This is a genomic window from Rhizobium sp. CB3171 (assembly GCF_029714265.1).
In the GTDB taxonomy this organism is placed as follows: domain Bacteria; phylum Pseudomonadota; class Alphaproteobacteria; order Rhizobiales; family Rhizobiaceae; genus Rhizobium.
Genome location: NZ_CP121652.1, coordinates 2,558,820 through 2,615,763, shown reverse-complemented (window position 1 = coordinate 2,615,763; position 56,944 = coordinate 2,558,820). Strand labels below are relative to the sequence as shown.

Genomic DNA, 56,944 nt, shown 5'->3' with positions numbered 1-56,944 from the left:
AAGTCTTGCAGAGGGGCGGGTTCGTCGACGCCTTTACGGCGGAGGATGCGCAATTCTGGCTCCATAAAGAGGTACATTCATGAGTGCGAAGATTTTGACTGTCGATGATTCCGCCAGCATCCGTCTGACGACCAAGGTGACGCTGACCAATGCCGGTTACGAGGTCACCGAGGCGGAGAATGGTGCCGAAGGCCTGGATAAGGCCAAGGCCGGGCACTTCGATCTCATCGTGACCGATCTCAACATGCCCGTCATGGACGGACTGACCATGATCGAGGAGCTGCGCAAGCTGCCGGCTCACATGGGCGTTCCGATCATCTTCCTGACGACGGAATCCGATGCTGATCTCAAGGCGCGCGCCAAGGCCGCCGGCGCCACCGGCTGGCTGACCAAGCCTTTCGATCCGGAAAATCTCGTCAAAATCACCAAGAAAGTGCTGGGCAGATGAACTCGCTCGATCCAATTGCTGTCTTCCGTACCGAGGCTGCAGAATGCCTGGAGCAGATCGAGGCAGGCCTTTTGGATCTCACGCATCAGCTCGATGACAAGGCTTTGATCGATGCCGTGTTCCGGGGCCTTCATACACTGAAGGGTTCGGGCTCCATGTTCGGCTTCGATGCGCTCGCCGGCTTCACCCATCATTGCGAAACCGCCTTCGACCGCGTCCGTAAGGGCCAGGCGCCGGCAACGGCCGAGCTCGTCGCCGCCGTTCTCGACGCGCAGGACCATATGCGCGCCCTAGTCGACGATCCCAACGGCAATCACGAAGCCACCAGCCAACGTCTTCTGGCGCAATTGCATGCAGCAGTCGGCGGCGCCGGCGATGCTGCAAAGCCGGTTGAGGCCGTCGCCGTGACTGCGCCTGTTGTGACGGACAAGCGAAAGACCTGGCGCATTCGTTTCAGCCTGCCACAGAACGCGATGATCAACGGCACCAATCCGCTAGGGTTGCTGGATGAGCTGCGCGATCTCGGCGAATGCCGCATCCTCGCCAACACCTCGGCCATTCCGCCGCTGAGCGCGCTGGTGCCTACGGAATTGCATCTTTCCTGGGATGTCACTGTTACGACCGAGCAGCCGCGGTCGGCCATCGACGATGTTTTCATCTTCGTCATGGACGACATGCAGCTTGATGTCGAGGAAATCGATGGCAATGCAGTTGCTGCAACGCCGGATGAGCCCGCCGTTTCGGCTGCCCCGCAGGCGGTCGTTGCTCCCGCCGCGCCGGCGGCTGCCGAAATTGTCCCGGTCAAACGGGAAGTGGCGGCACCTGCAGCGCCGGTTGCCGACCAGCGACAGGCAAAGGCTGCCGAAAGCGTTCGCGTTCCGGCTTTGCGTCTCGATGAACTTATGGACCGTGTCGGCGAACTGGTCATCGCACAATCGCGCCTAAGCCAGTTGGCCAGTGCCAGCGCCGATATCGGGCTGAGATCGGTATCGGAAGAGATCGAGCGCTTGTCCGGCGAGTTGCGCGATACGATGATGGTGCTGCGCATGGTGCCGGTCGCAAGCCTCTTCAACCGTTTCCGCCGCCTGGTGCATGATCTGGCGCGAGAGACCGGCAAGGTCATCGAGCTCGTCACCGAAGGCGAGACGACGGAGGTCGACAAGACCGTGATCGAGCGGCTTGCGGATCCGTTGGTGCATCTGGTGCGCAATTCCATCGATCATGGCCTTGAGCCGCCGGAAGAGCGTCTTCCTGCCGGCAAGGCCGAAGCTGGAACTATTATATTGTCGGCCCGGCAATCGGGTGGCGAAGTCATCATCTCGATCAAGGACGACGGCCGCGGTATCAATCGAGAGCGCGTTCGCGCCAAGGCGGAATCGTCCGGGTTGATCCAGCCGGGTCAGCAGCTCAGCGATGCCGAGCTCCTGCAGCTCATCTTCGCGCCCGGATTTTCGACGGCGGCGCAGATCACCAATCTTTCCGGCCGCGGCGTCGGCATGGATGTGGTGAAGCAGACGGTGGAAACGCTACGTGGCACCATCGATATCGTCAGCCTGCCGGGGCAGGGGTCCGATGTATCGTTGCGCATTCCGCTGACGCTCGCCATCATCGACGGTCTGCTCGTGCGCGTCGGCGCCGGGCGCTACGTCATTCCGCTGTCGGCGGTCGAGGAATGCCTGGAATTGTCGCTGGAAGAGGACCTGCGCTCGCGTGGCCGCAGTTTCATTTCGCTGCGCGACAGCCTGGTGCCTTTCCTGCGGTTGCGGGACGTATTCCGCACCGGCACCAAGCCGGACGTGCATCAGAAGGTCGTCGTCATCTCGACCGGCACGGAGCGGGTCGGCCTGGTGGTCGATCAGATCATCGGCGACCACCAGACGGTGATCAAATCCATGTCGAAGCTGCACAATGACGTCGCGCATTTCTCCGGGGCTACGATCCTTGGTGACGGCAGCGTCGCCCTCATTCTCGATGTCGTGCATCTGGTCGCGGCCGGCCAGCAACAGGAGGCGCATCTGCGTGCAGCGGGATGAGCGGAAAAGCCAGGAAATCCGACAATCTCTGGAATGGCACTCATTGGAATGAAAACGGCGAGGTCGAAGTTCTGACCTTCGATCTTGCCGGTGAAACCTTCGCCCTCGAGGCGGTCATGGTTCAGGAAATCCTGGACATTCTGCCGGAAACCGCCGTTCCCGGCAGCCAGCCCTTCGTGGGCAGCGTCATCAACTTTCGCGGCAAGGTGATCCCCCTTGCCGATCTCCGTCTCGCTTTCGGCATGGAAGCGGCGGAAGCGACTATCGATAGCCGTATCATCGTTATCGAACTTGACCTGCAGGATGAACCCACGCTCGTGGGTCTGCGGACCGACAAGGTGAATGAAGTCACCACACTTGCAAAAGCTTCCAGTGAAGCACCGCCTAGCGTGGGGATGCGTTGGCGTCCCGACTACATCAACTGCCTGGTCAAGCGCGGAGGGGAATTCATCATTCTCCCCAATCTGCAGGCGATTTTTTCCGCCCGGCGAAACAAGGCGCTTTCCGCCTGACCATTGCCGCGGCCGAATTTTCGAGGGAAGCAAGACTATGCGTCTAACGATAAAAGCCAAGCTGGTGGGGGCGTTCGCCTTCATCATCCTCATGCTGATAGGCACGGCCGGCTACGGCCTCATGAGCCTCAGCGCTTTCAACGATACCATCAGCAACGTGCTCGAAGGCCCCGTGGAGCGACTGGAGTTGACACAGCAGGTCAACATCTCCCAGCTCCAGGTCATCCGTCAGCAGAAGAACCTTCTTGCGGCCCACAGCGACGATGAAGCCAAGGCTGCGCTCGCTGCCGGCGACGTGGCACGCAAGCAGCTTGCCGACACCTTGGCGGCCGTGGACAAGGTCGCTACCGAAGAAAGCCGCGCTCATTGGGACTCCGTCGAAGCCATCGCAACGAAGTTCATCCAGGCCGACGACCAGATTCGGCAACTGCTGAAGGCAGGCGACAAGGAAGGCGCAAGCAACATCTCCGTTACCGATGCCCGCCGGGCCGCCAACGAGATCGACAAGGCTCTCGAAGCTCTGCTCGCCACCGAGAAGCAGAAAATGAAGGAAGCGGACGACGGCGCCGATGTGCAATATGCCGGCACCCGCCTGACGATGCTCGTTGCCGCAGGTGTAGCGCTGCTGATTGCAGCCGTGACCGCGTTTTGGATCGCAAACACGATCAGCAAGGGTCTCGCCCGCGCCAATACCGTCGTTCGAGAAGTTGCCGAGGGCGATCTGACCAAGACGGCGGAAATCACCAATCACGACGAAATCGGCGCATTGCTCGGCAACGTCAATGTCATGATCGAACGTCTGCGCGGCGTGGTTGCCGATGCGCTGGGTGCGGCGGACAATGTCTCCTCGGGCAGCCAGCAGCTTTCGGCAAGCTCGGAGCAGGTGTCGCAGGGTGCGACCGAGCAGGCGGCTTCGGCCGAAGAGGCCTCAGCTTCGATGGAGCAGATGGCGGCCAACATCAAGCAGAATGCCGACAATGCCGCCCAAACGGAAAAGATTGCCCGCCAGTCGGCCAGGGATGCGGAAGCAAGCGGCGATGCCGTCACCCGCGCCGTCAGCGCCATGCGCACGATCGCCGAAAAGATCGGCATCGTGCAGGAGATCGCCCGCCAGACTGATCTGCTCGCTTTGAACGCGGCCGTCGAAGCGGCTCGTGCCGGCGAACATGGCAAGGGCTTTGCGGTTGTCGCCTCGGAAGTGCGCAAGCTTGCCGAACGCAGCCAATCGGCTGCTGCCGAGATCAGCTCGATGTCGAGCGATACCGTCAAGGCTGCCGCGGAAGCCGGCGAGATGCTCGGCCGTCTGGTGCCGGATATCCGCAAGACCGCCGAACTCGTCTCCGAGATCAGCGCCGCCTGCCGCGAGCAGGACATCGGTGCCGCCCAGATCAACGAAGCGATCCAGCAGCTCGACAAGGTCACGCAGCAGAATGCCGGTGCCTCGGAAGAGATGTCGGCCACTTCGGAAGAGCTGGCAGCGCAGGCTGAAGAGCTGCAGGCCTCTATTGCCTTCTTCAAGGTCGATACGGCAGGCAGCAAAGTCACGGCCAGGAAGTTGCCCGCCAAGGTCGGTCACAAGGCTGCCGCTGCGCCGGCTGCCAACCGCCGTGCCACGTCTGCCGCGGTAAATTCCGTGCAGACCGTCGCTGCCCAGCAGGCCCGGGCCAAGGGTTTTGCCCTCGATCTTTCCATGGGTGGCCCGGATGCCGGCGACGCGGATTTCCGCGAAAGCGCCTGAGCGCTTCTTCGAGACCTCCGCCGGGACCGTCATGGTCCCGGCGTTCTGATATCCCCAACGTGTGTATGCGTTGGCGTCGTGGTTCTTGAGATGTCCAGTGACGGGGAGGTGAATGGATCGCTTTCCCCGGTTCGACGGCTCTCTTTATCGGTACGACGCTGTCAAACGGTGACGCCGTTCCGCAATACTCATTTGCCTCTTTATCTCTGGGGATAGGACATGCGCTTTTCCATCAAACTGAAATTAGGCCTCGCCTTCGGCACCATGACGCTGCTTTTGATTGGCATAGCGGTCTACGGCAGCATCAGTCTCGGTCACCTCAACGACGCCAGCAACGAGATGACCGAGGGACCGGTCAAACGGCTGCAACTGGCGCTCGACGCCAACATTGCCGCAGTTGAAGCCGTTCGTGCGCAGAAAGATGCGCTCATATCCAGCGGTGAGGCGGAAACCGCCTTTTATAAGGAGTCCAGCACTCATCTGGACACCATGTTCTCACAAGCCCAGGAGGGTCTCGCTGCCTCGGCGGCGGAAGGCAAGCCGCTTTGGGAGAAATTGATATCGCTTGGCCAGACCTTCCGCCAGCGTTCCACCGACTTGCAGGCCCTCGAGGCCAAGGGCGATCACGCCGGCGCCGAGGCGCTTTCGGACGGCGAGCTGAGCGACCTGAACAATCAGATGACCGACGTGATCAACAAGCTGGTCGACATCCAGAAAAAGGAGTTGGCGGCCACGGATGCGGGCGGCGACCTTCTCTATGAAGACACGCTGATGATCCTGGCGATCGCCTCCGCCGTCGCGTTGATCATTGCATTGAGCGCAGCCTTCTGGATTACGCTCGGGATCAATCGCGGCCTGACCAAGGTGTCCAACATCGCCAAGGCGGTGGCGCTCGGCGACCTTGATCAGAAGGTCGAGGTCAGGACCAATGACGAGATCAAGGATCTGATCGATACCGTCAATGTCATGACATCGAACCTGCGCATCACCGCCGGCGTGGCGGACCGCATCGCCATGGGCGATCTTTCCGTTGCCGTGAAGCCGCTCTCCGACAAGGACGTTCTCGGTCTGGCAATGCAGAGCATGGTCGCCAACTTGCGCGCCACCTCCGATATCGCCACGCAGATTTCCGACGGAGACCTGACGGTGACGCCGAAGCCGCTTTCCGACAAGGATGTGCTCGGCCTGGCGCTGGAGCAGATGGTTGAACGTCTGCGCGGCGTGGTTGCCGATGCTCTGGGTGCGGCGGACAACGTCTCCTCGGGTAGCCAGCAGCTTTCGGCAAGCTCGGAGCAGGTGTCTCAAGGCGCAACCGAGCAGGCGGCTTCGGCTGAAGAGGCTTCGGCTTCGATGGAGCAGATGGCGGCCAACATCAAGCAGAATGCCGACAATGCCGCCCAGACGGAAAAGATTGCCCGTCAGTCGGCCAGGGATGCGGAAGCAAGCGGCGATGCCGTCACCCGCGCCGTCAGCGCCATGCGCACGATCGCCGAAAAGATCGGCATCGTGCAGGAGATCGCCCGCCAGACCGATCTGCTCGCTTTGAATGCGGCCGTCGAAGCGGCTCGTGCCGGCGAGCATGGCAAGGGCTTTGCGGTCGTCGCCTCGGAAGTGCGCAAGCTTGCCGAACGCAGCCAGTCGGCCGCCGCCGAGATCAGCTCGATGTCGAGCGATACCGTCAAGGCCGCCGCGGAAGCCGGCGAGATGCTCGGCCGTCTGGTGCCGGATATCCGCAAGACCGCCGAACTCGTCTCCGAGATCAGCGCCGCCTGCCGCGAGCAGGATATCGGTGCCGCCCAGATCAACGAAGCGATCCAGCAGCTCGACAAGGTGACGCAGCAGAATGCCGGTGCCTCGGAAGAGATGTCGGCCACTTCGGAAGAACTGGCCGCCCAGGCTGAAGAGCTGCAAGCTTCGATCGCCTTCTTCAAGGTCGAAACATCGGCCAATCGCCAGCACAGTGTTGTTGCGGCCAAGACGACCGACCGGGCTCCGGCTGCGGTCGCTCGTCAGGCGAAAGCGGCGAAACCCGCCTCCGTTCAGGCGCAGCAAGCGCGTCTCAAGGGCTTTGCCCTCGATCTCTCCATGGGCGGCCCGGATGATGCCGACGCCGAATTCAAGGAAAGTGCATGACCATGGCTTCACCTGCTCTGGAAGCGCAATTCGTCACCTTCAGCCTCGGCGAGGAAGTCTTCGCCGTAGCGGTCGAAGTGGTCCGCGAAATCCTCGATTATGCCGAGGCTTTCAAGATCCCCAACGGACCGGATTACCTGCTCGGCCTGCGCGATGTGCGTGGGCAGGGTGTGCCGACCATCGATCTCCGGCTGAAGCTCGGTCTTACCAAGACCGTTCCGACCCCGCATACCCGTGTGCTGGTGCTGGATATTCCGATGGAGGCCAAGGTGCTGACGCTCGGCCTGGTCGCCGACCGCGTCTTCGAGGTGACGCCCTTTCGGCATGGCCAGATCGAAGCGGCCCCCGATATCGGCGTACGCTGGCGTTCCGACTACATCGCCGGCGTCGTGCGCCGGGAGAATGGTTTCGTCGTCATCGTCGATCTCGCCCGCTTGCTGTCGCGGGAAGACACCGTCGCGCTCGATCCGCATCGCGCCGGCCATGCCGCATAAGAATTCGTAAGGGGGTGGGTGAATGGGAACGGTTGCCGTTCAGGAGAGCCAAATCATCGGTGACCGCATCAGCACGCGGAATTTCGAGAAGCTGGCGCGTTTCATCTATGACTACAGCGGCATCAAGATGCCGTCGACGAAACTGACGATGCTGGAGGGGCGGCTGCGGCGGCGCCTGCGCGCCACCAACATCACGTCGTTCGACGATTATTGCGATTTCTTGTTCAACCATGGCGGCTTGGAACAGGAGACTGTCTATCTCATCGATGCAGTGACGACCAACAAGACCGATTTCTTCCGCGAGGCCAAACATTTCGAGTTCATGCAGACTGTGGCCTTGCCGGCGCTGATGCGCGCCGGCCATCGCCGCCTGCGCGCGTGGAGTGCTGCCTGCTCGACAGGGGCGGAGCCCTATTCGATGGCGATGGTGATGGAGGAATTTTCCGAAAGCGAAGGTCGCATCGACTATGCAATCCTGGCGACCGATCTCAGCACCGACGTGCTGCAATCGGCCAGGAGCGGCATCTACGCGGACGACATGGTGTTGCCGGTTCCGGCGGAACTGAAGCGCAAATATGTGATGACCGCCAAAGTGCCGGGTAGGCGGGAGGTGCGCATCACGCCGCGTTTGCGTTCGACGATCGGCTTCGGCCGGTTGAACCTCATGGATGAGAAATACCAGGTGGGGGATGCCATGCACATCATCTTCTGCCGTAATGTTCTCATCTATTTCGACAAGCAGACGCAGGCCGGCGTCCTTTCGCGTCTCTGCGATTGTCTCGTGCCCGGCGGCTATATGTTCATCGGCCATTCGGAATCGATCACCGGCTTTGACCTGCCGCTGAAACAGGTTTCCAACACGGTCTTCCAGCGAATTTAGGCAGGCCTTCATGCCAAAGAAAATCCGCGTCCTGATCATCGATGACTCCGCCAGCGTACGCCAAACGCTGGCGGCGCTTTTGTCTGAAGACCCCGAGATCGAGGTGATGGGGGTGGCGAACGATCCCTTCATGGCCGCCCGCCGGATCCAGGAGGAGGTACCCGATGTCATTACGCTGGATGTCGAGATGCCGCGCATGGATGGCATCACCTTCCTGCGCAAGTTGATGTCGCAGCGGCCGATCCCGGTCGTCATGTGCTCCTCGCTGACGGAGGCGGGTTCGGAAACTTTGCTGCAGGCCCTGGAAGCGGGCGCGGTGGATATCATTCTGAAACCGCGGATTGGCGCTGCCGATTATCTGGCCGACGAGGCGATGCGCATCCGCGAGGTGGTCAAGAGCGCTTCGCATGCCAGGATGCCGAATGTCCGCCGCGCTGAGGCGCGTTCGGCATCCGCTTCGGGACCGACGAAGAAGCTGACGGCCGACGCCATGCTGCCGCCGCCGACCGGCCGCGCCATGGCGAAGACGACCGAGATGGTCGTCTGTGTCGGTGCCTCGACAGGCGGCACCGAGGCACTGCGGCAAATGTTGGAGGCGCTGCCCGCCAATGCGCCGGGCATGGTCATCGTGCAGCACATGCCGGAGAGGTTTACCGCCGCCTTCGCCAAGCGGCTGAACAGCCTCTGCGAAGTGGAAGTGAAGGAAGCGGCCGATGGCGATCCGGTTCTGCGCGGCCATGTGCTGATCGCCCCCGGCGACAACCACATGATGCTGGAGCGGCAGGGCGCGCGTTACCATGTGGCTGTCAAGACCGGACCGCTGGTCTCGCGCCACCGTCCGTCAGTCGATGTCCTCTTCCGCTCGGTGGCGCGGGCGGCCGGATCGAATGCCATGGGCATCATCATGACCGGCATGGGTGACGACGGTGCGCGCGGCATGTTCGAGATGAAACAGGCCGGCGCCTATACCGTTGCCCAGGACGAGGCGACCTCCGTCGTTTTCGGCATGCCGAAGGAGGCGATCGCCCGCGGTGGCGTCGACCGTGTCGTGCCGCTCGAGCAGATCGCCCGCGAGATCCTGATGGCGCAGCAGAAATTCTAGGCCGGATAATCGTCGATTTGATCGGCGCGGACTGTGTTGCGAAGTCGGCCCGACGAGAAAACCAGGCCTTCCGCCTCGCTGTACTTGAAATTCCCCCGATTTTGTGGTCTTGAGGCCGCCAATCTTTATTGCGCTGCCGATCCCGCTCCGCCGGGGCCTGCTTTCGGGTCCGGTCAGTGCCTTCTATTTTACCCAAGGAAGCCCGATGGCCCGTTCTGCTCTTCTCAATGTCATGGTTCAGGCCGCCCTCAAGGCAGGCAAGTCGCTCAGCCGCGATTTCGGCGAAGTGCAGAACCTGCAGGTTTCGGTGAAGGGACCGGGCGATTTCGTCAGCCAGGCAGATCTCAAGGCGCAGAAGATCATCCATGACGAGCTGCTGAAGGCGCGGCCGACCTATGGCTTCCTCGGCGAGGAAAGCGAAGAGATCAAGGGCACCGACGGCGCGCATCGCTGGATCGTCGATCCGCTCGACGGCACGACCAATTTCCTGCACGGCATTCCGATGTTCTCCATCTCGATCGCGCTGGAGCGCAATGGTGAGATCGTCGCCGGCGTTGTTTTCAATCCGGCGACGGACGAGCTCTACACCGCCGAGCGCGGCGGTGGCGCCTTCCTCAACGATCGCCGCCTGCGCGTCGCCTCGCGTCGTGTCCTGTCGGACTGCGTCATTGGCTGCGGCGTTCCGCATCTCGGCCGCGGCAATCACGGCAAGTTCCTAGTCGAGCTGCGCCATGTGATGGGCGAAGTTGCCGGCATCCGCCGTCTCGGTTCGGCAGCACTCGATCTCGCTTATGTCGCAGCCGGCCGTTTCGACGGCTTCTGGGAATTGGGCCTGTCGCCCTGGGACATGGCGGCCGGTATCCTGCTGGTGCGCGAAGCCGGCGGTTTCGTCCTGGATTACGACGGTGGCACCGATATGCTCGGTACCGGCACGATCATCTGCGGCAACGAGCATATTCAAAAGGCGCTGGCCGAGGTCGTCAAGCGGCCTATCCCGACAAAATAAAGCTGATCTTTCAGCAACTGCCCTTCAGCAAAACAGCCTGTTGCCAATGGCTTGTTTTGTGTTTTCCGTCTCTTCAATTCGGCACAATGTTGCTCTAGTCTCCGCGGGCGGAGTATGCGGAGGCAAAGCGTGCGATGGAAAATGTGAATCTGGGGGATCTGGGGTCGACCGACAATGTGTCGGGCAGCTATACCTACAAGCTCTCCAGCCCGATGGCCTTCTTTTGGACGATGATCCTTTTCCTGGTCATCGTCGGTTTTATTGTGGCGATCCTGTTTCGCCAGGCTCAAGTCGCCTTCCTGCATAATCCCGGTCTCAACGGATTGATCCTTGGCGTGCTGGCCGTCGGCATTCTGCTGGTCTTCAATCATGTCCTGATGCTGAGGCCCGAAGTTCGCTGGTTCAACCATTTCCGTGCTGTCGGCAATGCAGCCGACAAGGTCGGCCGCAATCCGCGGCTTCTGGCGCCCATGCGGGCGCTCATCGGCAACCGTCGCGGCATGCAGTTGTCGACGGCGACGCTGCGCTCAATCCTTGATTCCATCGCTACCCGTCTCGATGAATCGCGCGATACTTCGCGCTATCTCATCGGTCTGCTCGTCTTCCTCGGCCTGCTCGGCACCTTCTGGGGTCTGATCGGCACGATCGGCTCGATCAACGATGTCATCCAGAGCCTCGATGTCGGCTCCGGCGACACCGGCGATATCCTTGGCGCCCTCAAGACCGGCCTTTCCGGCCCGCTGGTCGGTATGGGCACGGCGTTCTCGTCCTCGCTGCTCGGCCTTTCCGGCTCGCTGATCCTCGGTTTTCTCGACCTTCAGGCCGGCCGCGCGCAGAACCGCTTCTATACCGAACTGGAAAACTGGCTTTCCTCGGTTACCGATGTCGGCTCCGATATCGCTCCCGTGATCGAAGGCGCCAATGGCGCATCCTCCGAGGATGTGCGGGTGCTTTCGGAATATCTGCGCAAGATCGCGGAAGAAGGCGGCGGTGGCCAACGCTCGGTGACGGCGATGGCGAACCTTGCTGAGGGCATCCAGGGCCTGGTGAAAAACATGCGCAACGAGCAGCAGATGCTGCGTGACTGGATCGAGGCACAGCAGGAAGAAGCGAAATCGATGCGACGCACGCTCGACCGTCTCGCCGACCGGATCAGCCATACCGAAAAGACCGGGAGCAAGTAAATCATGGCGCTCGCGCGAAACAGTCGCCACAAGAGAACGGTCGACTATTGGCCGGGATTCGTCGATGCGCTCTCCACGCTGCTGATGGCGATCATGTTCCTGCTGACGGTGTTCGTCGTTGGCCAGTTCATTCTAAGTCGCGAGATTTCCGGCCGCGACGAGGTGCTGAATCGCCTCAACAGCCAGATTAACGAATTGACGCAGGCATTGGCGCTCGAAAAGAGCGGCAAGCAGGATCTCGAGGATTCCATCGCCAATCTGCAGGCGTCGCTTTCGGTGGCAGAGGGCGACCGCTCGCGTCTGCAGGCGCTGCTGGATGCCGGTTCCGGCAATAGCCAGGCCGCGCAGCAGAGGGTCGGCACGCTGACGCAGCAGCTTGACGACCAGAAGCAGGCGAGCGCCCGCGCTCTCAGCCAGGTCGATCTTCTCAACCAGCAGATTGCCGCGCTGCGCAGCCAAATTGCCGCTGTCGAGGCGGCCTTGCAGGCGTCGGAGGAGAAGGATCAGACATCGCAGGTGAAGATCGCCGATCTCGGCCGGCGGCTGAATGTGGCGCTGGCGCAGCGCGTGCAGGAGCTCAACCGTTATCGTTCCGACTTCTTTGGGCGCTTGCGCGAAATTCTCTCCGACCGCGACAATATTCGCATCGTTGGCGACCGCTTCGTCTTCCAGTCGGAAGTGCTGTTCCCTTCCGGTGCGGCTGATCTCAACCCGGACGGCCAGGCGGAGATGGCCAAGCTTGCGGCCGCGCTGATCGATCTTTCCAAGGAAATTCCGCCCGAGATCAACTGGGTGCTGCGCGTCGATGGGCATACGGACAACGTGCCGCTCTCCGGCAGCGGCCGCTATCCCGACAACTGGGCGCTGTCATCGGCGCGCGCCATCGCTGTCGTCAAGTTCCTGATTGCCCACGGCGTTCCTGCGGACCGGCTCGTCGCCGCCGGCTTCGGCGAGTTCCAGCCGATCGCTCCCGGCGATACGCCGGAAGCCCGCGCCACCAACCGCCGTATCGAGCTGAAGCTGACGGAGAAATAGTCGTCAGCTCCTCTCGGCCAGAATGGTATCGAGGCTTGCCTGCAGGAATTCTCGGGCGGCAGAGCTGTGGCTGAGGCCGATCGCCGTGCGATAGGCCGTAACCGCGCTCTCCGTTTCTCCGGCTTCCGCAAGCAGATGGGCACGGACGGCCCAATAGGGCTGGTAGCTCAGGATATCGCTCTCAACCAACTGGTTCAGCTTCTGCAATCCCGCCATAGCCCCCTGCGCCCGGCCGATCACGGCGGCTTGACTCACGCGGGCGCCGACGGTCGGTTTCATCAGCACGAGTGCGTCATAGAGCTTTGCGAGCGCCGTCCAGTCGGTGACACCGGAGCGACGGCGTTCGGAATGGACGGACTGGATTGCCGCCTGGCATTGGAATGGGCCGAAGCGATCGAAAGTTCCCGCCTGCCACAGCAGGCTGTCGGCTTCGGCCATCATGATGGCGTTCCAGCGTGCGGTGTCCTGTTCGCCGAGCGGTACATAGCAGCCATCCGCATCCCGGCGGGCGGCACGGCGGGCTTCGCAGTAAAGCATCAGAGACAATAATCCGATCGCCTCCGGCTCCTGCGGTAGGGTGGCAAGCAGGGCGCGGCCGAGCCAGATGGCTTCGTCTGCCAGAGCATGCAGCTTGCCGTCTTCGCCATCGAGCCCGTCCCAGCCGAGGCCGTAGGCAGCATAGATCGCCGAGAGCACGCCCGTCAGCCGCTCGGGCAGCACGGAACGATCGGGGACGCTGAAGGGAATATGCGCTTCGCGGATCTTGGTCTTGGCCCGAACCAGCCGCTGGCTCATCGTTTCCGGCGAGACGATGAAAGCCTGCGCTATGGTTCTGGCATCGATGCCAAGAACCGTCTGCAGCATCAGCGGCGTATGCACGGACCGGTCGATCGCCGGATGGGTGCAGGTAAACAGCAGCTTCAGCCGCTCGTCGGGGAAGGTGGGGCCATCCGCATTCATGCGCTCCTCCGCTTCCTCAAAAGCCAGAGTTATCGTATCGCGGGCGGCGGCCTTGACGTTTGCATGTCTTGCGGCGCCATAAAGATTGCGCCGCGCCGCGACCAATAGCCAGGCCTCGGGATTTTCGGGAATGCCGCGCGCCGGCCAAGCGCGCAATGCGGCTGCAAGAGCTTCGGACAGCGCATCCTCCGCCGCCGGCACATCGCCCGAGCGCGCCGCCAGGAAAGCGATCAACTTGCCGTAGGATTGGCGCGCCAGCCGTTCCGTGGCGCGTCCAACGTCATGGTCCATGGCCATGTCACATTTGCAGACGCGGCCGCACTTCGACGGATCCCTGCTGGGAGATTGGCACGCGCACGGCCCATTCCAGGGCTGCGTCGAGGTTCGGCACATCGATCAGATAGAAACCGCCGAGCTGTTCCTTGCCTTCCGGGAAAGGACCGTCCTGCACATCATGGTCTTCGCCGCGGCGGCGGATGACCGTTGCGGTTTCCGGCTCGGTCAGCCCGGCACCGCCGGTCATGATGCCGGCCTGGACAAGCGCCTGGGTATAGGCGATCCAGCCGTTCTTATAGGCGGGATCCTCGCGCCGCTTAAAATCCTCGGCCGATTCACGGATGATCAAAGCATATTGCATGGGGAAACTCCTGCTCGCTGTGTTGGCGGTAAGCCGGACTGGACGCTGCATCTAAAGAGCAAATGCCAAGATGTGCAACGCCGCCGGCGAAACGGCTTCATGCCCGTTCCGATACTATGAGACGCGAGCGAGGCTGATTTCGACAGGCCGAGCAGATTTTTTCGAAATTTTTTGATGGGCAAACGAAAACGGCCGGCGCGCCCGAAGGCAGCCGGCCGTAGAGGCTGTATAGCAGCGCTCGACGCGAAGTCTTAGGCGGCGGTCTGGTCGTCGATAGCGGCGGCGCCGACATGGGACTTGATCGATTCAATAGCGTGGAGGGCCGAAGCCTTCGCCTTATAGCCTTCGGAGGCAAACATGGTTTCGCCGTTCGAGGCCTTGAAGCGGAAGCGGAATTCGCCAGCCTTGTCCTTGTAGACTTCAAATTTATACATGGTTCCCGTCTCCTAGAATCGCGTCAGCGCGAGATAACGGGAAAAATCTAGCGCAACTTTAAAGCTATTTCCACCTGTTGTATTCGGCTTGCCCGATCCCCGTTATTTGACTGCGAGCATGCGGTCGTCGATGCCGGCGTCGAATTGCAGCCGCGCCAGCTTGGCGTAGATGCCGCCGTGATGGATCAGGCTTTGGTGCGTGCCTTCTTCGACGATGCGGCCTTGATCGAGCACAAGGATGCGGTCGGCCTTCAGAACCGTCGCCAGGCGATGCGCGATGACGAGGGTGGTGCGCGTTTCCATCAGGCCATCGAGGGCCCTTTGCACCAGCGTCTCGCTCTCCGCATCGAGCGCCGATGTCGCTTCGTCGAGCAGCAGGATCGGCGCATTCTTCAGGATGGCGCGGGCAATGGCGATGCGCTGGCGCTGTCCGCCGGAAAGGGTAATGCCGCGCTCGCCTACCTGTGTGTCGTAACCCTTGTCCAGGCGCGAGATGAATTCATCCGCCTGGGCGGCGATCGCGGCGGCGCGGACCTCGTCGCGCAAGGCTTCGGGGCGGCCGAAGGCAATATTGTCGTGAATCGAGGCGGCGAAAATGGTCGTGTCCTGCGGCACGATGGCGATGCGGTCGCGCAGGGCGTCGGGCAAAACGCGACGAGCGTCAATGCCGTCGATGGCGATGCTACCCTGCTGCGGATCGTAGAAGCGCAGCAGCAGCGAGAAGACCGTGCTCTTGCCGGCACCGGAAGGACCGACGATCGCCACCGTTTCGCCCGGCTGAACGGAAAGCGACAGGCCATGCAGCGCTGATTTGCCCGGTCGGGACGGATAGGAGAAATGCACGTCGGAGAATTCCACCCGACCCTGCGGCGGCTGGGGAAGGGGCAATGGATTGGAGGGGGCGGCGATCGGCGAGACTTCGGCGAGAAGTTCGCCCAGGCGATCGGCTGCGCCTGCGGCCTGCGATAGCTCGCCCCAGACTTCCGACAGCGAGCCGAGCGACGTGCCGGCAATGACGGAGTAAAGGAGGAACTGACCGAGCGTACCCGCCGACATCGTTCCGGCGAGAACATTTTGCGCACCGACCCAAAGCACGGCGACGATGCTGCCAAAGACCATGGTGATGGCAAATCCGGTCAGCAGCGAGCGGGATTTGATCGCGGCGCGCGCCGCCTGATAGGCATCCTCGACCGCGGCGCCATAACGCTGCGCTGCCGCCGCCTCGCCGTTAAAGGCCTGGATGGTGCGGCTGGCGGCGATGGTCTCGTTGGCATAGGCGGATGCATCGGCAAGCGTATCCTGCGCGGCGCGCGAGCGCTTGCGCACGGAGCGGCCGAAGCTGACAAGCGGCAGCACGATGATCGGGATGGCAATCAGCACGATGCTCGACAGCTTCGGGCTGGTGATGATCATCATGCCCACGGCGCCAAGACAGAGAATGAGATTGCGCAGCGCCACCGAAGCCGTTGCGCCGACGGCGGACTTGATCTGCGTCGTGTCGGCCGTCAGCCGCGAGACGATCTCGCCGGATTGATTGACATCGAAGAAGGAGGGTGACAGCCGCGTCACATGATCGAAGACCTCGCGGCGCATATCCGAGACGATGCGCTCGCCGATGGTGATGACAAAATAATAGCGCAACGCGCTTGCGATCGCGAGAATGACGGCCATCGCCATGATCGCGGCGAAATAGCTGTCGATGAGACCGCGATCGGACTGATCGAAGCCATGGTCGATCATGCGCCGGACGGCGAGCGGCAGGGCGAGAGAGGTGACGGCAGCAACGACCAGGGCGATCAGCGCCCCCAGCACCATGCCGCGATAGCGCCTGAGATAGGGTGCCAGCCGTCCAAGCGGCCGAATGGATTTGCGCTTTTTGTCGTCTGCCTGGCCCGTCTCTGACAAGTCGTCTCCAATCCCCATATCAGCAAGGGACTTCGCTCTTTCGCCCCTTGTTATCCTTGCCGCCTTCATGTATAGGCACGCCATCTTAATTGGAAGCCGTGGCCTCAATCGGACTGCGGCTTCATTTATTCAATCGGTTCGGTTGCCGCAATGGCTTGCGACAAATGGACCCTGGCATGACAGGAAGATTGTTATGAAGGCCAACATCCATCCCGACTACCACACCATCAAGGTGGTCATGACCGACGGCACCGAATACGAAACCCGCTCGACCTGGGGTTCGGAAGGCGCTGTCATGAACCTCGAAATCGACAGCAAGTCTCATCCGGCTTGGACGGGCGGCAACCAGCAGCTCATGGACCGCGGCGGCCGCGTTTCCAAGTTCAACAAGCGTTTCGGCGGTCTCGGCATCTAATCGCTTCGCGATCTGGTGTTTTGAAAAGAGCCCGGCTTTGCTGGGCTTTTTTGTTGTCTTGATGCGATGCTCTTCGTAGAGCGGTCGCTTCTCAGGCTCATCGCCGCTATCATCTCAGACCGAACAAAATAAAACCGGCCGTGCGAAACACGGCCGGTTTTATTCGTCAGCTATAAGCTATCGAAACTCAGTTCGTCCCAAAAGCCGTCTGCAGCAGGGTGAGCTGCGCTTTGACGCTGTTCTGGTTGTCCGGAACGATCGGAGCTTCCGTCGGGCGATAGATTTCGCGGTCGAGCAGGGCGACGCGGTTCTGAAGGCGCAGCGAGCGCTCGACGAGATCGCGGAAGGATTCCGGAAGGTCGTTCCAGCCCGGAGCATTGCGGTCGACGTTGAAGCCGTCGAGGCGAACCTTGTTTTTTTCGGCCAGCACCTGATCGCGCGACATTTCGCCGTTGTTGACGGCGCGCTGCAGCAGCAGCCACGAGGCCATCTGCATCAAGCGGGTGGTTAGCCGCATGGATTCGGCGGCGTAAAGCACGGAGGCCATGCGCGGCAGAACCTTGGAGGCTGCCCGACCCTGGCCGTCGAGATAAGCGGCGGTTTCTTCGACCAGCGACATGCCTTCCGAATACAGCGTCCTGAACTGCGCCGACGAAGCTGCGTGGCCAGCAAAGCTGATCGTGTTCAAACCAAGTTCCGACATCGAAGAAATCCCTGCTAACGCAACACTTTTGTTCAGGAAAAGCCGGTGAAGTTCAGAAGAACTCTCGGCGTCCGTTCTTATGACTTCAAGATGGTGGTTTTAACTGAAATTCGCAAGGCGATTCTTAAGAAAGGGTTAATCTCCACAGTTTCCTCGGGAGCGCCGTGTCAAGGCGAAAAAGAAGAGCCGCAAACGCGGCTCTCAAGGTAAAACAGGGAGAAAAATCAGACCAATTCGCCAAGTGGAGGAACTGTCTGAGTCCAGAGCAAATCTGGATGGTCATAGTAATATGTCGTAAAGCTTAATATTCCGTTGAGCATGCCTCTATCTGTACTTCAATCACACAGGTTTGCGCCGATGGCAGGCTTACGAGCGGAACAGGTTTTCGGCCGCCTGACGGCCGGATGCCTTGGTGGCAATCTCCGCTTCCAGCCGGGCGATCTCCGCCTGCATCAGTGCGACGCGTGCCTTGAGCTCGTCGACCGAAAGCAGCGACAAATCGCTGCCGATTTCATGGGCGGACGGCTTTTTCGGGCGGTCATCATCGAAGATGCTCATTCTGTTTCCTCCTCGTCACTCCCCGGCTCATGTGCCGTAATTTACCGTCATATCGTCCTTTTTCGAAGCCTCACTTTTCGAAGCCTCGCTGCGCGCCAACGACATGCTTTCCGGCGTGATCATCTGCGCATTCGCCGAAGGCATGTTGGTGTAGGCGTCGCGATCGCTCGCGGGCTTGGCGGCGCGCATGCGGCTGCGGAAGATCGCGTAGCTGGTGATCAGCACATGCGCGACCGCGGTGACGAAGAACAGTGCGTAGGGACCGATGGAGGACATGACCGGGCCACTCAGCGTCGGGCCGATGATCGTGCCGATGCCGTAGAGCAGCAGCAGGCCGCCGGAGACTTTGACGAAATCCTCGGGTGCTGCGAAGTCGTTGGCATGGGCGACGGTGATCGGATAGAGCGTGTTGGCGACGGCGCCATAGATGACCACCATGCCGATCAAGAAATAAGGACCGGCCGGCTGCAGCAGGAAGAGCAGCAGCCCGTCGATGGCGGCGACAGCGGCCATGCCGGCCAGCACGTAGCGGCGGTCGATGCGGTCGGAGAGGCGGCCGGCCGGAAACTGCATCACCGCCCCGGCGAAGATGGTCGAGCTCATCATCAGCGCGATATTGCTGTCCGAGAGACCGGCATTGGCGCCGAAGACGGCGCCGAGCGTGCCATAGGCACCATTGGCAATGCCGACCAAGAGGATGCCGATGGAGGCGACCGGCGAGTTGCGGTAGAGCGCCTTCAAATCCAGGCTGACGGCCTTCAGCGGCTGCGGCGAGGCAGCGGTCGAAAGCGTCGTCGGCAGCATGGCGATGCAATAGCAGATGCCGCAGCACATGAAGAGGATCGGCGTGTGGATATCCGCGAAGGGGATCATCATCTGGCCGGCAACGGCGCCGATCAAGGTAATGCCGATATAAAGCGAGAAGATCGCGCCGCGGCTTTCATTGGTGGCACGTTCATTGAGCCAGCTTTCGATGATCATCGAGGTGCCGGCGGTGCAGAAACCGGTGACGGCGCGCAGCAGCACCCACCAGGTCGCGTCGACGATGATGCCGGTCAGCAGGGCGATGATGGCGATGACGGAGATGAAGCCGGAAAAGGCGCGGACATGGCCGATGCGCCGAACCAGCTTCGGCGCGGTCAGACAGCCGAGCACGAAGCCTGTCGCCCAGGTCGTGCCGAGCAGACCGAGCGTCGTGGTGGCGTAGCCCTCGGCCGTGCCACGCACCGGTAGAAGCAGGCTGTGCAGGCCATTGCCGGTGAATAGGAAGAGCGTACCGAAAAGCAGGGCAAGAACGGGTAAAATATTTCTCTTCATGTTCCTACTTTCATGCGGCTCCACTTAGAGAACCGATAAGGCAGGACCAAGCCCTGCCAGTTTTCGCTATTGATTGTGCCCCGGATTGCCGTTATCGGCGTTAAGAAACAGTCTGTTGGCGCGGAAAAATGTCCGTCCTATGACGATTAGAGCATGATCATGAAAACTAGGCAGTGGTTTTTGATGAGGCAATGCTCACTCTTGCGCAAACGGGGAAAAATACCGTGACAAAAGTGATCGCGGTGCTGCTGTTGCTTGCCATGGCGGTGCAAATCATCAAGCCGCTCGGGCTGCCCGGCCTCAAACGGCGCGCCGATTTCTGGAAGATCGCCGTGATAGCCTTTGCAGCCTGGACGATCGCTTTGGTCATCAACGAGACGTTTTAAGGCATTGCAGGCCGGGATTGAGGCCTTCGGAGGATCGTGCGGGGCGCCTTAAAGCAGGATTTCGCCGCGCATGACATGGACGCTGCTACCCGACAGCAAGACTTCGTTTACTGTGCCGGAAGATTTCCGGACTTCGACACCGATGACGCTGCGTCTTCCCATTTCCACGCCCTGCTCGATGGTGATTTTCACCTCCGCATCCTGTGCCGGCAACAGGGAGGTCAGGTAGGCGCCGAGTGCAGCGGAGGCGCTGCCGGTCGCCGGGTCTTCCGTCACATTGTCCATGGGCGCAAACATGCGGGCGCGGATATGCCACGGGTTTTCGGCCGAGCGCACGTAGAGAAAGAGCGAGAAGCCGGTCTTGTCCAGCTTGTGCCGGGCAGCCGCTTCGACAAAGATCGCCGCATTCGGCCACGCTTTTCCAAGCGTTTCCGGGCTGTCCAGTTCTGCGAAGGCGAAAGGCAGGCCGACGGAGGCGAAGGTCGGGGCATGCGTTATCGTGCGGATCGATTGCGGACCGACCTGCACGCAGCGGGCAATCAGTTCGGGGGCAATCGTGTCGCCGACCGTCAGCTTTCCCGGCGCACGGATGCTGGCGCCTGTGATGTTACCGCCCTTGCGCAACAGCGTCACCTCAACCAGCCCGGCATCCTCTTCGAAGATCAGCCTGTCGCCCGCGGGCTTTCCGAAGATTTCCTGTTGTTGTCCGAGAACGAAAGCGGTGCCGACATTGGGATGGCCGGCAAAGGGGATTTCGGCCGTTGGCGTAAAGATGCGGACGCGGGCGGTATGATCCGGGTTCTCCGGTGGCAGCACGAAGGTCGTTTCCGAATAGCCGAACTCGGCTGCGATCTTCTGCATGGCGTCGCTGCTCAGGCCGCGGGCATCGGGGATGACGGCCAGCGGATTGCCGACGAAACGTTCCGATGTGAAGACGTCGACGGTGACATAAGCGACGGTGTCCATGGCGGCTCCCAGAGTATCGATAGAACTGCGAGGATTTAGCCGCGGCTCGGGCGAGCCTGAAAGCGGGAACTTGTGCCGGTGACAAGTTCTTCGCCGTGGAGCGGGCCTCAGCCATCATTTACATTATTCATGAAGGCTTTCGAGCGGCGTGATGGATTCCATCGATATGCGGGATTAGCTTCGTCTGTATAAAATCACATAGCTAGGATGAAGCGGGATCTACTTCTGCGAAGTTACCGGCAATTTGAAAAGGTTTTCCATGCCTCTTCTTGACCCTAATGCAGTCCATCCAATTACTTTGCCTGATGGCACCCTCTATCGCGATACTGTCTACCTGAAGAACGTAATTGACCATCCGCGCATGGAAATCGGCGAATTCAGCTATTATACCCATTCCGGAAGGCCGGAAGATACTGCCCAGATATTGGCGCCCTATCTCGGTGGTAGCGTTCGTGAGCGCCTGGTGATCGGCAAGTTTGTCCAAATTGCTCGGGGAAGCTACTTCATCACCAGTTCGGCTAATCATCCGATGACTGGCTTCACCACCTATCCATTTCGCATCTTTAAGCCTGAGACCTTCGGCTACACCGACCTGCCGGTGAAGGATACCATCGTCGGTCACGATGTCTGGATTGGTCATAACGCGGCCATCATGCCGGGCGTGCAGATTGGGGCGGGCGCGATCGTCGGCGCTGCTTCGGTCGTCGCAAGTCATGTACCGCCTTATGCAGTTGTTGGCGGGAATCCGGCAACTATCATTCGGATGCGCTATCCGAGTGAGGTCATCAACGAACTTCTTGATATAGCCTGGTGGGATTGGCCGATAGACAAAATCGAAGCCAACTTAGCGTCTCTCAGTAGCGGTGATCTCGCTGCCCTCAAAACAGCTTGAGCGTGCTGCAAACTCATCTACCGCACAAAAGCAAAAAGCCCCGACCGCATCGCGATCGGGGCTTTCATCCATTCGAAGCGTCACCTTAGATCAGGCGGCCTTTTCGCTGTCCTTGGTCCAGCTACCCTTGGCGGCGAGGTAGTTCATCTCGGCGCGGTGGGCGAAGGCGCGCTGGCCGGCGGCGACGTTTTCCGCCTTGCCGCCCCATGCCTTCAGCGCGGCGTCCTGCAGGGCGCGGCCGTAGGAGAAGGTAACGTGCCAAGGCAGGTCATAGCCGTTGATGGCGGAGAGATGCGCGGTTGCTTCTTCCGGCGTCTGGCCGCCGGAGAGGAAGGCGATGCCGGGGACGGCGGAGGGAACGGTTTCCTTCAGCACCTTGACGGTGCGTTCGGCGACTTGCTCGACCGATGCCTTGCGCGCCTTCTTGCCGTCGATGACCATGCTCGGCTTGAGGATCATGCCTTCGAGGTTGATGCGGGCTTCTGCGAGCTCCTGGAAAACGATCTGCAGCGTCCAGCGGGTGACTTCCTCGCTGCGGGCGAGATCGTGGGTGCCGGGTTCGCCGTCCATCAAGACTTCCGGCTCGACGATCGGCACGATCTTAGCCTGCTGGCAAAGCGCGGCGTAGCGGGCGAGCGCATGAGCATTGGCCTTGATCGAGCCATGGGTCGGCAGCGTATCGGAAATGGCGATCACGCCACGCCATTTCGCGAAGCGGGCGCCGGCGTCATAATATTTCGCCAGGCGGTCAGCGAGGCCGTCCAGGCCTTCGGTGATGGTTTCGCCCGGGAAGCCGGCCATCGGCTTGGCGCCGGTATCGACCTTGATGCCGGGAATGCTGTCGGCAGCGCGGATGATGTCGACGAAAGGCGTGCCGTCGGCAGCCTTCTGAAAGAGAGTTTCCTCATAGAGGATGACCCCGGAGACGTACTTCTTCATCGCCTCTTCCGAGCGGAAGAGCATTTCGCGATAATCGCGGCGGCTCTCTTCGGTGGAAGCGAGAGCGATCGTGTCGAGACGTTTCTTGATCGTGGCGGTGGATTCGTCAGCCGCCAGCAGGCCCTTGCCACCGGCTACCATCTTTACGGCAATGTCTTCAAGTCGTTCGCTCATTTTCGTTCTCCAAGTCGATTTCAGTCAGCGACGGGGTCATATAGGTCGGCGATAACAGAAGTGTATAAAGAGGGAAATGGGCAGCTAAATTATTGAAACGATTGAAATGATTTCAACCGTTTGAAAGTTCGGACTATCATTTTAGCATCCTGTGGAAAGCTGCGAAAGTCCGGGTCGCAGCTCTCCTTTTCGTGTGAGATGCCGGTCTATTTTTCAGTGTGGAGAACGGCGACGCCCGGCAGGACCTTGCCTTCCATCCATTCGAGGAAGGCGCCGCCTGCCGTCGAGACATAAGTGAAATCATCGGCGACGCCGGCATGGTTCAACGCGGAGACGGTATCGCCGCCGCCGGCAACCGAGGTCAGTTTGCCGGCTTTGGTGCATTCAGCGGCATATTTAGCGGCAGCCACGGTGGCGGCGTCGAAAGGCGTGATTTCGAAAGCGCCGAGGGGGCCGTTCCAGACCAGCGTCGTTGCGCGTCCGATCCAGGCCTTGACCGCTTCGACCGATTTCGGGCCGACATCGAGGACCATGGCATCGGCCGGAATGGCTTCGATCGAAACGACTTCATTGTCCGCGCCAGCCTTGAATTCGCGGGCGACAACGCCGTCTTCCGGCAGCACGATGGCGCAGCCCGACGTGGCGGCTTCGATCATGATCTGTTTGGCGGTGTCGGCCAGGTCATGCTCGCACAGCGATTTGCCGACATTGGTGCCGCGGGCGGCGAGGAAGGTGTTGGCCATGCCGCCGCCGATCACCAGCGCGTCGACCTTCTTCACCAGGTTCATCAGCAGGTCGATCTTGGTCGAGACCTTGGCGCCGCCGACGATGGCAACGACCGGGCGGGCCGGGTTACCAAGACCTTTTTCCAGCGCTTCCAGCTCGGCCTGCATGGTGCGGCCGGCATAGGCGGGGAGGTGATTGGCAAGGCCCTCGGTCGAGGAATGGGCGCGGTGGGCGGCGGAGAAGGCGTCGTTGACGTAGATATCGCCGTTGGCTGCCAGCGCCTGAGTAAAGGCGGCGTCGTTTTTCTCTTCTTCCTTATGGAAGCGAGTGTTTTCGAGCAGCAGAATATCGCCGTTGTTCATCTTGGCGATGGCGTCGGCTGCCGGTGCGCCGACGCAATCGGAGGCGAAGAGGACAGCGTGATCGAGCACTTCTTCGATCGCGGGAATGATCAAGGAAAGCGACAGATCCGGCGACGGCCCATCCTTCGGGCGGCCGAAATGGGCAAGCAGGATGACCTTGGCGCCCTTCTTGGACAATTCCAGAATCGTCGGCGCCACGCGCTCGATACGGGTCGCGTCGGTGACTTTGCCGTCCTTGACCGGCACATTGAGGTCGACGCGCACGAGCACGCGCTTGCCGGTGATATCGGTGAGATTGTCGAGGGTTTTGAAGGCTGCCATAGGGAGGATCCAATGTTGTTGGTGCCGCGAAGTGCGCCGACCATACTACGGATGATGCGAGACGCAAGGCGGTCAGGCGTCGTTTTTGCCGGTATTTGAATCGGTTGAAACGACCTCTTCGGCGTGCTCGCGGCGCTTGCGCAGGAAGCCGCGAATACCGTTCAAAATGTCGTGGAGATTGATGAAAATCGGCAGGATCGTCGGTGGTTCTAACGCTTCCAGCGACATGCCGACCGATTGGATATGATCGTTTTCGTCGAGATCGCGGACGATCAGGATGATCTCGCCGAGACGGACGCGATCGGCATAATCGGCCTTGCCGCCGAGGCGCTGACGCATCAGCTCGGCGATCGTCAGCCCTTTTTCCGCATCGCTCAGAAGCCCCGGACCATAGGCCGCGTCGAGATCGGCGGCGGGACGCAGCGGCGAGATCGAAAAGGCGCCGAAGAAATCCGCATCATCCGGATCGACTGGCGCGCGGCTGGCAAACAGGCGGTCGAGAAGGCGCGAATAGCTGGGTGAAATGAAGAGATAGACGAGATCGTGTTCGCGCAGGCGCCCGGCATATTGGTAGCGCATCGACTTGCCGTCCCTGACGACGAGCGATGGCATCGCCCAGCGCGGGATGCGTTCGCCGCGCAGAACCGGGCTATCCTTGACGACGCGATAGGAGAGCAGCTCGTGATTGACTGTGCCCGGCAGGTCGACCTCGACTTTGTCGACGGCGCCCATGCGCGGCGGCACGATGAGGCCGAGCCGGCGCGCCATCGGCTTGATCGTCCAGCCCTGAACGAGCAACGACACCAGCACGACGATGAAGGCGACATTGAAATAGGTCTGGCTGCTCGGGAGATTGCCGAGGATCGGCATGATGGCGAGCAGGATGGAGACGGCACCGCGCAGGCCGACCCAGGCGACGAAACCCGTTTCGCGCTGCGTGTAGTCGAAAGGCAGCAGACAGAGCCAGACGGCAATTGGCCGGGCGATGAAGATCAGGAACAGCGCCAGCGCCACGGCGGGGATGGCGATCGCCGGAAATTGCGACGGCGTGGCGAGTAGCCCGAGGACGAGGAACATGATGATTTGCGCCAGCCACGTCATGCCGTCCTGAAAGCGTTTGATGCTGGCCGAGGCGGGCATCTTGCGATTTCCGGCGTAAATGCCTGCCACATAGACGGCGAGAAAGCCGCTGCCACCGACAGCGCCGGTAAAGGAGAAGACGAGCAGGGCGAGCGCCAGCACGAAGATCGGCGTCAGGCCGCGATCGGTCTCCAGATGGCTGACGATCAGCACGATCATCATGCCGCCGAGCAGGCCGAGAATGACGCCCAGGCCCATCTGCTGGATGAAGGTCGCCAGCATGACGAGATTGAAGCCGTGATAGCCGTCGCCGCTCGCCAGCAGCTCGACCAGCGCCAGCGTCAGGAAGATCGCCATCGGATCATTGGTGCCGGATTCGACTTCCAGCGTCGAGCGCACCTTGTCTCGGATGTTGATGCCGCCGATGCGCAGCAGGAAGAAGACAGCGGCCGCATCCGTCGACGCGACGATCGAGCCGAGGAGCAGGCCTTGCAGCCAGGTAAAGCCAAGGAGCCAGGTGGCGGCGAGGCCGAACAGTGCCGCCGTAACGAGAACGCCGATGGACGCAATGGTCAGGGCCGGGGCGGCTGCCAGTTTGAAGGCCTGGATCGGCGTGCCATAGCCGGAATCGAAGAGGATGACGGCGAGAGCGAGCGAGCCGAGGATATAGGCAAGATAGTTATTGCTGAATTCGATGCCGAGCCCGTCCGTGCCGGCCATCAGCCCGATCATCAGAAAAAGCAGCAGCAGCGGTGCGCCGAAACGAAAGGCAAGCAGACTCGAGAAGGCCGCCATCAGAATGAGGACCGTGCACACCAATACGACGACGTAAAATGCCTCCACGCCCTTCTTCCCCTTTCCCGCGCGCTCTTGCCCCGGCCGCAGCCTGGATCGTTCGCAATTCTCCCGCCACTCACTATGCTGCCGCATGCTTAAAATTAGTACATACAAATATTCTTCGGGGAAGGCGCTGGTTCGATGCCCGCTCCGACGATAGCGACTTCATGCTGTGATGCGTTTCGCCAGAACAGCGAAACGGCCCCCGGAACGCTTTGGGAGAATTCCTGTCAAAAATTTATTTGTAAATCTGGACCATAGCAGGGCAGGGAGAGGAAAGATTTGCGGCGAATGGGAGGAATAACGTGGACCGCAGGCTGTTATCCGCGCGGCCGTATTAAACATCCACACGCTTGAAATAGATTGGATAGTCGATCACCAGCCCATCCTCGTCGACGGGCAGGTCTACGGTAAAGGTCCTGTCTTCGGCAGCATAGCGATAGAGTTTCTGCGGCGTGACGCAAGTGTAGCGCTGGCCGTCGCGCAGCGGCACGAAGCTGTCGAACGGGATATAGAGCGGACCTCGCTCATAATGTTCCGGTGATCCCTGGAGGTTCCGGAGGGTACTTCAGAAGTCCTTTGTCGACGCAGTAGTTTCTAAGTGATTCCCAGACCGCACCTCCAATAAGGTAAATGCTCAAGCAGATTTCCTTTAGCTCTTGCTTTGAGAGCACTAGCTCCTCTCCAAAAGCGAATTTGCGGCCATGCACCGCAAGTCTCACGGTAATTTTGCCCCCCTTGGGAAAGAAGACGCCCTTCAGGTCTTTTCCGTCAATGGAGGTTCCATCCGGAAAAACAGCCACTACGTCGAGGGCAACCCACTCCAGCCGGAATACTCCTGTTTCAGAATCTATATCATTCCCACCAACCACGCCTCGGCGATGTGCATAGCAATTGCGTGCCTGGTTTAACTGCCGGAGAACTCGGCGGTGATCTTCAGGAATGGGCAATATCTCGTTCAGCGCTTTTATTTGGTCAGAAATGCCTAGCTTCTCGAAGCGCGCTGAGGGAGGGCGTTGGGTCATACCCTCGGTCTGCGCAATTAAATCCAAGACCCAATAAACTTCGAGCAAATAGACGGAAAACGTCTCAAGGAGTTTACGCAGGCCGCTGGCTCGCGTCCATTTCGCATACTCTTCAGCAACATGTTTCGCTTCGTCTGGAGCAAGGTCCTCTTTGACTAATGTAATGTGGTGGAACGTATCTGGTACCAATACATGAGAGATGGGTGGATCGTGTTCCGCCGCGTTCATACCGATCCCCATAAACATGTCTGCACGCGTTATTCCGGTGTGCAGGATACGCAGTATGCCATCAAGATCGATGCGGATTGGACCATTCATATGCTCGTCCATTGGCTGTGGCGCAATATTGGTATGAACATAGAGGGATAGCGTTTGGCTTTTGGGGCCTAGTCAGCTAAATATCCTCATGGAGGCAGATAGGCTCCTCGCCAACTCTATTGCACCCCTCTAGGTCATCGCGGAAGTTATTTCGTCAAAAAGAAATAAACGCAGAATTCAAACATCCACACGCTTGAAATAGATTGGATAGTCGATCACCAGCCCATCCTCGTCGACGGGCAGGTCTACGGTAAAGGTCCTATCTTCGGCAGCATAGCGATAGAGTTTCTGCGGCGTGATGCAAGTGTAGCGCTGGCCGTCGCGTAGCGGCACGAAGCTGTCGAACGGAATATAGAGCATGGAAAGCTTTGCCGTTCCAGCTTCCGGCGTCAGCTCAAGCCGGCGGATCGGCAGGCTGTTTGTGAAAGGCGAGCCGGAGAGATCGATATCGATGCAGCCGTCGAATTGCGGCAAGGCAATGCCGTCTTCGGCGCGCCAATGTCCTTTGCCGTCGGAAAGCAAGGCAAGGCGCCGGCCATCGGTGGTTTCGATCGAGAAGGAGAGAACGGTCCAGTCGGCTGCGCAATCGATGCGGTAGAAGACGCCGTAGGGCGAGCCGCCGCGGCTGCCGATGATGGTGCCACAGGCGCGAATGGCTGCGCCCGTGGCGGTGTCGATGGGAGCGATCGTCAGATGTTCCAGCCCGTCTCCTTCCAGCGGACGCCAGCGAACTGTCGTCGGAAGGAGAGGGCGGAAGGCCATGATCAGATCAGCTTGGCAAATGCGACGGCCGTGTCGGACATGCGGCTGGAGAAGCCCCATTCGTTGTCGTACCAGGACAGGACGCGCACGAAGTTGCCTTCCATGACCTTGGTCTGGTCGGTCGCGAAGATCGACGAGTGGCTGTCATGGTTGAAGTCACGGGAAACCAGCGGCTCGTCGGTGTAGCCGAGGATGCCCTTCAGCTTGCCGTTCGATGCAGCCTTGATGGCTTCGTTGATTTCGCCGACCGTCGTTGCCTTCTTGGACACGAACTTGAAGTCGACAACCGAGACGTTCGGGGTCGGAACGCGGATCGACGTGCCGTCGAGCTTGCCCTTCAGGTGCGGCAGAACGAGACCAACAGCCTTTGCGGCGCCCGTCGAGGTCGGGATCATGGACAGGGCTGCGGCACGGGCGCGGTACAGGTCCTTGTGCATGGTGTCGAGTGTTGGCTGGTCACCAGTGTAGGAGTGGATGGTCGTCATGAAGCCGTGGTCGATGCCGACGGCGTCGTCGAGAACCTTCACGACCGGCACCAGGCAGTTCGTGGTGCAGGAAGCGTTGGAGATGACCATGTGCTCCTTGGTGAGCTGGTCGTGGTTGACGCCGAAAACGACGGTCAGGTCGGCACCGTCGGCAGGAGCCGAAACGATGACGCGCTTGGCACCGGCCGTCAGGTGAGCGGCGGCCTTGTCGCGGGCAGTGAAGATGCCCGTGCATTCCATGGCGATGTCGACGCCGAGGTCCTTGTGCGGCAGCGTTGCCGGATCCTTGATCGCCGTGACCTTGATCGGCTTGCCGCCGCCAACGATGATCGTGTCGCCTTCGACCTTCACTTCGGCAGGGAACTTGCCGTGGATGGAATCGTAACGCAGCAGGTGGGCATTGGTCTCGACCGGGCCGAGGTCGTTGATGGCAACAACTTCGATGTCGGTGCGGCCGGATTCGACGATCGCGCGCAGAACGTTACGGCCGATGCGGCCGAAACCGTTGATGGCAACTTTTACAGTCATGTGTTCACTCCCGTTCACTCAGGGTATTTCTATTGAAATGGAGAGCGCCTTTCGACGCCCTCAGGAAAGCTTTGCCTCAGCGGCAGCGACAACCGCTTCGGCGGTAATGCCGAAATGCTTATAAACGTCCTTGTAAGGTGCGGAAGCACCAAAGCTCTTCATGCCGATGAAGGCGCCTTCCGGACCGATGAATGCGTCCCAGCCTTCGCGAACGGCGGCTTCGACGGCGATCTTGACCGGCGAATTGCCGAGCACTTCCGAGCGGTAGGCTTCAGGCTGCTCGAAGAAGAGCTCCGTGCACGGTACGGAAACGACGCGGGTGGAAATACCCTTGCCTTCCAGCGCCGCGCGGGCGGCGACGGCGATTTCGACTTCGGAACCCGAAGCGAAGATCGTCACCTTGGCGTCGGCATTGCCGGCGAGCGTGTAGGCGCCCTGCTCGCAGAGGTTCTTCTCGCTGTATTCGGTACGTGCAGCGAGCAGGTTCTGGCGGGTCAGCGCGAGGCCGGACGGACGATTGTGCGTCTTGACCGCGATCTGCCAGCATTCCGCTGTTTCGGTGGCATCAGCCGGACGGAACAACAGGAAATTCGGAATGGCCCGGAGGCCTGCGATCTGTTCAACGGGCTGGTGCGTCGGGCCGTCTTCGCCGACGCCGATCGAATCATGCGTCAGAACGTGGATGGCGCGGATGCCCATCAGCGCAGCGAGACGGAGCGGCGGACGGCAATAGTCCGAGAAGATCAGGAAGCCGCCGGAATAGGGGATCAGGCCGCCATGCAGCGAAATGCCGTTCATGGCAGAGGCCATGCCGTGCTCGCGGATGCCCCAGTGGACGTACCGGCCGGAGAAATCAGTCGGGGTGATCGACTTCATCTGGCTGGTCTTGGTGTTGTTCGACGGCGTCAGGTCCGCGGAACCGCCCAGTGTTTCCGGCAGGAAGCCATTGATGACTTCGAGCGCATCTTCCGATGCCTTGCGGGTTGCGAGCGTCGGCTTGGTTTCAGCGAGCTTCTTCTTGTATTCGCTGATGGCGGCATCGAAGCCAGCCGGCAGCTCGCCGGCAAAGCGGCGATTGAATTCGGCCTTCTTGCCGGCTTCCGCAACAGCGACGCGGCCTTCCCAGGCTTCGCGGGTGCTGACGGAGCGCTCGCCGGCGGCGCGCCATTCGGTAAGAATGTCGTCCGGAATGACGAAAGCTTCGTAGGGCCAGTTCAACGCAACGCGCGTCGCTGCAATTTCCTCGGCGCCGAGCGGCGAGCCGTGAACCTTGTGGGTGCCCTGCTTGTTCGGAGCGCCGAAGCCGATAATCGTCTTGCAGGCGATCAGCGTCGGGCGGTCGGATTGGTGCGCGGCTTCGATGGCAGCGCCGATGGCGGCCTGGTCGTGGCCGTCTACTTCGATCGTGTTCCAGTGAACGGCCTTGAAGCGGGCAACCTGGTCGGTCGAATCCGACAGCGAAACGGCGCCGTCGATGGTGATCGAGTTGTTGTCCCAGAAGAGGATGAGCTTGTTCAGCTTCAGGTGGCCGGCCAGCGCGATCGCTTCATGGCTGATGCCTTCCATGAGGCAGCCGTCGCCGCACATGACATAGGTATAGTGATCCATCAGCTCGGCGCCGAATTCTTCACGCAGCTTGCGTTCGGCGATCGCCATGCCGACCGAATTGGCAATACCCTGGCCGAGCGGGCCGGTGGTGGTTTCGATGCCGGTGGCGTGACCATATTCCGGATGGCCGGCAGTCTTGGAGCCGAGCTGACGGAATTGCTTGAGGTCCTCGACCCTCATGTCAGGGTAGCCGGTCAGGTACAGCAGCGAATAGAGCAGCATGGAGCCATGGCCAGCCGAGAGCACGAAGCGGTCACGGTTCGGCCAATGCGGATGCTTCGGGTCGAAGCGTAGATATTTGCCAAAGAGAACGGTGGCGACATCCGCCATCCCCATCGGCAAACCGGGGTGACCGGAATTGGCCTTCTCGACAGCATCCATGGCAAGGAAACGGATCGCATTCGCCATCCGGTCGTGTTGTTCGCGAGAGATCATGGTTTTTCCGCAGGGTTCCGGGTTCGAGGGATGGCCACACGCTTGGGAGGCTGGGCCACCGGTTGAAAGGCGGCTGAAACGGAGGAGTACCTTACAAACTCCGTTTTCACTGCTGCCTCAGGCGGCTGAGACATAGCAGTTGGGGCGAGCAAGTCAATAAATCCGCGGGGCGATCAGGGGGTGGTGCGGCAATTTTTCGACATTTGCCCGCCGACTTATACAAAAGACGACAAGGGTAAGACAAAGGCCGCTTAAGCCATAAAGGCGACCTTCATCCACAGATTAGGCCCCCTGCCGTATGGCGGCCTTTATTGACGTTCAGTTGCCGAGTTGAATATTGTTGGGAAATCAGTCGAGTGGCCGGATATTTTGATTCGGGCCTTGCGCGGGGAATCGAAAGGCATGACGCCCTCAGGCAAAACGGTGGATGTGGCGCTCGCTCAGTTGCGCCAGGCGCTTTCGACTTTGGAGAGCGCCGTCGATGTGCGGTTCGAACGTGAACGCGCGCAAAGCGATGTCGAAGGCGAGGTTCGCCGGGTGCATGCGGATCGTTCGCGGCTCGCCCAAGAACTCGACCAGGCGGAGTTCCGAGCGAACCGGCTTGAAGAGGTCAATCGCGAAGTGTCGCGCCGGCTTGTGACGGCGATGGAAACCATAAGAGCCGTGCTCGACCGCTGATCCCTCGGGACGCAGCCGTCGCGATCAGCGGCAATGATCGGAAAGTCTCATGGCGCAGGTAACGGTAACGATCGATGGCAAGGCCTATCGCATGGCCTGCGAAGAGGGGCAGGAAGAGCATCTGACGGATCTCGCCACCCGCTTCGACCGCTATGTCATGCATCTGAAGAGCCAGTTCGGCGAAATCGGCGATCTGCGCGTCACCGTCATGGCCGGCATCATGATCATGGACGAGGTGGCGGAGCTGACACGTCGCGTTTCGGGGCTGGAGGCCGAGCTCGAAAACTTGCGCAACAACCGTGACACCGTGCTTGCGGCCAATGCCCGCAGCGAAGAGACGCTCGCAACCGTCATCGACGAAGTGACGACGCGCATTCGCGGCATCACCGAGAAGCTGACGGTTCGCCCAGGCGCCGAGCCGAACTGAGGCGTTCTTTTATTTCTCGCGACTGCACCGTAGCACCCTCTGGTACAAGGCGAGGATTCTCTTTATATAGGACTTGCGGTCTGCGCTTCCCGACAGGAACCACAATCCCTGGGGCCATACTCGATCCAAAGGGAGCTGTCCCTGACCAGGCTCGTGGGCCTGGACACACGGCGCCCACCTACGTTTGTAGGCGCCCAGGATCGTAAACATCCATCGGTCGTCGTGGATCGCTCTTTATCTCATTGATTTTCAACATTTTCGGCTCTCGACTGAAACTTTGACACCGACTTTGACACCGGTGTGAAAATCGAGTTGCCGACTATGGCTGACCGCTATCGACTTTATCGTCATACCAACGGTATCTATTATCACCGGGTCAAAGTTCCTGCCGACATACGATCTTTCTACGGCAAGCAAATCGAGCAACGATCGCTGAGAACGCGCGACTTGCGGACGGCACTTCGGCTGCTGTCTGCTGTGATCGTTGAGGTAGACCACGCGTTCGCCCTGATAAGGGCTAAGCATTTCAATCAACTGGTTGATGCGACTTCCGGAAGGCGACAAAATCCAACGATCCCTGTTAGTTCAGAAATGATGCGACGGGCACGCGATGAGTTCAGCAGTCTTCTTCAATCGAGGGAAGACGATGAGAGGGCGCTTGCTCTGGAAGCGTTTGGTTCAGGGGACGCTCAACGGGAGGAAATCATCGATGCTCTCTTTGTCGAGCATCGGCGTCGACTTGAACATCGCCTTGTGTCTATTGAGCGCGCTTATGCGGTCCGCGACCTATCGCGCTGGCAACGTGATTGCGATCATTTCGACCTTGCAGATGCCGATCCGATTGCCGCGATACGCATGTTGTATGATTGCGAGCGGATCATGATCACCTCTTGGCTACGAGAGTTCAGTGGTCCTTGTTCAGGCATGTCGCTGCGCCAATCGTCATCAGACGTGCAGAGTTCGAAAGCTCCTAAGGCGACGTCGATGGAAACAGAGCTGCCATTGCTCTCAGTGATCGCACTCGAATGCTTTGAATCACTTGCGAAATCCAAAGGGTGGAACGCGAAAACTCAGTCGGCACGCGCGAACCAGATTAAGCAGGTCGTTGCTATCTGTGGCGACAAGCCACTCAATCAATACGTTCAGTCAGACATCAGGTTGCTGAAGTCTACACTATTTGCGCTGCCTCCTCAGGCTCATGGTCGGTCCGCGTTAAAGGGGCTCTCCAAACTAGAGATTGCTGCTCGTGCGAAAATAGACGGCGCGTCCAAGGGCCTGGCGGTCGAAAGCGTACGGCAGGTGATGACGGCGATAAACTTGGTGTTCGGGTGGGCCCGCGCTGAATGCGATATAAACCTGAAAAACATCGTCCAGCCCATGATACCAAAACTCAGGAGCACCGGCGACCGACGTGATAAGAGGCACGGTTTCAGCATCCCCGAACTACAGAAGCTGTTTCACAGCCCCGTCTTTACCGGGGTCAAGAGCGAGCGGGAATGGTTCATGAAGGGGAATGTGCCCATGCAAGCCACAGGGCGCTTCTGGGTGCCTCTCCTGTCGTTGTATGCGGGGACCAGATTGATGGAAACCGTACAGCTCCTTCGCGATGATGTTCGGTTAGAGGGCGGGATTTGGTTTCTCGATGTTAATGCTGACGACGCCGAGGGCGGCTTTGCGGGGAAGACCCTCAAGACGATGTTTGCCGCCCGTAAAATCCCCGTCCATGCGAAATTGCTTGGACTCGGATTTGTTGAATTTGCTCAGTCCGTGAAGCCTGGACACCGGTTGTTTCCTGATATCGAGATCGGACCGGCTAGCCAGCGTCACCGCCATGCCTCGAAGTTGTTCAACAAACTGCTCTCAAAGGCGGGGATCAAGGCGGAAAAGAAGGTTTGGCATTCCTTACGGCATTCATTCGAGCAAGCCTGTCGCGATAGCCGGGTGGATAGCGCTGTTATGGACCAGTTGCAGGGCCATTCGCAGGGTATCCGTGAGGTTTACGGAAGCTCGTATGGCTTGGCGGCTTTGAACGAGGGCATTCAGTCCGTCGCCTACAAAGGCTTAGACCTTACTCACGTTCGAGCGTTTGTTTCCCGACAAGGGGGCTAAAACTGCGATAAACCCTTGGGTCGTCATCGTAATATTGTTGCGACATCATAAACGTAATGGCACGTCAGATATTTCAACTTTAGTCGCGGCGTTTGGTACGTTCTGCTCTTCCAAAAGGGCAATGAATTCGCGCTTGAGGTGCACAGACATTGTGCCGGGGCCGATCAAAAGCTTTCGGAAGAGGTCAGGTAGTGTGGCTCCATAGAAACCTTCATCTGGTACATCCATTAGGGGGATTTTATAGATACGCTGCGGAGCCTGTGAGATGACAACCCGGTCCGGCACGAGCCTTTGAGACTTTTGAAACGTAGGTTGATATACAATTCGCCATTCACGCTCTTCATGAAAGCTTGGATGTTTCGTGCAAATGATTGCGTATCGGTAGGCTGCAAAAAGATTTGCAAGTATATGCTCGCGTCCGAGCCCTTCCAAGAATTCAAAGTTACCGATGACGTTCTTTACGACTTGCTCGTATTGCTCAAGAAATTGTGCGGGGGATAGATAGGCAACCGGGCTGGTGTAGGCGCCAAGTGCGTCTGATGGACGAAGAAAAGGACCGCTATTTAACACGAATGCGACCGGGTTTGCGCCTGCACCGTAGGCGCGCCACATGGAAAGCCTGCCCATCTGCTCTTCGTTTGGCAACTGCTCCGTCAAACAAGTGATGTAGGTCTCCTGTTCAAAGTGCGGTATCCACGAATTGACTAATCCGACAAGATGCTCAGTAAATCCTGGAAATTTTCCGTCCAATACCCTCGCCAATTCTCGTGCTGAATCGCTCCTCAGCGCATTAGCAAGGCAAGTCTTTCCGTGCTGTATCTCGGAGCTATCGTTCATCCAGGTAACATTCCTCATCCATACCGATCCGTTCCGGATCATGGATTCGGCGGCTGCACTGCTGCAATAATGGACAAATGGATGCCGCGTACTCAGCGCCTCAATAGTTTTGTTGAAGGCATATGGATAAAATATTTGGAAGTTACGAATTTCTTCCGCCGTAAACGATAGCTCTTCTACCAAGGCTTGAAGCATCAAATATCTCAATTCGCGCGTTTTGTTGTGGCAATTTAGCCGAGCGGCTCGAAAAGTACGAGGTAAGCGGACAGGCCATCCCACGTAGCATGGAGACGCGAAATCGCTCATTTTCAGCATGAATCATGCTGGGAATCCTATGAGTGAAGATATGAATCATGATCGTACGTTCGAAATTCTGACGGCGGAGCCGGTGCGAACGCGGCGGAAACCGAAGTCGTGGTCAGATGAGGCGAAAGCTCTGATCCTGGAGCAAGCGTTGGCTCCGGGCGCAAATGTCTCTGCGGTCGCGCGTGCCCATGGAATGGACCCATCGCAGCTCTTTGGATGGCGGCGCGTAGCCCTTGCATCTGGTTCGGTTCAGCGGTTGAGAGCAACCGAAAACGATGAGGCCTTTACTCGTTTCGAGGCGGTGCGGACGGACACTGTCGAGATCCAGGTGGGCGACACGACACTTCGCGTCAGCGCTTCGATCGATCCGGCGCTGCTGAGCGGCATCGTCAGGGCGGTACGGCAAGCATGATCGCTTCGGGTGTCGTGGTCTATGTGTCGTGCCAACCGGTTGACTTCCGCAAAGGCGCGGCCTCGCTGATGGCCCTGGTGCGCGATGGCGGCCTCGACCCCTTTAACGGTGCTCTTTATGTATTCCGCTCGAAACGTGCAGACCGGATCCGCATTGTTTGGTGGGACGGCCAGGGATTTTGCCTCTATTATAACGATCGGCGTTCATACTACACCTCTTTCCTCGCCAGTTGATGTTCTTGGCTCGGTTTGCATTTGTCGATACGCAGCAGCGCGATCTTCGAGTGGATTCCATCGACTGCATTGCTTTTGCGGCAGGTCTCCATCGGCGATTTCGTACAGGCTATAGTGCCCGTTATAGGCATGTCTGGTGATGAGGCCAAATTTGGCCCATCTGGCGACGGTTTGCTCGCTGATATTGAGATGCACTGCCGCTTCCTGTCTTGTCAGCATTCCCCGCTGTCGCAGTCGATCATATCGTGATCGCAGCTTATATTCGTGGATGAGATAGGCGACTTTGAGGGGTGTAAAGCGGGCGTCCTGGCAGCCGCGACGTGCGGTTCCACCTGGGCGATGCCCCTGCTCGTTTAGAATCTCGGCGATCTCGGGATAAATGTAATCGTCGAGAAGCCTATCGACCAGTTCAATGATGCTGGGCTTTGTCTTGATCTGCTGAGGAGAGGATTTTGGGTTCATGGTGGTGAGCGTCTGGATTTTGCCGCCCTTGAAGCGAACGTGAAGCTTAGTGGTTCCTTCCGCTGGCAACTTTAAGAGAGTGACATCCTCAATGATGTGGGCCAGCAATCGCTTGCGTTCGCGGCTTGGGGTATCCGGATCTTTCCAGAGCTGGTTGAAGTCGGCCGTCATCGCGACTAACCGTTCGTGGACAGCTTTATCGAGGATGAATTGATCGTGCTCTCGGCCACGTTCGCGCTCTTCGCGGGCACTGGCCAGCGTGCGAAGCTTCTCGTTCCATTCACCTTCGAGCGTGTCGGCGACGAGGCGGTTACTAGGATCGACAAGCATGAAGCGGCGCTGAGCGAGCTCGGCTTCCGTTTGGGCGCGTTCGATTGCGCGACAGCGCAGCCGGTCTGCTTCTTCATGCCGGGCTTGGATCTCCTTGCGGACTTCGAGAGCGAGTTCGACGGCCGCCGGCGTCATCTGCTCGGCAATCAGCATACCGATGGCTTCATCGACGGGAGGCCCAGCGATCGACTGACACATAGGCTCCGCACGATAAATGCGGGCACGATTACAAATGTACCAGGCTTCCTGCCGGCCACGTCGCGCCGCATAGCGAACCCTAAGATGGCTGCCGCACTGCCCACACACGGCCCGGCCTTGCAGCAGTGCCGGTCCCTCCCTTGGGATTGAAGCTCGTGCCGCTTCAAATCCACGGCCATTCGCCTTGAGGATCTTCAGATTCTCCTGATGTCGCTCCCAGCTGATATAGCCGGGATGAGCATCGGGAATGCAGGCCGGCCAGTCATCAATGTCGCGCGCACGCAGAGTCTTTTTGCCGTCGATGGTGCGTCGAAACTGTCGTCGGCCATAGGTATAGGCGCCAGCGTAGCGCGGATTGTTCAGGACACGCATCGCCGTCGATGCGGTCAGCGGCCGAAATAGCGTGCCGCCGTTGTGTAGGCGCGATGGAAACAATAGGCCTTCATTGCGAAAGACCTTGACGGTCTGGGAGGCGGACCCGAGGCGAGAGAACATCTCAAAGAAATGAATGATCGTTTCTCTGACTTGCATGTCTGGATCAAGAGTCACATTGCCGAAATGGTCATAGACCAGCCCGGTCGGTAGGAGGCAACGAAACTCGCCGCGCCGCACCTTATTGAGAATGCCGCCGCGCAGCCGGGCTTTGATCACATGCAGCTCGGCCTCACTCATTGTTCCCTTCAGGCCGAGCAGGAGCCGGTCGTTGAAACTTGCCGGATCATAGACGCCGTCCTCGTCGAGGATCAGGGTGTCGGCAAGGGCACAGATCTCCAGCAGACGCTGCCAGTCGGCATTGTTGCGCGCCAGACGGGAGACCTCCAGGCCCATGACGATCCCGGCATGCCCCATGCCGACATCGCTGACCAGCCGCTGAAACCCCTCGCGCCACGCCGCCGATGCACCGGACTCTCCTTGATCGTTGTCGATGACGATAATCTGCTCGTCGCGCCAGCCGAGGGCGACAGCGCGTCCCCGAAGCGCATATTGCCGCCTGGCGCTCTCAACGTTCTCAACGACTTGCCGCATGGAAGACTGGCGGATGTAGAGGTAGGCGCCGCGTTCGAGGTGATGAGGCTGGACTTTGAGATGTACATTCATGGTGACCTCCGATCGTTGGTGCTCATGGCGATTGTCGCAAGGACGTGAACGACGGCGCTGTGTCCGCCGTGCAGCGGACAAGCAAATGACGATGGGTAATTCTGCTCTCGCGGAGTGCTTGCTGCTGCGGTCAGCGCCTGAACCCATCCCCACATCCCCCGGCGCAGAAAGAGCATCAGGCCGCTACGGGCCATAAGCGGCAGCGCTGCGCCGAGGGCTGCCTTGCGCAATACCTCGTACTGGGACGCGATGGTCGACGGTTGGATCGGGCATGCCGCCGTCGCGGCAATGTTTACGTGCCGCTTTTTTTTAGAACCCGCTCGATCGATCTGGGATGAAGCTCGATATCGAGTTCCTGGCGGAGCAGCTTGGCCAGTTCCCGGGCGCGAACGGGTTCTCCTGGGGCGAGCTGCGCCTGCAGAAATGCCAGGACTTTGTCGTCGATCTTGTGGGGACCGCGGGGCCCCGGCTTCGTCGGCACCAGTCCGGCAATGCCGGCCATATCGAAGTTCACCTTGGCCTGGTAGTAGGTTGGCCTGGAAACACCGTACTCGTCGGAGGCCTCCGTCACCGACACCTTGTCGATGGAGACGCGACGCAGCATCTCGTATTTGACCTGCACGGCGTCGTGCGGATCGAAGAACTCGCTGCCCCGAAACTTTGGATCGCGCACCTTCTCGGGGGTGGGATTGAACGTGCCCTCTTCGATGAGGCCATCCGTCTTTGTGCGCTTGCTGTCGTACTTCGCAGACATCGATGGCTCCGAGGACATGAAGCGGTGTTAGCGTAATGCTAATTATGACGCATTTTGCTGCCTCGTCAAGACGATGCTTATGGTCTATTTGACGAGATATCTTGTATTTGCAGGCGTAACCTCTCATAAAAGCGACCTCTTGCGGCATAATCCACTTTACAAATGCGGCATATTTATCCTTACACTTCCGCACGTCAGCCCGGCCCCGATTTGCTCGAAAGGCGCTTCACCAGAGTGGCCAACTCCATTAAGTCGACTACCCGCAAGAGCGATCGCCCGTTGCTCATGACGACCTCAGGATCCAAGCTCACAAGATCAGTCCATTGCGGAGGAACCGACCAAACAGTGGTGTCCTCGGTCTGCAGCAAAAGGCGTTCACCATGCCGGTTGTAGCGCTTGCCGACGCACGGCAACTGCCGTGGGAATAAAGGATGAAACGGATGCGTCACCCGCACTAACTGCGTATCTGCGTTGGCAGTGGCTGCATTCTGTTGTGAGGTACAAAATAATCGAAGAAAATGGCTTCTGCTGGCCTGTCCCGTCTGCTACCCGCGTCCGTCTCGATCATGCGCAATTAATGGCACTTCTAGCCGGAATGGATTGGAAAAAGATCCGCCCCGCCAAGGTGCGCCGGCCACTTTCGATCGGCTGATGACGATGTGCGGCAAGTTGAATCATGTTGCTGTAAGTGTTGGGAAATCGGCTGATTCTATGCTCTATTACGCGCATGGTTTTACCCGGTCCAGACCTTCCTGACGACGTCGATGCGCTGAAAGCGATGATCATTGCTTTGAACGCAGAGAAGGCTGCGACTGACGCCGAAATTGCCCGAATGAAGGCTGTCCAACAGAAAGCCGACGAGCGGATCACCACTTTGACGGCGATCTTGAAGGTTTTGCAGCGGGCCCAAAACGGTACGCGCTCCGAGCGACTGCGGCTGGCGATAAACGACGAGCAGATAGACTTCGCTTTTGAGGAGGTCGAGACTGGCCTTGCGGCGATTGACAGCGAGCTCGGCCAAGTGGGCAAAGAGCGGCCAAAAAGGGAGGCGCGGCCACGCAAAGGTTTTGCCGCCCATCTCGAACGCATCGAGGAAGTGATCGAGCCGGAGATCCCCGACGACTGCCAAGGCTTGGAAAAGGTTCTGATCGGCGAGGACCGATCCGAGCGGCTTGATGTCATACCGCCGAAGTTCAGGGTCATCGTCACACGCCGCCCGAAATATGCCTTCCGCGAACGTGACGGCGTGCTGCAGGCTTTGGCGCCCGCGCATATCATCGAAGGTGGGCTGCCGAGCGAACGGTTGCTGGCCTATATCGCCGTGTCGAAATACGCCGATGGTCTTCCGCTCTACCGCCAGGAGGCGATCTATCTGCGCGACAGCGTGGTTCTCAGCCGCTCTTTGATGGCCCAATGGATGGGGCATCTGGGCTTCGAGCTGCGGATCTTGGCGGATTACATCTTGGAACGCATTAAAGCCGGAGAGAGGGTTTTTGCAGACGAGACCACCTTACCGACGCTGGTCCCCGGCTCTGGTAGAACGATGAAGGCGTGGTTATGGGCCTACGCTTGCGATGACCGACCGTTTGGCGGGTCTGGCCCGCCGATGGTTGCCTATCGCTTCGAAGACAGCAGGGGTGGCAAGTGTGTCGCGCGTCATCTCGCCGGGTTCAGCGGCATCCTGCAAGTGGATGGGTACTCGGCTTATACCAGCATGCTCAAGGAGCGCGCCAAGTCCGGCAGCAATGAAACGATCAAGCTTGCCGGATGCTGGGCACATTTACGCCGAAAGTTCTACGAGCTGCATGTCGGCGGCATTAATGACGCTGCAACGGCGTCGATCACAGCCATGACGGAACTTTGGAAGGTCGAGGACGAGATCCGCGGCAGTGATGCCGAAACGCGCGCGAGGCGCCGTCAGGAGACGTCCGCTGGCATTGTCGCCGATCTCTTCCAGTTGTGGGAGAAGGAACTCTCCAAAGTCTCCGGAAAGTCCAAGACTGCTGAGGCGATACGCTACGGCCTGACACGCCGGGAGGCGCTGGAGCACTTCTTGACGGACGGCCGCGTCGAAATCGACTCCAACATAGTCGAGCGTGCCATCCGGCCCCAAACCATTACGAGGAAGAATAGTCTCTTTGCCGGCAGCGAGGGCGGCGGAGAGACATGGGCGACGATCGCCACACTTCTGCAGACGGCAAAAATGAACAATGTCGATCCGCTTGCCTGGCTATCTCAAACGCTCACCCGCATCGCAAATCGCTGGCCAGCCGCTGATATTGAGCTGCTCATGCCATGGAACTTCAAACCAGACGCCGTCGGCTAACCGCTTACAGTACGAGAGGCTTACAGATTTGTGCACAAGCCTCGATGCAGCGCCACCATCCGGTCGCCCTGCCTGTGTAGTCCACACACCCTGATTTGCGCGCTAAGCCCGCTCTCCTTCTTTGTTCTCCTTGGGTTTCTGGCGTGGAAAGCCCAAGCGATTGCCGACTACTTCACCAAGGGCAAGGGTGTCGCCACTCCACAGTGGCGAGCCCCGGACTTCCACGACAAATAAAAACAGGGGCTTCATCGCGGTCAAATTGACCATTTCACCGGATATGATCGTGATAGCGACTTAAATGTCCTGATCCCGTATGGTGAAGAAAGGAATCGAGACATCATTCAGATTGGGAACACCGGAGATGGCGATGCCCGTTCCGGGCATCGGAGATAGCATTTCAGCTCCAAAATGGCGGGTGACTATCGCCCTCATCACGTACGCTAAGAAATCGAGAAGATTCTCTGCTACCGGCACGACCTCATTCATCAGCTTCCCAAACGCCAATTCTGGATTGCGCTCGCCCATGACTTCGAGGATGTGAGACGAGATGACCAAATCCGACAAGTAGTAGTAGCCATTGGTTACCGCGTGGGACACATACCAAGCCCAGTCCTCGTCGTCCGGAACCTCACTGAAAGCCTTTTCGAGCGCTGCAAAATCAGGATAGTGATAAGCGACACTGTTTCTGAGCCGATGTAGCACATTGTTGTTCCCAAAATGACGCTTCAACAGCCGATGGGCTTCCTTTCCATCAGCTTCAACATCACCATTAATCTCCAAAAGTAGTCTCTGGATATTTGGTCGTCTGATCATCTCCCAAGCCTCAGCCATGGAGGCGAGCATAAACCGCAAAATCATTTGAGTTTGCGCAGCGCTGAGGATGTTTTCCACTTCGTGCTTCGACTCGAAATTCATCGAGAATATGAGCAAACGGCGGAGCACGGTGATCTGATTAATTGCGTAACTCGCTAGCAAGAGGAGTGCGCGCTCTTCGGAGGGCACTGCTTCCAACTGGGATTTCGACATATGAAGTCGAAAGATTTCGATCTTGGAATCGCGTTCCATCGATTCACGTCCACCTACTGCGCCACTTTTGTTTCTAGCTTATTTGAGAAGGAATAACTATCCGGGCTTCATCATCAAGCGACTTCGTATTTGGCGACATTGGCATGTAGCGTGGCAAGCTCGGCAATGGTGGAATGGTGATAAACCAGAATAACCCGTAACGATCAGGAGAAGCATGACAAGCCCGATTAGGATGTATGGGTGGATTTGGGCTTTATCGGTCAATTGACCCCGATTCGTATTGATTTGCTCGATTTTCGGGTGAAAAAGCCAAATGGTCCACGATGAATTTTACACAAGCTCTCTGCCAACTATTTGATTTGATTAGAGGCCCTGTGAATAGCGGGCGCACCCACTTGTAACGATAACCATTCGCACTCACACTGCGAAGCAGCAAGCAGCACCAACCAATTTTTCTTTTGGTGAAAGGTGTGTGCTTTGAAAAACCCCCCGGAATTCAAGTTTAAGCTCTTTGGCTTATTCGAACTGTCAGGCAGCGGCACGCTTGGCATTGTCGTCGCCGCGATTATCGCCGTGCTGATGACGGGGTTGTTCATCCTCCATGTCGGATGAAGGCGCTGCTCGTGCCGCCAATCCTTCGCGCCCGGAGGTGACTCTACGGCTTCGATCCGACTGCAACAGGACCGGTTTTCGGCATCCCGAGACGGTCCCGGAAAGCGCTCGAATAGTAGCTAGCTGCTTCTTCGCCAATCCGTTTGAACTCGGCATCGACGATTTCGTCACCCTTCACAATCTGCGACACCCGGGGCTTATCCAGCCGGGGAAGCGTCACCCCCAATGCTGTTTGACAATCGCCAGAGGTGTTGTTGCGGGCGATTTCGAAAAACTCTTTCGTTTCGAAATTAAAGCTCAACTGGTTCGAGCGGCAAGCCGTATTCTGGTAAGGAACCGCATCGATTTGATTGGTGTCCCAACGCGTGATTTTGTAATATTCATCCGCAACCGTCAGAACACTATACGATTGCGCCCAAGAATTTTCATCAGGAAGCGCAAGGGCTACTTGGTTATAGCTGCAGTAGCTCTCAGCCCGAAAACACTGAATCACAACATGATTGATCGGATAGGCAATCCGGTCGTCAAGCATTTTCACCGTGCCTTTGACTGATGCAAAGTCTTTGGTGGTCGTCCCGCCATATTCGAGCGAAAAGAAATCGACGTATGTCAGGTGCAGCCGGGACGCCCGATAGCCAAGCTTTTGCAGTTGTCCAACCGTCAATTTACCCGTTGGTTGCTCGCCAAGGTCTTGTTGGAAGGCCCGCATTGCCCCTTCGAAATCAGCTAATCCGTCGTACATCAACGAATTCAAGGCAGCTTGAATCATCACCTGACCGTTTTTGGACAAGGCGTCGTTGGCAGCACCGATGTACACCATGGGCACGTTCGACTTACGCTCTTGCTCAGGCAACTGCATGATTTGTTCAGGCAAGTAGTCCTTGTACCGTGCAACAGCGGTATCATCAGCGTGTGCAGCCCCAAACCAGCCAAGCGCAATGGAAAAAATCGTGAGCTTTGTAATGTTCATGGCAACCCCCGTTCACGCTCCTTATAGCATTAGCCAGAAACTGGCATTTCGTACAGCCGCCCCATAAAGTTGAAAACAGTACTTCCTTTTCGATAGCGTTTTTGTACAATTCGCAAAGTTCAAAGCCGTTGTTCTAACTAATGGTCGAAACCATTCCATGTCGATAGGACTATAACGTGCGCGCGCAAAACTACTATTGGAACACATTTTGTATTATTAAGCGTGATCTCTATTATCTTGAGGAGCACGAAAAACATCTCGACAAAATCGCGAGGTCTCTAAACGTCTCCTCAGCAATTGCGTCGAGTTCGGCAATTGCGGGGTGGGCGCTATGGAAAGAAATCGATTTCGTTTGGGGAGCCGTCATTGCCGTGTCGCAGGTGTATGCGGCAGTAAAACCATATCTGCCTTATGGACAGCGGCTAAAGGCGCTCAATAGCCTACGCCCTGAACTTGACGCTCTGGCAACTACTGCCGAAGAGGATTGGCTCAAAATAGCAAGCGGGATGCTGACAGAGAGTGAAATCCGACGGCTTGCAGGGAACCTGAATCGAAAGATCAACCAGAGTACTTACAAACATTTCAAGGGATTGATCTTGCCTGAAAACAAAGAGTTCCTTGCCATAGCGGAAGAGAAGACTAGGGTGTACATGAAAACGAGACTTACGGAGGATTGATCATGTCAAACGAACAAGACACTCCATCGCAGGGCGGAAGGTGGGAGCGTATCGAAAAAGGGAATGTTCTTCCTGACAATGACTTCAAAATTCCAATGCCGGAAGTTCCGATGCCCAAAGGGGAGCCGAAACCCAAGCCCGAGCGAAATCGGTCAGACCAAATATAAACCCAATTCTTTTCAAAAGGGGACGCAAACCAGCGTCCCCTTTCTTTTGTCGGGCATCAGATACAGTCGCATCACGCTTCATGGTCCCCGGCACCATCGGCACAATCTCAATGGCGGTTTATGCGGCTCGGAACCGCTGTTGCTCTACCACGTGGGTCACGGCACGTTCCGCACTCCGACCCTTCCCGGAACCAAACATGCGTTCCTTGCCCTTCATGGCGGCAATGGCTTCGTCCTTCGAATAGCCAGCCTTAATCAGTTCAACGGCGGCATCATACCAAGGACCGTCACCATTGCCGGCGCTCGCCATAGCGGCACATTCCAGAACGATCTCTTCGGCGGTCTTGCGAACGCTCCCGGCAATGTGCCGCTTGATGACCGGCGCTTCTAAGTCTTCCGGAAGGTTCCGGACCATGCACCACTTGACATCAAGGAAAACCGGGGCTTTCTTCACAAAGCAATCATATTCATAGTAGGTGCCATCAATGAAGATCGGTTCGCCCTTTTCAGGACGGCAGGGCGCATAGAAGCGGTTGTTGATGGTCATGCATGCCGGATCAACCGGGAACTGACTGCCAAACTCGCCTTGGGGAAACTTCTCCCGGATGTCCCTATTCAGAAGGCGGATAATCCGGGAATAATTCTCAGCATCAACGGCTTCGGTAAGGGGAACGAGGACGCGGATTTTAATCTGCCGTTCCGAGTAATTTTCGACGTTCAAGCACCTGTAGGTACTGACGACAAGGTGCGAAATCTTCCGGCTCTTCAGATAGGCGGAAAGCTCTTTCACATCCCCGGTCACATTGTCGATGTCGAGCACAACAATTTTCGTAGAGAGAATGTTGTCTTTCAGGAGATGGTTTTCGCTGTCAAACAGGACGCCTTCCCGGAACAACTTGTTTGCATCTTTTTGCGAAATCTCTTCACGGTTCACAATTGTCCGGAAATATTCGAGGACGGTTTCCCAATCCAGAACTTCGGAATCGAGGGTTTCAAAAGACGAATAGTGTGCCCAAAACCGGAGCCGAAATCCCTCATATTGAAGCGTTGCAGCATGGTTTTCGAGAACGCGGTTCCGCCGTCTCCGAAGCTGACTTTCAACGCGATCTTCTTCCCGGGTCTCTTCAACGGTCTTAACCGGCTTGGCTTTGACTTCGGCTTCATCATCCGATTCCGGCTCGTCATCAGGAAACAGCAGTTCCGGAATGCCAAGGTCAATCAACTCAGGATCGGCACAACCCGGAATGAAGCTCTGTATCGCTTTGGCGGTCGCACGGTCTCCAAAGATCAGAACAATAGGGGCACTGCTACCTTCCATGCGCAAGCTCGTCCGACCCGCAAACTGATAGGCGGTTTCATAAGTCAGGGCGTATTTCGCGGCTTCCCGCTCGATGCCAAACACCTTCCAGAGGAATTTGACCGAAGCCGGATCGAAGTTGATTGCAGCCATGAAGACAGCCATGTTGAAATCACGTCCCCCGTTCCATCCCCGCGAATTGCTGGAAACAGGAGTGCCAGCAGGACCAGCCCATTTGTTCCGCTCATACTTGGTGTTGGTGCATGGAGTTGCCCCCAAAAGACCGGACATGCTCAGGTTTGAGATTGCGAGCTGATGAACTCGCGCGGCGATTGATATCCTAAAGCACTGTGCGGGTGAAGATTGTTGTAATGCTCGAACCAGAACGGCAGTTGAGCGATGACGGTTTCAGCGTCGGGGGTTGGATTCACCGAGACGTAGTCGCGCTTGAAGGTTTTGACGAACGCCTCGGCCATGCCGTTCGATTGCGGGCTTCGCACCGGTGTCGTGCAAGGTTCCATGCCGATGTCGCGGAGCAAGGATGCCGTGTCCCTGGCGATGAAGCAGGAGCCGTTGTCGGTGAGCCATTCGATGGGCTCGGATAGCATGTTGATGCGGCCGAAGCGGTTCTCGACAGCGGTGATCACGAGGTCCTGCACGTCTTCGCTCTTGATGCCCTCGGTGGTGGCGACATGGGCGATTGCCTCGCGGTCGCAGCAGTCGAGGGCGAAGGCGACGCGCACCTTCTCCTTGTTGTCGCAGCCGATCTCGAAGCCGTCGGAGCACCATCTGATGTTTGAACGCTCGACGGCGACCCGGCCGTCGTGAAGGCGATCATTGACCGCTCCGGTATGACGCACCAGCAGCAGATTGTGCAGCTTCATCACCCGGTAGACACGCTTGGCATTGGGCCACGAACGCCCCAGTTTCCGGGCATTCCGACGCAGGATGGCATGGACACGCCGATAGCCGTAGGTAGGCGTATCGGCGATGACGGCCTTGATGTCCTCCAGCAGCTCACGATCAGGTAGTGGCGGGCGTCCTCTGGCTTTGGAAGGGGAGCCTGCGGCGCGCGCGGCGATATTCGAGCGGGCGACACCCAAAGTTTCGCAGACGGTCTTCATTCCAAAATCCCCCTCGGAAGAGAGAGCGAGCGCAACAGATGTTTTTTTGGGCCACCGGCGATTTCGAGGGCTTCCTTCAGGATTTCGCTCTCCATCGTCTTCTTGCCCAACAGGCGTTGCAACTCCTTCACCTGGGCCTGAAGCGCCCGGTATTCGGAAGCCGGAACGACCTCCTCCTCGGCGGCCGTCGCCGTCAGTGCCCCTTGGGACGCCAGCTTGCGCCACGCAAACAACTGGTTCGGCTGGATACCGTGTCGACGCGCGACGATGCTCACCGTCGCGTCCGCCTCATAGGTTTCGTGGATGATCGCGAGCTTCTCTGCCGTGCTCCAACGCCGCCGACGTTCCGGCCCGGAGAGGACTTCCATCTTAAAATTGCTGCTAGTCATATTACCAACATTACTCCTACCCACTTAGCTAAGTGGTGGAGCATGTCCGGGCCTTTCGGGGGCTAATTCAGTGCAATAGATGAATTGCTCGCCGGGATACATATCGGCAATCGCCTTACCAGCCGCCTTGGCGATCTTCGGGAAGGTTGTTGCCTTTCCAGCATTCTTAATGCCGTTCGTCTTCTCTTTAAACAAGGACTTGCTAAAGTTCCTTTCAGAGAAGTAGCGGATGGAAACCGATGCAGCCTTATGGCTCAAGTCGTCATGCTTCGCCTTGATTTCGGAATGCGGGGTGAACTCGACATCTTCCGATGCCGACCAAATTTGATATTGAAGCGAGTTTTTATAATTTGCCCCGATGAAAACCGAGTGCTTAGGGAACAGGGACGGACGGGCAACAACAAAGAACTGAAGTTGTTTCGGAAGACCGTTCTTAAAGGCATTGAACGCCTTTGCCTGAACAAACACCCGGTAATGCTCACTCGCAATGCGTTGGGCAACTGTCAAAATCTCTTCGCAATCCTTTAGAACATCGTCCTTCCAACCGTTTTCCGCAATATTCCTAATGTGATCAGTTGGAACAAGTTCGTAATAGGAAGGCTCATCAGACAGAGCAGAAGCCAGCCAACCAGAAACGAAATCTTGGCTAAGGGGGAGGGAATTGAAAGTGAAGGTCTCGAATACGTTTGGGATTTCATCGAAGAAATAATGCCGATCTGGATCAGCGTTTTGACAGGCGACAGCCACTTGCTGATTGACCGCGTAAATCCCGGAAGCCGATGATAGAAGCCGTTCCCGGTAGGTCTTGCTTGCCGCCGTGTAATCCCCGTCCTTGCGAACCTCTCGGCAGATCATTTCAATATCGAGATTATCAGCAGCTTCGTATTGATCGGACAAATCATTGGTTTGGGTGGCAATCGTTGCGGGAATGGGATTGTTGCGCAGATAGTTCAATAGTGATGTTGTCTTGTGTGAACCGACAGGACCATCAACATATTCAAATCGGTATTTTGGAGAATTCATTATTGGTTTTCCTCTATAGGCAAAATAAAAAAGGGAGTTTAGGACCGACTTGGAAAAGTCCTAAACTCCCTCATTCAAGATATAGAGGTAATGAGTATTCGAACCGACCAGCCGACCTTGAAGAGCAAGATCGATTTTCCAAGTCGGTTCTTTTCTTCACTTTGTATTTATTGAAATAATCCTTCATAATTCGACATATGATTGCGTTTATTGTAGAGACGCGCAACCATCATGCCTTCTATCGGCTCTTATTCTGAAAATGTCAGATGAAGGATTTATTCAGGAGACTGCGACTTGCGCTTATACGTCTCTTCTGAACCGAAGTCGCAATTATACACAAATGCGGAAGACTAAGCAATAATAAAGTTGAGTAAAGGAGTAGAAATAACTTGGTTTGATTATGAATTCTGTTGTCGATGCCGCGCCGCTTTAAGGCTTCTCTACAGGACGATAATTGATCTACTGGGATCGATTCAAAAAAACGACGGAATCTAACACCTAGAATATGTAAGGTATGAAAAACCGTCGAAAAATAATCCAATCGACCTGATGAAGGCATTAGAGTGACGCGGATTGATTTTCGGGGGGAAGTCATCAAACGGCTGTGGCATAGCTATTCCATAAAAATGTAACGCTACAGAACAAACTCTGAGCAGATGTATATTCAAATAGCAAATGCTCCATAGAGTCTTCTGTCAGTCGAAACGGCAATCAACAAGACCTATTATAGACTGCCGCCGGGGATGCGTTAAACGCGTGGTCAGGAACAATGAAACCCACAACAGAGCATACCAGTATCGATGAGTGGTTAGTCAACTTCTTCGCTGAGATTGATCCGAACCAGATCATCCCCGATCAGATTTCTTACACGACGGCTGATCGGTCTCGACAGCACAAGGCACCTGATCACTTTCTATTCGACCGCCGCATTTTGGTAGAGCGGAAAACACTCAAAACCACAGAAAAAGCGATAATTGGACGGTTCGATAAAGTCACGCTCGACCAAGGTGCGCAGTTCATATTGTTCGGTCAGCAAAGCTTAGACGCGATTTTTAGGACATTGGACGATCCCGGAAAAGCAATGGAAGCTTTTGCAAAGGTAACCGTCAACAAACTTGAGCAACGTATCAAGGAAGCCCGTGATAAATTCCGTGAACACGCTGAGGCGACAGGGGTAATTGCCGCGTGCCGCTTCGTCATCTGTAGCGAAGATGGTGGCGCGTCCGAAACGGATGGCTTGATGTACGAACAACATATCGCCAAGCTCTTTATGAACCGTTCGGCGACATGGGATAAAACGGGTCTCATCGACTCAATCATCTACATCCGCGATCCCGCCCACACTCTGAGCGGCGGCGGTGGGCATTGGTTCAAGTGGGTCACGAGGAAAGGCTTACCGTCCGAAAAGATGAATGACATCGGTTCATTCGGGCACTTGATCATCGAAAGACTGTGGATGCACTTCGCTGCTTGTGGGCGGGACGTGTCCCCGTTTGGACCAGTCAGGCATGGGATAGCGTAGCCCTACTTGCCATGATGACATTTCCGCCCCTGTCGCTGTTTGCCCGCGAAATCCACCCGAATTGGTTAAAAATTCCTCATTAATTGCGAATTTCGGTCAATTTCGTTCAACGTTGACCCGCATCTATTGGTCTTTTCGACTGATCACTACCATCTACAGTTGACCATCAAAAATTGGGGAGTAAATGAACAAGCGCGGGAAGACCAAGACATTCGGACTGAAGTCACCGAGAGACCTGCACCGCAAACTGTTATTCGACATTGAACGGCTCAAGAAGGCGAACTTGCAGAATGAGGCAAGGTACGCGGCGATTGATTGCGCTGTTGATAGCTGGCATCTGGTGGATTGGGTGCTCCATCGCGATCAAGTCGATGATGCCAATTTCACCCGGCTTACTGGTGGCAGAAAACGAGACGAGACGAAGGGAGAGAGGGGCAAGTTCGCGGGCAAGACTGTTGAGGCAAGCTTTGCAGAGACGCAAAAGGACCGCCTTCCCGCCCTCAAATTCTGCCGAATGCTGGCGAACAGCGTAAAGCACCGCGAAGTTCGAGACGATTCCATGCCGGAACTATGGAACGGATCAAGCTACAAGCTGACGTGGGAAATGATAGATGGCGAGCGCTCGATAAAAAGCGCTACGCTGTTCGTGTATGTTGAATACGAGAGCGAGAAGCACCACGCTTTTGACCTGTTCGAAGAAATGGCGGACCAGTGGCGCACGTTCCTTACTGAAGAAGGGCTATTCGAACCAATTCTCGATGATGAAGTGGAAACTAGCGATCAGCCAAGGTAGCGGTAGACCGAAGCTCTACCGATCTTGAGTTCCTTGGCAATCTCTGTAGCGCCCATTCCTGAAGCGGCAAGCTCCTTGACCCTGTCGGCATCGATGCTGGCTTTCCTGCCCTTGTAGACGCCATCAGCCTTAGCCTTGGCAACGCCTTCAAGCTGGCGTTCCTTCCTGATAGCGGTCTCGAATTCGGCGAATACGCCAAGCATCTGAAGGAATGCGCGTCCTGCCGGGGAACTGGTGTCGATTGGCTGTTCGGTTGCCTTCAGGTGAACGCCTTTGTTTTCCAACTTCTTCACGATGGCGGACAGATCGGCGATAGAGCGGGCAAGACGGTCAATGCGGGTGACGATGATCGTATCACCAGCCCGGGCGAATTCGATCAGGGTTGCTAGTTCATCGCGTCCTTCAGTCGTGGTGCCTGTCTTCTTCTCTGAACGGATGATCGTTGCACCGGCTGCACGAAGAGCGGCTTCCTGAATGGTTAGGTCTTGGTCGGTGCTGCTGACACGAGCATAGCCGAAAATTTGATTGGTCATTTTGTTTATGTCTCATTTGGTTCTTAGATGTCTGAAACATACTGTCTCATAATGCGGAAATCAACCCATATAAGACACCAAAACTGTCTCGTCTACCTGCTTCGTCAGGGTTTACCCAAGCGAGACGGAAGACGCGAGAATAGACGGCTCAATCATTGCAGCCGAACAAGGGCAGGGTGTTGGTCATCGCTGTTGGAGAGGCAACCTGACTACGAGCGTCGGAGCAGACAGCCGCAAGACCAATTCTCGACGTCTGCGCGAAATGGTTCAGCAACATCTGATCACCTATGATTGAGACTTACCTTGACTTTAGGATTTGAACAAAATGATTTTGACGAACGAAGCCGGATTGTCACTCAACGCAAAGGTTGAGATTAACGAGCTAGGAATAGTCCTTCACAGCCGCAGCGGCACGAGTCGAAACCGCGACTATCGGGCAGCACTCGAATTGATAATGGAGCGTCTGGATAACGCCGACGTTGATTTCGAAATTTATCGGGACAGCAACCGTGTCCAAGACGAACCTCTCCCTGACCGCCGACTTTCTTTTGATAAGCAGGCGCCAATTGCAAGGCGGTTTGATCTCATTGTACAGGCGATGAATGAGGGGACCTCTAGCCACGGAGCGTGGCGGCGTTTGCTTATTGCGACACCGGGTGTAAACCCGCAAAGCCTGCCCTCCATTGTCGGAGCCAAAGAGGCTAAAGGTGCGTCCCGCTTGCCATCTATCGAGCTGCGCAAGGTTCACCGTGAACACATTGAGCGTGCTGTAGAGTTCCTATTGAACGGAGGCGACGCGCCCAATTTCTCCCCCTCCCGTGATTATGACGCCATGACTGCCGATGGCAAACCGCTTGCACCAAAGAAAGTTTTCGGTCTCGCCCTTCAGGAGGCGCTTGGCATCGAAGCGTTTCCGGCGCATTTCAGCTCGGGATGGGGGCAAGTCAGTTTCGACTTATTAGAAGAAGCTGGTTTATGGATAGTGCCGAAAGTTGTTGACGCTGTCCGAAGACCAAAAGCAAAATCGTCGAAAACCCAAGCAGAACTCAAGCGCTTTATACCGACAGAGGAAGAGAAAGCGTGGATCGAGGGTAATCCTAAAATCGTATCGCATCTTGTCCGCGAACGACAACCGGGTTTGGCGAAGCAGAAACGCGAGGAGTTCCTGTCGAAGCATGGACGGCTTTTCTGTGAAGACTGCCGGCTCGATCCAGTGGAGCGATATGGAAAAGATGCGGGAACCGCCTGCATAGAAGTTCATCATCATCGCACGCATGTTGCGGAGATGCAGCCGGGGCATGTATCCGTCACGGATGACTTAAAATGCCTTTGCGCTAACTGCCACCGTGTCTTGCATCGAAAGCTTACGTTGGGGCTTTCTGCATAGGGAACTCGCAATATAGTCCAGCCTCGCTTCCAACGAGGCATTGACTTCCGGAGAGGCGATTCGATTTCAGGCTGAAACACAGCGTAGCAGCTTTTCGCTGGGTATCAGCACTATGTCTTATGGATGAAGCGGTGAGGGCAACCTTATGCAAATTCCGAGGCAATCCGCCCCCTGATTCCGAAATGATGTCGCCCCCCAATTCCGAGAAATAGTCGCCCCCTTGTTCCGAGATGATGCCGCCCCCTTGGAGGCGTCTGGCAAGGGTGGGTCTGCAGGTGTGAAGTTTCTTCCTTCGACGTTGACGAGGAAGGAACGGGATGCCAGCGGAGAGATTGGAGATGCGGCGTGTCCGCGAGATACTGAGATATCGTTTTGAGCAAGGACTTGGGCACAAGTCGATTGCGGTGCGGGTTGGAACTGCGCCCTCGACGGTGCGCGAGACGCTACGGCGTGCGGCGGTAGCCGGGCTGTCGTGGCCTCTCGGCGACGACGTCAACGATACAGTCCTGGAGGCAACGCTTTACAAGGCGGCCGGGACGAAGATTGGGCACCGTCGCGCTCCTGAGCCGGAGTGGGCACAGGTCCATCGCGAGCTGAAGCGCAAGCATATGACGCTGCAGATCCTCTGGGACGAATACATCAGCCGTCATCCGGATGGTTATCGCTATAGTCGCTACTGCGACCTCTACCGGGGCTGGGCTCTGAAGCTGCCGGTGACGATGCGGCAGGATCATATGGCCGGCGACAAGCTGTTCGTCGATTATGCCGGCGACACGGTCACGGTGATTGTCGATCGGTTGTCCGGCAAGACCCGACAAGCCCATCTGTTCGTGGCGGTTCTGGGCGCGTCGAGCCTTTCATATGCACATGCCCGGTGGAGCGAGACGCTTCCCGACTGGATCGAATGCCATATCCAGGCGCTGGAGTTCTTCGGCGGTGCGCCAGCCTTGCTGGTTCCCGACAATGCCAAGGTGGCGATCATCAAGGCGTGCCACTTCGATCCCCAAGTCAATCGGACCTATTGTGCGATGGCAACCCACTATGGCAGCGCCGTCCTGCCGACGCGGCCACGCCGTCCTCGCGACAAGGCGAAAGTAGAGGCTGCGGTTCGTATCGTCGAGCGCTGGCTGCTGGGCCGCCTTCGCCACCGCACCTTCCACAGCCTGGCCGAGGTCAATGCGGCGATTGCCGACTTGCTATATGATTTGAACGACAGGCGTGTCCTGCGCCGGGTTGGCGTCACGCGCCGCCAATTGTTCGAAGAGCTCGACCGGCCCGCTTTAAGGCCATTGCCTGTGGAACGCTATGTCTTTGCGGAATGGCGTATCCGGCGTGCCGGGCTGGATTACCACGTCGAGATCGAGCGGCACTATTACTCCGTTCCCTATCGCTTCGCTCGCGAGCAGGTCGAGGCGCGCATCACCGCCAATACGATCGAGATCTTCCACAAAGGCGAGCGAATAGCCGCCCATCGCCGCTCCAGCGGCAATGGCAAACACACGACGATTCCCGATCACATGCCCTCAGCCCATCGCCGCTTTGCCGACTGGACGATCGAACGCATTCAACGCGAGGCCTCTTCCATCGGGCCGGAGGTGGCGTTGCTGTGCGAGAAGATCCTCGCCGACAGGCCGCACCCGGAGCAGGGCTTTCGAGCCTGCATGGGAATTATCCGCCTGAACAAAAGCTTTGGCCGCGACAGAGTGAACGCTGCTTGCAGCCGTGCACTGGAGATCGGGGCCCGGACCTACGGTTCGGTGCGCTCCATCCTCGACAATCATCTTGATCGAACGGCTTCCACCAATGGACCGGCTTCGCATGAACCGATCCATCACGAAAACATCCGCGGACCTCGCTATTACCACTAAGGAGAACGAAGAAGGCTTGCGCATCCAACACTCGATAAACTCAATTCCATGGGCTGGCCGGCATGGCAAAGGCCTTCGGGGAGCTCGTCACCAACGGCGAAGCCGAACATCTCTCGCACGCCGAGTGGCTAGGACTGCTGCTCGAACGGGAGTGGAGTTCCCGCTACGATCGTAAGCTTGCCGCACGCCTCAGGTTTGCCAAGCTTCGCCACCAGGCCACCCCGGAAGATGTCGACTATCGCAGCGAGCGCGGCCTTGATCGCGCGCTCTTCATGAAGCTGCTCGGCGGCGACTGGATCAACGCTCATGACAATCTGGCCATTTGCGGACCCTCGGGTGTCGGAAAAAGCTGGTTAGCCTGCGCTCTCGGCCACAAGGCTTGCCGAGACGATCGCTCCGTTCTCTATCAGCGTGTCCCAAGGCTATTTGCCCAGCTTGCGCTCGCTCGGGGCGATGGCAGGTATGCCCGGCTGCAGCGGACTTTGGGCCATGTTCAAGTCCTGATCCTAGATGACTGGGGCCTCGAACCGCTCAACGAACAAGCCCGGCACGACCTCCTCGAAATCCTCGAAGATCGCTACGGCCGCCGATCAACCATCATCACCAGCCAACTTCCCGTATCGGCATGGCATGGCGTCATAGGAGACCCGACTTACGCCGATGCCATACTGGATCGCCTCGTTCACAACGCTCATCGCATCGAATTGAGCGGCGATAGCCTACGCCGAAACCTGCCCCGAAAAGCTTGACACCCTGCCTAAATGAACTGACAACAATCATCGCCTGCAGACCCCACTAAAAAGGGGCGAGATCATCCCGGAATCAAGGGGCGCAATCATCTCGGAACAAAGGGGCGGCTTCATCGGAATCGGCAACCTTACGAAGATCCCGTCTCTCACAGGATCGTACGACCACTTGGAGGCTCGTCTTTCAAACTCTTCGTCACGCTCTTCGAGGCTAATACCTCGCCTCTTCGGAGCCAACCACAGGTCCGAAGGACGGCGTGCCCATCGGAATTGCAGGTCATCAAGCTTCAATACGTAGTCAAGCTTGTTGGACTGCGAGTCACGAAACCATGCAGCAAGTGTCTTAGGCAGAGAAGTGCACATCACCTGCGCTGCTGTTATATTCTCAAGCACATCACGTGCACTTAATTCTTGCCGCATCACCGAATACCCAAGATCAGCAAAGTCTTTGAACGGCGCGGAAATGTCGACAGCGACTGCATCTTTCGCTTCCGCTTCTGTCAGATAGAGTTCTACTAATTCGTAGCGGCGCATCAGGTCGGAGCCTGAATTTAATAAAGCACGGGCATCTGCTAGAAGTTCGGGTCTGTTTGGGTCGGGAAACTCCGTCGGTCCAGAAAGAAGGATAGCCCAAGGATTGTTATCGCGCGGTGGCCCCGGGTGGCTCACGTCGAAGTCGGTGTTGTAAATGAAGTTGGCGTTTGCGAAGAAATGCGAATTGATGGATTCAACATTGTCGCAAGCAATTCGCAGTGCCGTTAGAAGTCCCGCGACCTCGGTGTTGCGATTAGCCGCTTTAAGCGATCGTTCAGAGATTTCAGCCTGCTTTATCGACTGCTGGTAACTTCCGTAGGACACGCATGTTGCAACTACCGCAGCGGCGGCGCTCGTTACGGTTGTGAATGGAATGACCCACTCTGCAAATGACTTGCTTTTACCATTGCGAGCTTTTCTTGAGCGCCTAATCATGTCTATCCGTCAGATCGATACGGCTCCATAGCTAACCGATTCTCACCAGTAAGACGCGTAAGAAAATAATCGCGGACCTTCGCGTCAAGGTTTTTTGCCGATCTCATCCTTGATCGTGTCTATCTGAAGGGCGCGCAGATTATCGTCAATGATGCCGTCGCCTTTGAGACATTCGATCCCAATGATGACTTTGACAATTTCATCAAGCTCATTGATGCTGCGTGAGCACGCCCAGACTGGCTATTCTTCGTCTCGCCAAGCGTGGGTAACAAGTGCGCCGACAACGCAAGCAAAAATCAATGTCAATGCGTACACGAGATACTTCGGGTCAAT

At 57.7% G+C, this 56,944-nt stretch carries 51 protein-coding genes, 1 other RNA gene and 2 pseudogenes (1 of these 54 running past the window's edge); 28 read left to right on the top strand and 26 right to left on the bottom strand.

Annotation, left to right across the window (positions count from 1 at the left end):
• The 12 genes from QA648_RS12780 to QA648_RS12725 all read left to right on the top strand — a co-directional run.
• A protein-coding gene (locus tag QA648_RS12780; RefSeq protein WP_283047307.1) for an STAS domain-containing protein crosses the window boundary here: on the top strand, positions 1-83 show its end. Its footprint begins 241 nt before the window's first position; 83 of the gene's 324 nt are visible here — the last part of the coding sequence; the start codon falls outside the window, past its left edge; its stop codon occupies positions 81-83.
• Positions 80-448, top strand: a complete 369-nt coding sequence (locus QA648_RS12775) for a response regulator (RefSeq protein WP_104824208.1) — start codon at positions 80-82, stop codon at positions 446-448. The genes QA648_RS12780 and QA648_RS12775 overlap by 4 nt, the downstream gene beginning before the upstream one ends.
• Positions 445-2,481 carry a chemotaxis protein CheA gene (locus QA648_RS12770; protein WP_283047304.1) on the top strand — a complete coding sequence of 679 codons (2,037 nt, stop codon included), beginning with the start codon at positions 445-447 and terminating at the stop codon, positions 2,479-2,481. The genes QA648_RS12775 and QA648_RS12770 overlap by 4 nt, the downstream gene beginning before the upstream one ends.
• The gene (locus tag QA648_RS12765; protein ID WP_245463893.1) at positions 2,478-2,993 is read left to right on the top strand and encodes a chemotaxis protein CheW; all 516 of its coding nucleotides are present in this window, start codon (positions 2,478-2,480) and stop codon (positions 2,991-2,993) included. The genes QA648_RS12770 and QA648_RS12765 overlap by 4 nt, the downstream gene beginning before the upstream one ends.
• Before the next feature lie 37 nt (positions 2,994-3,030).
• Positions 3,031-4,731, top strand: coding sequence for a methyl-accepting chemotaxis protein (locus QA648_RS12760; protein WP_283047303.1), 1,701 nt, complete (start codon positions 3,031-3,033; stop codon positions 4,729-4,731).
• 219 nt (positions 4,732-4,950) lie between these two features.
• Positions 4,951-6,864: a methyl-accepting chemotaxis protein gene (locus QA648_RS12755; protein ID WP_283047302.1), complete on the top strand. Its 1,914-nt coding sequence runs from the start codon at positions 4,951-4,953 to the stop codon at positions 6,862-6,864.
• Positions 6,861-7,358, top strand: coding sequence for a chemotaxis protein CheW (locus tag QA648_RS12750; RefSeq protein ID WP_199773485.1), 498 nt, complete (start codon positions 6,861-6,863; stop codon positions 7,356-7,358). The genes QA648_RS12755 and QA648_RS12750 overlap by 4 nt, the downstream gene beginning before the upstream one ends.
• 22 nt (positions 7,359-7,380) lie before the next feature.
• Positions 7,381-8,238: a CheR family methyltransferase gene (locus QA648_RS12745; RefSeq protein ID WP_283047300.1), complete on the top strand. Its 858-nt coding sequence runs from the start codon at positions 7,381-7,383 to the stop codon at positions 8,236-8,238.
• A gap of 10 nt (positions 8,239-8,248) precedes the next feature.
• A complete protein-coding gene (locus tag QA648_RS12740) occupies positions 8,249-9,340 on the top strand; it encodes a chemotaxis response regulator protein-glutamate methylesterase (protein ID WP_283047298.1) in 1,092 nt (363 codons plus the stop codon).
• Positions 9,341-9,545: 205 nt separating this feature from the next.
• Positions 9,546-10,346, top strand: a complete 801-nt coding sequence (locus QA648_RS12735; RefSeq protein WP_283047296.1) for an inositol monophosphatase family protein — start codon at positions 9,546-9,548, stop codon at positions 10,344-10,346.
• 134 nt (positions 10,347-10,480) lie between these two features.
• A complete protein-coding gene (locus tag QA648_RS12730; RefSeq protein ID WP_283047294.1) occupies positions 10,481-11,530 on the top strand; it encodes a flagellar motor protein MotA in 1,050 nt (349 codons plus the stop codon).
• A gap of 3 nt (positions 11,531-11,533) precedes the next feature.
• A complete protein-coding gene (locus QA648_RS12725) occupies positions 11,534-12,565 on the top strand; it encodes a peptidoglycan -binding protein (RefSeq protein WP_104824200.1) in 1,032 nt (343 codons plus the stop codon).
• 3 nt (positions 12,566-12,568) lie between these two features.
• On the opposite strand, the gene QA648_RS12720 is transcribed toward QA648_RS12725, so the two are convergent.
• From QA648_RS12720 to QA648_RS12705, 4 genes are all read right to left on the bottom strand, one after another.
• The gene (locus QA648_RS12720) at positions 12,569-13,816 is read right to left on the bottom strand and encodes a DUF6596 domain-containing protein (protein ID WP_283047291.1); all 1,248 of its coding nucleotides are present in this window, start codon (positions 13,814-13,816) and stop codon (positions 12,569-12,571) included.
• 7 nt (positions 13,817-13,823) lie between these two features.
• Positions 13,824-14,162, bottom strand: coding sequence for a YciI family protein (locus QA648_RS12715; RefSeq protein ID WP_283047290.1), 339 nt, complete (start codon positions 14,160-14,162; stop codon positions 13,824-13,826).
• Positions 14,163-14,413: 251 nt separating this feature from the next.
• Complete coding sequence (locus QA648_RS12710) at positions 14,414-14,596, bottom strand: YegP family protein (RefSeq protein WP_104824198.1); 183 nt, start codon at positions 14,594-14,596, stop codon at positions 14,414-14,416.
• A 102-nt stretch (positions 14,597-14,698) separates the two neighbouring features.
• The gene (locus QA648_RS12705) at positions 14,699-16,501 is read right to left on the bottom strand and encodes an ABC transporter transmembrane domain-containing protein (RefSeq protein ID WP_104824197.1); all 1,803 of its coding nucleotides are present in this window, start codon (positions 16,499-16,501) and stop codon (positions 14,699-14,701) included.
• Positions 16,502-16,694: 193 nt separating this feature from the next.
• Between QA648_RS12705 and rpmE the strand changes: the two genes are divergently transcribed.
• A complete protein-coding gene (gene rpmE, locus QA648_RS12700) occupies positions 16,695-16,916 on the top strand; it encodes a 50S ribosomal protein L31 (protein ID WP_104824196.1) in 222 nt (73 codons plus the stop codon).
• 187 nt (positions 16,917-17,103) lie between these two features.
• On the opposite strand, the gene QA648_RS12695 is transcribed toward rpmE, so the two are convergent.
• The 3 genes from QA648_RS12695 to QA648_RS12685 all read right to left on the bottom strand — a co-directional run bounded on the left by QA648_RS12695 (position 17,104) and on the right by QA648_RS12685 (position 19,494).
• Positions 17,104-17,619 carry a DUF1465 family protein gene (locus QA648_RS12695; protein WP_104824195.1) on the bottom strand — a complete coding sequence of 172 codons (516 nt, stop codon included), beginning with the start codon at positions 17,617-17,619 and terminating at the stop codon, positions 17,104-17,106.
• 366 nt (positions 17,620-17,985) lie between these two features.
• Positions 17,986-18,177, bottom strand: a complete 192-nt coding sequence (locus tag QA648_RS12690; protein ID WP_104824194.1) for a DUF1192 domain-containing protein — start codon at positions 18,175-18,177, stop codon at positions 17,986-17,988.
• A gap of 27 nt (positions 18,178-18,204) precedes the next feature.
• On the bottom strand, positions 18,205-19,494 hold the full coding sequence (locus QA648_RS12685) for an MFS transporter (RefSeq protein WP_104824193.1): 1,290 nt from the start codon (positions 19,492-19,494) through the stop codon (positions 18,205-18,207).
• A 173-nt stretch (positions 19,495-19,667) separates the two neighbouring features.
• Between QA648_RS12685 and QA648_RS12680 the strand changes: the two genes are divergently transcribed.
• Positions 19,668-19,880 carry a hypothetical protein gene (locus QA648_RS12680; protein WP_283051458.1) on the top strand — a complete coding sequence of 71 codons (213 nt, stop codon included), beginning with the start codon at positions 19,668-19,670 and terminating at the stop codon, positions 19,878-19,880.
• A 48-nt stretch (positions 19,881-19,928) separates the two neighbouring features.
• Here QA648_RS12680 and QA648_RS12675 read toward each other — a convergent pair whose 3' ends face one another.
• Positions 19,929-20,846, bottom strand: coding sequence for a PhzF family phenazine biosynthesis protein (locus tag QA648_RS12675; protein WP_283047285.1), 918 nt, complete (start codon positions 20,844-20,846; stop codon positions 19,929-19,931).
• A gap of 259 nt (positions 20,847-21,105) precedes the next feature.
• Between QA648_RS12675 and QA648_RS12670 the strand changes: the two genes are divergently transcribed.
• Positions 21,106-21,738 (top strand): CatB-related O-acetyltransferase, encoded by a 633-nt coding sequence (locus tag QA648_RS12670; RefSeq protein WP_104824190.1) that lies wholly within the window; start codon positions 21,106-21,108, stop codon positions 21,736-21,738.
• Between the two features lie 90 nt (positions 21,739-21,828).
• On the opposite strand, the gene QA648_RS12665 is transcribed toward QA648_RS12670, so the two are convergent.
• From QA648_RS12665 to tkt, 8 genes and pseudogenes are all read right to left on the bottom strand, one after another.
• Positions 21,829-22,851, bottom strand: a complete 1,023-nt coding sequence (locus QA648_RS12665) for a class I fructose-bisphosphate aldolase (protein WP_283047283.1) — start codon at positions 22,849-22,851, stop codon at positions 21,829-21,831.
• Between the two features lie 206 nt (positions 22,852-23,057).
• Positions 23,058-24,260: a phosphoglycerate kinase gene (locus QA648_RS12660; protein ID WP_104824188.1), complete on the bottom strand. Its 1,203-nt coding sequence runs from the start codon at positions 24,258-24,260 to the stop codon at positions 23,058-23,060.
• 72 nt (positions 24,261-24,332) lie between these two features.
• Positions 24,333-26,183, bottom strand: coding sequence for a potassium/proton antiporter (locus tag QA648_RS12655; protein ID WP_283047281.1), 1,851 nt, complete (start codon positions 26,181-26,183; stop codon positions 24,333-24,335).
• A gap of 331 nt (positions 26,184-26,514) precedes the next feature.
• Positions 26,515-26,694: pseudogene (locus QA648_RS12650) on the bottom strand (putative glycolipid-binding domain-containing protein); the annotation flags it as partial.
• A 10-nt stretch (positions 26,695-26,704) separates the two neighbouring features.
• A complete protein-coding gene (locus tag QA648_RS12645) occupies positions 26,705-27,520 on the bottom strand; it encodes a hypothetical protein (RefSeq protein WP_283047279.1) in 816 nt (271 codons plus the stop codon).
• Between the two features lie 177 nt (positions 27,521-27,697).
• On the bottom strand, positions 27,698-28,282 hold the full coding sequence (locus QA648_RS12640) for a putative glycolipid-binding domain-containing protein (protein WP_283047277.1): 585 nt from the start codon (positions 28,280-28,282) through the stop codon (positions 27,698-27,700).
• A gap of 2 nt (positions 28,283-28,284) precedes the next feature.
• Entirely contained in the window at positions 28,285-29,295 is a 1,011-nt protein-coding gene (gene gap, locus QA648_RS12635) for a type I glyceraldehyde-3-phosphate dehydrogenase (RefSeq protein ID WP_104824185.1), read from the bottom strand.
• Between the two features lie 60 nt (positions 29,296-29,355).
• Positions 29,356-31,338, bottom strand: coding sequence for a transketolase (tkt, locus tag QA648_RS12630; protein ID WP_283047275.1), 1,983 nt, complete (start codon positions 31,336-31,338; stop codon positions 29,356-29,358).
• 402 nt (positions 31,339-31,740) lie between these two features.
• Here tkt and QA648_RS12625 point away from each other — a divergent pair, with 402 nt between their 5' ends.
• From QA648_RS12625 to QA648_RS12610, 4 genes are all read left to right on the top strand, one after another.
• Positions 31,741-32,016: a DUF4164 domain-containing protein gene (locus tag QA648_RS12625; RefSeq protein WP_104825195.1), complete on the top strand. Its 276-nt coding sequence runs from the start codon at positions 31,741-31,743 to the stop codon at positions 32,014-32,016.
• 49 nt (positions 32,017-32,065) lie between these two features.
• Positions 32,066-32,443: a cell division protein ZapA gene (locus QA648_RS12620; RefSeq protein ID WP_104824183.1), complete on the top strand. Its 378-nt coding sequence runs from the start codon at positions 32,066-32,068 to the stop codon at positions 32,441-32,443.
• Between the two features lie 74 nt (positions 32,444-32,517).
• Positions 32,518-32,676: non-coding RNA, 6S RNA (gene ssrS, locus QA648_RS12615), on the top strand.
• 88 nt (positions 32,677-32,764) lie between these two features.
• Positions 32,765-34,552: a site-specific integrase gene (locus tag QA648_RS12610; protein ID WP_283047271.1), complete on the top strand. Its 1,788-nt coding sequence runs from the start codon at positions 32,765-32,767 to the stop codon at positions 34,550-34,552.
• A gap of 45 nt (positions 34,553-34,597) precedes the next feature.
• Here QA648_RS12610 and QA648_RS12605 read toward each other — a convergent pair whose 3' ends face one another.
• Positions 34,598-35,584 (bottom strand): DUF2971 domain-containing protein, encoded by a 987-nt coding sequence (locus QA648_RS12605; protein ID WP_283047269.1) that lies wholly within the window; start codon positions 35,582-35,584, stop codon positions 34,598-34,600.
• Between the two features lie 151 nt (positions 35,585-35,735).
• Here QA648_RS12605 and QA648_RS12600 point away from each other — a divergent pair, with 151 nt between their 5' ends.
• Together QA648_RS12600 and tnpB are read left to right on the top strand one after the other, a co-directional pair.
• Positions 35,736-36,107 (top strand): transposase, encoded by a 372-nt coding sequence (locus tag QA648_RS12600; protein WP_240535525.1) that lies wholly within the window; start codon positions 35,736-35,738, stop codon positions 36,105-36,107.
• A complete protein-coding gene (tnpB, locus tag QA648_RS12595; protein ID WP_283047266.1) occupies positions 36,104-36,340 on the top strand; it encodes an IS66 family insertion sequence element accessory protein TnpB in 237 nt (78 codons plus the stop codon). The genes QA648_RS12600 and tnpB overlap by 4 nt, the downstream gene beginning before the upstream one ends.
• Here tnpB and QA648_RS12590 read toward each other — a convergent pair.
• The gene (locus tag QA648_RS12590) at positions 36,311-38,428 is read right to left on the bottom strand and encodes a recombinase family protein (RefSeq protein ID WP_283047264.1); all 2,118 of its coding nucleotides are present in this window, start codon (positions 38,426-38,428) and stop codon (positions 36,311-36,313) included. The two genes, tnpB and QA648_RS12590, sit on opposite strands and share 30 nt — an antisense overlap.
• Before the next feature lie 292 nt (positions 38,429-38,720).
• Positions 38,721-39,182, bottom strand: coding sequence for a helix-turn-helix domain-containing protein (locus QA648_RS12585; protein WP_283047261.1), 462 nt, complete (start codon positions 39,180-39,182; stop codon positions 38,721-38,723).
• A 727-nt stretch (positions 39,183-39,909) separates the two neighbouring features.
• Here QA648_RS12585 and QA648_RS12580 point away from each other — a divergent pair.
• Positions 39,910-41,508, top strand: a complete 1,599-nt coding sequence (locus QA648_RS12580) for an IS66 family transposase (RefSeq protein WP_283047259.1) — start codon at positions 39,910-39,912, stop codon at positions 41,506-41,508.
• A gap of 294 nt (positions 41,509-41,802) precedes the next feature.
• On the opposite strand, the gene QA648_RS12575 is transcribed toward QA648_RS12580, so the two are convergent.
• On the bottom strand, positions 41,803-42,573 hold the full coding sequence (locus tag QA648_RS12575; RefSeq protein ID WP_283047257.1) for a hypothetical protein: 771 nt from the start codon (positions 42,571-42,573) through the stop codon (positions 41,803-41,805).
• 616 nt (positions 42,574-43,189) lie between these two features.
• Positions 43,190-44,116, bottom strand: a complete 927-nt coding sequence (locus tag QA648_RS12570) for a hypothetical protein (RefSeq protein ID WP_283047256.1) — start codon at positions 44,114-44,116, stop codon at positions 43,190-43,192.
• A 176-nt stretch (positions 44,117-44,292) separates the two neighbouring features.
• Between QA648_RS12570 and QA648_RS12565 the strand changes: the two genes are divergently transcribed.
• Complete coding sequence (locus tag QA648_RS12565; protein ID WP_283047255.1) at positions 44,293-44,793, top strand: hypothetical protein; 501 nt, start codon at positions 44,293-44,295, stop codon at positions 44,791-44,793.
• A gap of 285 nt (positions 44,794-45,078) precedes the next feature.
• Here the strand turns inward: QA648_RS12565 and QA648_RS12560 are convergent, their stop codons facing one another.
• The 3 genes from QA648_RS12560 to QA648_RS12550 form a co-directional block, all read right to left on the bottom strand.
• Positions 45,079-46,410 carry a hypothetical protein gene (locus QA648_RS12560; protein WP_283047254.1) on the bottom strand — a complete coding sequence of 444 codons (1,332 nt, stop codon included), beginning with the start codon at positions 46,408-46,410 and terminating at the stop codon, positions 45,079-45,081.
• Positions 46,411-46,550: 140 nt separating this feature from the next.
• Positions 46,551-47,770 (bottom strand): IS3 family transposase gene (locus tag QA648_RS12555; protein WP_283047253.1). Its coding sequence is split into 2 segments (ribosomal slippage): positions 46,551-47,434 and positions 47,434-47,770, totalling 1,221 coding nucleotides; the frame shifts between segments, so codons are not numbered across the junction.
• Between the two features lie 24 nt (positions 47,771-47,794).
• Entirely contained in the window at positions 47,795-48,793 is a 999-nt protein-coding gene (locus QA648_RS12550) for a hypothetical protein (protein WP_283047251.1), read from the bottom strand.
• 769 nt (positions 48,794-49,562) lie between these two features.
• Here QA648_RS12550 and QA648_RS12545 point away from each other — a divergent pair.
• Together QA648_RS12545 and QA648_RS12540 are read left to right on the top strand one after the other, a co-directional pair.
• Positions 49,563-50,315 (top strand): hypothetical protein, encoded by a 753-nt coding sequence (locus tag QA648_RS12545; RefSeq protein ID WP_283047249.1) that lies wholly within the window; start codon positions 49,563-49,565, stop codon positions 50,313-50,315.
• A 184-nt stretch (positions 50,316-50,499) separates the two neighbouring features.
• Positions 50,500-51,108, top strand: a complete 609-nt coding sequence (locus tag QA648_RS12540) for a hypothetical protein (protein ID WP_283047248.1) — start codon at positions 50,500-50,502, stop codon at positions 51,106-51,108.
• Here QA648_RS12540 and QA648_RS12535 read toward each other — a convergent pair.
• Complete coding sequence (locus QA648_RS12535; RefSeq protein WP_283047247.1) at positions 51,096-51,641, bottom strand: recombinase family protein; 546 nt, start codon at positions 51,639-51,641, stop codon at positions 51,096-51,098. The genes QA648_RS12540 and QA648_RS12535 overlap by 13 nt on opposite strands.
• A gap of 325 nt (positions 51,642-51,966) precedes the next feature.
• Between QA648_RS12535 and QA648_RS12530 the strand changes: the two genes are divergently transcribed.
• The 3 genes and pseudogenes from QA648_RS12530 to istB form a co-directional block, all read left to right on the top strand.
• Positions 51,967-53,028, top strand: coding sequence for a hypothetical protein (locus QA648_RS12530; RefSeq protein ID WP_283047246.1), 1,062 nt, complete (start codon positions 51,967-51,969; stop codon positions 53,026-53,028).
• 338 nt (positions 53,029-53,366) lie between these two features.
• Complete coding sequence (istA, locus tag QA648_RS12525) at positions 53,367-54,896, top strand: IS21 family transposase (protein WP_283047244.1); 1,530 nt, start codon at positions 53,367-53,369, stop codon at positions 54,894-54,896.
• 48 nt (positions 54,897-54,944) lie between these two features.
• Positions 54,945-55,645: pseudogene (gene istB, locus QA648_RS12520) on the top strand (IS21-like element helper ATPase IstB); the annotation flags it as partial.
• 27 nt (positions 55,646-55,672) lie between these two features.
• Here the strand turns inward: istB and QA648_RS12515 are convergent.
• Positions 55,673-56,611, bottom strand: a complete 939-nt coding sequence (locus QA648_RS12515; protein ID WP_283047241.1) for a hypothetical protein — start codon at positions 56,609-56,611, stop codon at positions 55,673-55,675.
• Positions 56,612-56,944 lie beyond the last annotated feature (333 nt).

What these genes read in the sequence shown, in the direction of transcription:
- QA648_RS12775 (WP_104824208.1), top strand. Translation starts at nt 80, where the DNA reads ATGAGTGCGAAGATTTTGACTGTCGATGATTCCGCCAGCATCCGTCTG.
- QA648_RS12770 (WP_283047304.1), top strand. Translation starts at nt 445, where the DNA reads ATGAACTCGCTCGATCCAATTGCTGTCTTCCGTACCGAGGCTGCAGAA.
- QA648_RS12765 (WP_245463893.1), top strand. Translation starts at nt 2,478, where the DNA reads ATGAGCGGAAAAGCCAGGAAATCCGACAATCTCTGGAATGGCACTCAT.
- QA648_RS12760 (WP_283047303.1), top strand. Translation starts at nt 3,031, where the DNA reads ATGCGTCTAACGATAAAAGCCAAGCTGGTGGGGGCGTTCGCCTTCATC.
- QA648_RS12755 (WP_283047302.1), top strand. Translation starts at nt 4,951, where the DNA reads ATGCGCTTTTCCATCAAACTGAAATTAGGCCTCGCCTTCGGCACCATG.
- QA648_RS12750 (WP_199773485.1), top strand. Translation starts at nt 6,861, where the DNA reads ATGACCATGGCTTCACCTGCTCTGGAAGCGCAATTCGTCACCTTCAGC.
- QA648_RS12745 (WP_283047300.1), top strand. Translation starts at nt 7,381, where the DNA reads ATGGGAACGGTTGCCGTTCAGGAGAGCCAAATCATCGGTGACCGCATC.
- QA648_RS12740 (WP_283047298.1), top strand. Translation starts at nt 8,249, where the DNA reads ATGCCAAAGAAAATCCGCGTCCTGATCATCGATGACTCCGCCAGCGTA.
- QA648_RS12735 (WP_283047296.1), top strand. Translation starts at nt 9,546, where the DNA reads ATGGCCCGTTCTGCTCTTCTCAATGTCATGGTTCAGGCCGCCCTCAAG.
- QA648_RS12730 (WP_283047294.1), top strand. Translation starts at nt 10,481, where the DNA reads ATGGAAAATGTGAATCTGGGGGATCTGGGGTCGACCGACAATGTGTCG.
- QA648_RS12725 (WP_104824200.1), top strand. Translation starts at nt 11,534, where the DNA reads ATGGCGCTCGCGCGAAACAGTCGCCACAAGAGAACGGTCGACTATTGG.
- QA648_RS12720 (WP_283047291.1), bottom strand. Translation starts at nt 13,816, where the DNA reads ATGGACCATGACGTTGGACGCGCCACGGAACGGCTGGCGCGCCAATCC.
- QA648_RS12715 (WP_283047290.1), bottom strand. Translation starts at nt 14,162, where the DNA reads ATGCAATATGCTTTGATCATCCGTGAATCGGCCGAGGATTTTAAGCGG.
- QA648_RS12710 (WP_104824198.1), bottom strand. Translation starts at nt 14,596, where the DNA reads ATGTATAAATTTGAAGTCTACAAGGACAAGGCTGGCGAATTCCGCTTC.
- rpmE (WP_104824196.1), top strand. Translation starts at nt 16,695, where the DNA reads ATGAAGGCCAACATCCATCCCGACTACCACACCATCAAGGTGGTCATG.
- QA648_RS12695 (WP_104824195.1), bottom strand. Translation starts at nt 17,619, where the DNA reads ATGTCGGAACTTGGTTTGAACACGATCAGCTTTGCTGGCCACGCAGCT.
- QA648_RS12690 (WP_104824194.1), bottom strand. Translation starts at nt 18,177, where the DNA reads ATGAGCATCTTCGATGATGACCGCCCGAAAAAGCCGTCCGCCCATGAA.
- QA648_RS12685 (WP_104824193.1), bottom strand. Translation starts at nt 19,494, where the DNA reads ATGAAGAGAAATATTTTACCCGTTCTTGCCCTGCTTTTCGGTACGCTC.
- QA648_RS12675 (WP_283047285.1), bottom strand. Translation starts at nt 20,846, where the DNA reads ATGGACACCGTCGCTTATGTCACCGTCGACGTCTTCACATCGGAACGT.
- QA648_RS12670 (WP_104824190.1), top strand. Translation starts at nt 21,106, where the DNA reads ATGCCTCTTCTTGACCCTAATGCAGTCCATCCAATTACTTTGCCTGAT.
- QA648_RS12665 (WP_283047283.1), bottom strand. Translation starts at nt 22,851, where the DNA reads ATGAGCGAACGACTTGAAGACATTGCCGTAAAGATGGTAGCCGGTGGC.
- QA648_RS12660 (WP_104824188.1), bottom strand. Translation starts at nt 24,260, where the DNA reads ATGGCAGCCTTCAAAACCCTCGACAATCTCACCGATATCACCGGCAAG.
- QA648_RS12645 (WP_283047279.1), bottom strand. Translation starts at nt 27,520, where the DNA reads ATGAATGGTCCAATCCGCATCGATCTTGATGGCATACTGCGTATCCTG.
- QA648_RS12640 (WP_283047277.1), bottom strand. Translation starts at nt 28,282, where the DNA reads ATGGCCTTCCGCCCTCTCCTTCCGACGACAGTTCGCTGGCGTCCGCTG.
- gap (WP_104824185.1), bottom strand. Translation starts at nt 29,295, where the DNA reads ATGACTGTAAAAGTTGCCATCAACGGTTTCGGCCGCATCGGCCGTAAC.
- tkt (WP_283047275.1), bottom strand. Translation starts at nt 31,338, where the DNA reads ATGATCTCTCGCGAACAACACGACCGGATGGCGAATGCGATCCGTTTC.
- QA648_RS12625 (WP_104825195.1), top strand. Translation starts at nt 31,741, where the DNA reads ATGACGCCCTCAGGCAAAACGGTGGATGTGGCGCTCGCTCAGTTGCGC.
- QA648_RS12620 (WP_104824183.1), top strand. Translation starts at nt 32,066, where the DNA reads ATGGCGCAGGTAACGGTAACGATCGATGGCAAGGCCTATCGCATGGCC.
- QA648_RS12610 (WP_283047271.1), top strand. Translation starts at nt 32,765, where the DNA reads ATGGCTGACCGCTATCGACTTTATCGTCATACCAACGGTATCTATTAT.
- QA648_RS12605 (WP_283047269.1), bottom strand. Translation starts at nt 35,584, where the DNA reads ATGCTTCAAGCCTTGGTAGAAGAGCTATCGTTTACGGCGGAAGAAATT.
- QA648_RS12600 (WP_240535525.1), top strand. Translation starts at nt 35,736, where the DNA reads ATGAATCATGATCGTACGTTCGAAATTCTGACGGCGGAGCCGGTGCGA.
- tnpB (WP_283047266.1), top strand. Translation starts at nt 36,104, where the DNA reads ATGATCGCTTCGGGTGTCGTGGTCTATGTGTCGTGCCAACCGGTTGAC.
- QA648_RS12590 (WP_283047264.1), bottom strand. Translation starts at nt 38,428, where the DNA reads ATGAATGTACATCTCAAAGTCCAGCCTCATCACCTCGAACGCGGCGCC.
- QA648_RS12585 (WP_283047261.1), bottom strand. Translation starts at nt 39,182, where the DNA reads ATGTCTGCGAAGTACGACAGCAAGCGCACAAAGACGGATGGCCTCATC.
- QA648_RS12580 (WP_283047259.1), top strand. Translation starts at nt 39,910, where the DNA reads ATGGTTTTACCCGGTCCAGACCTTCCTGACGACGTCGATGCGCTGAAA.
- QA648_RS12575 (WP_283047257.1), bottom strand. Translation starts at nt 42,573, where the DNA reads ATGGAACGCGATTCCAAGATCGAAATCTTTCGACTTCATATGTCGAAA.
- QA648_RS12570 (WP_283047256.1), bottom strand. Translation starts at nt 44,116, where the DNA reads ATGAACATTACAAAGCTCACGATTTTTTCCATTGCGCTTGGCTGGTTT.
- QA648_RS12560 (WP_283047254.1), bottom strand. Translation starts at nt 46,410, where the DNA reads ATGGCTGCAATCAACTTCGATCCGGCTTCGGTCAAATTCCTCTGGAAG.
- QA648_RS12550 (WP_283047251.1), bottom strand. Translation starts at nt 48,793, where the DNA reads ATGAATTCTCCAAAATACCGATTTGAATATGTTGATGGTCCTGTCGGT.
- QA648_RS12545 (WP_283047249.1), top strand. Translation starts at nt 49,563, where the DNA reads ATGAAACCCACAACAGAGCATACCAGTATCGATGAGTGGTTAGTCAAC.
- QA648_RS12540 (WP_283047248.1), top strand. Translation starts at nt 50,500, where the DNA reads ATGAACAAGCGCGGGAAGACCAAGACATTCGGACTGAAGTCACCGAGA.
- QA648_RS12535 (WP_283047247.1), bottom strand. Translation starts at nt 51,641, where the DNA reads ATGACCAATCAAATTTTCGGCTATGCTCGTGTCAGCAGCACCGACCAA.
- QA648_RS12530 (WP_283047246.1), top strand. Translation starts at nt 51,967, where the DNA reads ATGATTTTGACGAACGAAGCCGGATTGTCACTCAACGCAAAGGTTGAG.
- istA (WP_283047244.1), top strand. Translation starts at nt 53,367, where the DNA reads ATGCGGCGTGTCCGCGAGATACTGAGATATCGTTTTGAGCAAGGACTT.
- QA648_RS12515 (WP_283047241.1), bottom strand. Translation starts at nt 56,611, where the DNA reads ATGATTAGGCGCTCAAGAAAAGCTCGCAATGGTAAAAGCAAGTCATTT.